Source organism: Pseudomonas putida, assembly GCF_028682455.1.
GTDB classification, from domain to species: domain Bacteria; phylum Pseudomonadota; class Gammaproteobacteria; order Pseudomonadales; family Pseudomonadaceae; genus Aquipseudomonas; species Aquipseudomonas putida_AA.
Genome location: NZ_JANHLD010000001.1, coordinates 2105405 through 2161120, shown reverse-complemented (window position 1 = coordinate 2161120; position 55716 = coordinate 2105405). Strand labels below are relative to the sequence as shown.

Annotated in this window: 57 protein-coding genes and 1 pseudogene (1 of these 58 running past the window's edge); 36 read left to right on the top strand and 22 right to left on the bottom strand. The window is 61.4% G+C overall.

From position 1 onward, the window contains the following. Window positions 1-1195: the 3' portion of a hypothetical protein gene (locus NPS58_RS10410; RefSeq protein ID WP_274115263.1), read on the top strand. It extends 989 nt beyond the left edge of the window; the window shows 1195 of its 2184 coding nt (coding positions 990-2184); its start codon lies off the left edge, out of view; the stop codon is at window positions 1193-1195. 166 nt (window positions 1196-1361) lie between these two features. Here the strand turns inward: NPS58_RS10410 and NPS58_RS10405 are convergent, their stop codons facing one another. Then, window positions 1362-1667: a DUF2288 domain-containing protein gene (locus NPS58_RS10405; RefSeq protein ID WP_274115262.1), complete on the bottom strand. Its 306-nt coding sequence runs from the start codon at window positions 1665-1667 to the stop codon at window positions 1362-1364. Window positions 1668-2025: 358 nt separating this feature from the next. On the opposite strand from NPS58_RS10405, the gene NPS58_RS10400 reads away from it, so the two are divergent. From NPS58_RS10400 to NPS58_RS10380, 5 genes are all read left to right on the top strand, one after another. Then, window positions 2026-3156 (top strand): branched-chain amino acid ABC transporter substrate-binding protein, encoded by a 1131-nt coding sequence (locus NPS58_RS10400; protein WP_274115261.1) that lies wholly within the window; start codon window positions 2026-2028, stop codon window positions 3154-3156. A 226-nt stretch (window positions 3157-3382) separates the two neighbouring features. After that, complete coding sequence (gene livH, locus NPS58_RS10395) at window positions 3383-4306, top strand: high-affinity branched-chain amino acid ABC transporter permease LivH (protein ID WP_128324136.1); 924 nt, start codon at window positions 3383-3385, stop codon at window positions 4304-4306. After that, window positions 4303-5559 (top strand): high-affinity branched-chain amino acid ABC transporter permease LivM, encoded by a 1257-nt coding sequence (locus tag NPS58_RS10390; protein WP_274115260.1) that lies wholly within the window; start codon window positions 4303-4305, stop codon window positions 5557-5559. Before livH ends, NPS58_RS10390 begins: the two co-directional genes overlap by 4 nt. After that, complete coding sequence (gene livG / locus NPS58_RS10385; RefSeq protein WP_274115259.1) at window positions 5556-6323, top strand: high-affinity branched-chain amino acid ABC transporter ATP-binding protein LivG; 768 nt, start codon at window positions 5556-5558, stop codon at window positions 6321-6323. Before NPS58_RS10390 ends, livG begins: the two co-directional genes overlap by 4 nt. Further along, window positions 6324-7025 (top strand): ABC transporter ATP-binding protein, encoded by a 702-nt coding sequence (locus NPS58_RS10380; protein WP_274115258.1) that lies wholly within the window; start codon window positions 6324-6326, stop codon window positions 7023-7025. A 43-nt stretch (window positions 7026-7068) separates the two neighbouring features. On the opposite strand, the gene NPS58_RS10375 is transcribed toward NPS58_RS10380, so the two are convergent. Beyond that, complete coding sequence (locus NPS58_RS10375; RefSeq protein ID WP_274115257.1) at window positions 7069-7983, bottom strand: LysR family transcriptional regulator; 915 nt, start codon at window positions 7981-7983, stop codon at window positions 7069-7071. 107 nt (window positions 7984-8090) lie between these two features. Between NPS58_RS10375 and NPS58_RS10370 the strand changes: the two genes are divergently transcribed. The 3 genes from NPS58_RS10370 to NPS58_RS10360 all read left to right on the top strand — a co-directional run bounded on the left by NPS58_RS10370 (window position 8091) and on the right by NPS58_RS10360 (window position 11155). Then, window positions 8091-8690: a short chain dehydrogenase gene (locus tag NPS58_RS10370; protein ID WP_274115256.1), complete on the top strand. Its 600-nt coding sequence runs from the start codon at window positions 8091-8093 to the stop codon at window positions 8688-8690. A gap of 70 nt (window positions 8691-8760) precedes the next feature. Beyond that, on the top strand, window positions 8761-9435 hold the full coding sequence (locus tag NPS58_RS10365) for a COG3650 family protein (RefSeq protein ID WP_274115255.1): 675 nt from the start codon (window positions 8761-8763) through the stop codon (window positions 9433-9435). A 106-nt stretch (window positions 9436-9541) separates the two neighbouring features. Then, window positions 9542-11155 (top strand): NAD(P)/FAD-dependent oxidoreductase, encoded by a 1614-nt coding sequence (locus tag NPS58_RS10360; RefSeq protein ID WP_274115254.1) that lies wholly within the window; start codon window positions 9542-9544, stop codon window positions 11153-11155. A gap of 60 nt (window positions 11156-11215) precedes the next feature. Here the strand turns inward: NPS58_RS10360 and NPS58_RS10355 are convergent, their stop codons facing one another. Further along, a complete protein-coding gene (locus NPS58_RS10355; protein WP_274115253.1) occupies window positions 11216-12310 on the bottom strand; it encodes a PLP-dependent cysteine synthase family protein in 1095 nt (364 codons plus the stop codon). A 221-nt stretch (window positions 12311-12531) separates the two neighbouring features. Between NPS58_RS10355 and nhaA the strand changes: the two genes are divergently transcribed. Beyond that, a complete protein-coding gene (gene nhaA, locus NPS58_RS10350; protein ID WP_274115252.1) occupies window positions 12532-13710 on the top strand; it encodes a Na+/H+ antiporter NhaA in 1179 nt (392 codons plus the stop codon). A gap of 69 nt (window positions 13711-13779) precedes the next feature. On the opposite strand, the gene NPS58_RS10345 is transcribed toward nhaA, so the two are convergent. Then, window positions 13780-14244, bottom strand: coding sequence for a glycine zipper 2TM domain-containing protein (locus NPS58_RS10345; RefSeq protein ID WP_274115251.1), 465 nt, complete (start codon window positions 14242-14244; stop codon window positions 13780-13782). A 147-nt stretch (window positions 14245-14391) separates the two neighbouring features. Here NPS58_RS10345 and NPS58_RS10340 point away from each other — a divergent pair, with 147 nt between their 5' ends. After that, complete coding sequence (locus NPS58_RS10340) at window positions 14392-14625, top strand: hypothetical protein (RefSeq protein WP_274115250.1); 234 nt, start codon at window positions 14392-14394, stop codon at window positions 14623-14625. Here the strand turns inward: NPS58_RS10340 and pdxH are convergent. The 5 genes from pdxH to dinG all read right to left on the bottom strand — a co-directional run bounded on the left by pdxH (window position 14622) and on the right by dinG (window position 22136). Continuing rightward, window positions 14622-15269, bottom strand: coding sequence for a pyridoxamine 5'-phosphate oxidase (gene pdxH / locus NPS58_RS10335; RefSeq protein ID WP_274115249.1), 648 nt, complete (start codon window positions 15267-15269; stop codon window positions 14622-14624). The genes NPS58_RS10340 and pdxH overlap by 4 nt on opposite strands. An 18-nt stretch (window positions 15270-15287) precedes the next feature. Beyond that, window positions 15288-16259 (bottom strand): OmpA family protein, encoded by a 972-nt coding sequence (locus tag NPS58_RS10330; protein ID WP_274115248.1) that lies wholly within the window; start codon window positions 16257-16259, stop codon window positions 15288-15290. A gap of 99 nt (window positions 16260-16358) precedes the next feature. Continuing rightward, entirely contained in the window at window positions 16359-17504 is a 1146-nt protein-coding gene (locus NPS58_RS10325) for a serine hydrolase domain-containing protein (RefSeq protein WP_274115397.1), read from the bottom strand. Window positions 17505-17653: 149 nt separating this feature from the next. Beyond that, a complete protein-coding gene (locus tag NPS58_RS10320; protein ID WP_274115247.1) occupies window positions 17654-19909 on the bottom strand; it encodes a beta-agarase in 2256 nt (751 codons plus the stop codon). 82 nt (window positions 19910-19991) lie between these two features. Next, window positions 19992-22136, bottom strand: coding sequence for an ATP-dependent DNA helicase DinG (gene dinG / locus NPS58_RS10315; protein WP_274115246.1), 2145 nt, complete (start codon window positions 22134-22136; stop codon window positions 19992-19994). Window positions 22137-22233: 97 nt separating this feature from the next. Between dinG and NPS58_RS10310 the strand changes: the two genes are divergently transcribed. Beyond that, a complete protein-coding gene (locus NPS58_RS10310; protein WP_274115245.1) occupies window positions 22234-22698 on the top strand; it encodes a CopD family protein in 465 nt (154 codons plus the stop codon). Between the two features lie 15 nt (window positions 22699-22713). On the opposite strand, the gene NPS58_RS10305 is transcribed toward NPS58_RS10310, so the two are convergent. From NPS58_RS10305 to NPS58_RS10295, 3 genes are all read right to left on the bottom strand, one after another. Then, complete coding sequence (locus NPS58_RS10305; RefSeq protein WP_274115244.1) at window positions 22714-22977, bottom strand: DUF1145 domain-containing protein; 264 nt, start codon at window positions 22975-22977, stop codon at window positions 22714-22716. A 15-nt stretch (window positions 22978-22992) separates the two neighbouring features. Beyond that, entirely contained in the window at window positions 22993-23709 is a 717-nt protein-coding gene (locus NPS58_RS10300) for an OmpA family protein (protein WP_274115243.1), read from the bottom strand. A gap of 90 nt (window positions 23710-23799) precedes the next feature. Further along, window positions 23800-24489 carry an OmpA family protein gene (locus NPS58_RS10295; protein WP_274115242.1) on the bottom strand — a complete coding sequence of 230 codons (690 nt, stop codon included), beginning with the start codon at window positions 24487-24489 and terminating at the stop codon, window positions 23800-23802. Between the two features lie 157 nt (window positions 24490-24646). Between NPS58_RS10295 and NPS58_RS10290 the strand changes: the two genes are divergently transcribed. The 8 genes from NPS58_RS10290 (at window position 24647) to NPS58_RS10255 (ending at window position 33091) form a co-directional block, all read left to right on the top strand. Then, window positions 24647-25141, top strand: coding sequence for a DUF6231 family protein (locus tag NPS58_RS10290; RefSeq protein ID WP_274115241.1), 495 nt, complete (start codon window positions 24647-24649; stop codon window positions 25139-25141). Between the two features lie 4 nt (window positions 25142-25145). Continuing rightward, window positions 25146-25622 (top strand): YchJ family protein, encoded by a 477-nt coding sequence (locus NPS58_RS10285; protein ID WP_274115240.1) that lies wholly within the window; start codon window positions 25146-25148, stop codon window positions 25620-25622. Between the two features lie 29 nt (window positions 25623-25651). Next, window positions 25652-26101 (top strand): LEA type 2 family protein, encoded by a 450-nt coding sequence (locus NPS58_RS10280; RefSeq protein ID WP_274115396.1) that lies wholly within the window; start codon window positions 25652-25654, stop codon window positions 26099-26101. A gap of 6 nt (window positions 26102-26107) precedes the next feature. Further along, window positions 26108-26308 carry an SEC-C metal-binding domain-containing protein gene (locus NPS58_RS10275; RefSeq protein ID WP_038607838.1) on the top strand — a complete coding sequence of 67 codons (201 nt, stop codon included), beginning with the start codon at window positions 26108-26110 and terminating at the stop codon, window positions 26306-26308. A gap of 93 nt (window positions 26309-26401) precedes the next feature. Beyond that, window positions 26402-27046 (top strand): glutathione binding-like protein, encoded by a 645-nt coding sequence (locus NPS58_RS10270; protein WP_274115239.1) that lies wholly within the window; start codon window positions 26402-26404, stop codon window positions 27044-27046. A gap of 116 nt (window positions 27047-27162) precedes the next feature. Then, on the top strand, window positions 27163-29604 hold the full coding sequence (locus NPS58_RS10265) for a penicillin acylase family protein (protein ID WP_274115238.1): 2442 nt from the start codon (window positions 27163-27165) through the stop codon (window positions 29602-29604). Window positions 29605-29790: 186 nt separating this feature from the next. Beyond that, window positions 29791-31845 (top strand): c-type cytochrome, encoded by a 2055-nt coding sequence (locus tag NPS58_RS10260; protein WP_274115237.1) that lies wholly within the window; start codon window positions 29791-29793, stop codon window positions 31843-31845. 130 nt (window positions 31846-31975) lie between these two features. After that, the gene (locus NPS58_RS10255; RefSeq protein ID WP_274115236.1) at window positions 31976-33091 is read left to right on the top strand and encodes a succinylglutamate desuccinylase/aspartoacylase family protein; all 1116 of its coding nucleotides are present in this window, start codon (window positions 31976-31978) and stop codon (window positions 33089-33091) included. Between the two features lie 16 nt (window positions 33092-33107). Here the strand turns inward: NPS58_RS10255 and NPS58_RS10250 are convergent, their stop codons facing one another. Together NPS58_RS10250 and dcd are read right to left on the bottom strand one after the other, a co-directional pair. Continuing rightward, a complete protein-coding gene (locus NPS58_RS10250; protein WP_274115235.1) occupies window positions 33108-33341 on the bottom strand; it encodes a hypothetical protein in 234 nt (77 codons plus the stop codon). A 101-nt stretch (window positions 33342-33442) separates the two neighbouring features. Then, entirely contained in the window at window positions 33443-34009 is a 567-nt protein-coding gene (gene dcd / locus NPS58_RS10245) for a dCTP deaminase (RefSeq protein WP_028943496.1), read from the bottom strand. A gap of 350 nt (window positions 34010-34359) precedes the next feature. Between dcd and NPS58_RS10240 the strand changes: the two genes are divergently transcribed. Then, window positions 34360-34569, top strand: a complete 210-nt coding sequence (locus NPS58_RS10240; protein WP_028943495.1) for a cold-shock protein — start codon at window positions 34360-34362, stop codon at window positions 34567-34569. A gap of 131 nt (window positions 34570-34700) precedes the next feature. On the opposite strand, the gene apbC is transcribed toward NPS58_RS10240, so the two are convergent. After that, a complete protein-coding gene (gene apbC / locus NPS58_RS10235; RefSeq protein ID WP_274115234.1) occupies window positions 34701-35795 on the bottom strand; it encodes an iron-sulfur cluster carrier protein ApbC in 1095 nt (364 codons plus the stop codon). Between the two features lie 156 nt (window positions 35796-35951). Between apbC and metG the strand changes: the two genes are divergently transcribed. The 8 genes and pseudogenes from metG (at window position 35952) to NPS58_RS10195 (ending at window position 42541) form a co-directional block, all read left to right on the top strand. After that, window positions 35952-37991 carry a methionine--tRNA ligase gene (gene metG / locus NPS58_RS10230; RefSeq protein ID WP_274115233.1) on the top strand — a complete coding sequence of 680 codons (2040 nt, stop codon included), beginning with the start codon at window positions 35952-35954 and terminating at the stop codon, window positions 37989-37991. Window positions 37992-38081: 90 nt separating this feature from the next. Then, on the top strand, window positions 38082-38660 hold the full coding sequence (locus tag NPS58_RS10225) for an Rnf-Nqr domain containing protein (RefSeq protein WP_274115232.1): 579 nt from the start codon (window positions 38082-38084) through the stop codon (window positions 38658-38660). Continuing rightward, a pseudogene (gene rsxB / locus NPS58_RS10220) lies at window positions 38657-39487 on the top strand (electron transport complex subunit RsxB); the annotation flags it as partial. The gene NPS58_RS10225 and the pseudogene rsxB, both read left to right, overlap by 4 nt. A 10-nt stretch (window positions 39488-39497) precedes the next feature. Next, entirely contained in the window at window positions 39498-40484 is a 987-nt protein-coding gene (locus NPS58_RS10215; protein ID WP_274115231.1) for an RnfABCDGE type electron transport complex subunit D, read from the top strand. Window positions 40485-40486: 2 nt separating this feature from the next. Then, window positions 40487-41092, top strand: a complete 606-nt coding sequence (locus tag NPS58_RS10210) for an RnfABCDGE type electron transport complex subunit G (protein ID WP_274115395.1) — start codon at window positions 40487-40489, stop codon at window positions 41090-41092. Next, window positions 41089-41613: an Rnf-Nqr domain containing protein gene (locus NPS58_RS10205; RefSeq protein ID WP_274115230.1), complete on the top strand. Its 525-nt coding sequence runs from the start codon at window positions 41089-41091 to the stop codon at window positions 41611-41613. Before NPS58_RS10210 ends, NPS58_RS10205 begins: the two co-directional genes overlap by 4 nt. 4 nt (window positions 41614-41617) lie before the next feature. Continuing rightward, a complete protein-coding gene (gene nth, locus NPS58_RS10200; RefSeq protein WP_274115229.1) occupies window positions 41618-42256 on the top strand; it encodes an endonuclease III in 639 nt (212 codons plus the stop codon). 105 nt (window positions 42257-42361) lie between these two features. After that, window positions 42362-42541, top strand: coding sequence for a PA3496 family putative envelope integrity protein (locus tag NPS58_RS10195; protein WP_274115228.1), 180 nt, complete (start codon window positions 42362-42364; stop codon window positions 42539-42541). A 101-nt stretch (window positions 42542-42642) separates the two neighbouring features. On the opposite strand, the gene NPS58_RS10190 is transcribed toward NPS58_RS10195, so the two are convergent. Beyond that, window positions 42643-43269: a response regulator transcription factor gene (locus NPS58_RS10190; RefSeq protein WP_028943485.1), complete on the bottom strand. Its 627-nt coding sequence runs from the start codon at window positions 43267-43269 to the stop codon at window positions 42643-42645. A gap of 434 nt (window positions 43270-43703) precedes the next feature. Here NPS58_RS10190 and NPS58_RS29470 point away from each other — a divergent pair, with 434 nt between their 5' ends. Beyond that, complete coding sequence (locus NPS58_RS29470; protein WP_337994257.1) at window positions 43704-44171, top strand: hypothetical protein; 468 nt, start codon at window positions 43704-43706, stop codon at window positions 44169-44171. 44 nt (window positions 44172-44215) lie between these two features. Here NPS58_RS29470 and NPS58_RS10180 read toward each other — a convergent pair whose 3' ends face one another. Together NPS58_RS10180 and NPS58_RS10175 are read right to left on the bottom strand one after the other, a co-directional pair. Continuing rightward, complete coding sequence (locus tag NPS58_RS10180; protein ID WP_274115227.1) at window positions 44216-45433, bottom strand: argininosuccinate synthase; 1218 nt, start codon at window positions 45431-45433, stop codon at window positions 44216-44218. A 129-nt stretch (window positions 45434-45562) separates the two neighbouring features. Next, on the bottom strand, window positions 45563-46519 hold the full coding sequence (locus NPS58_RS10175) for a flagellar protein MotY (RefSeq protein ID WP_274115226.1): 957 nt from the start codon (window positions 46517-46519) through the stop codon (window positions 45563-45565). Between the two features lie 130 nt (window positions 46520-46649). On the opposite strand from NPS58_RS10175, the gene pyrC reads away from it, so the two are divergent. Both pyrC and rnt read left to right on the top strand, forming a co-directional pair. Continuing rightward, on the top strand, window positions 46650-47696 hold the full coding sequence (pyrC, locus tag NPS58_RS10170) for a dihydroorotase (RefSeq protein ID WP_274115225.1): 1047 nt from the start codon (window positions 46650-46652) through the stop codon (window positions 47694-47696). After that, window positions 47693-48361: a ribonuclease T gene (gene rnt, locus NPS58_RS10165; RefSeq protein WP_128324095.1), complete on the top strand. Its 669-nt coding sequence runs from the start codon at window positions 47693-47695 to the stop codon at window positions 48359-48361. Before pyrC ends, rnt begins: the two co-directional genes overlap by 4 nt. A 60-nt stretch (window positions 48362-48421) precedes the next feature. Here rnt and NPS58_RS10160 read toward each other — a convergent pair whose 3' ends face one another. Continuing rightward, entirely contained in the window at window positions 48422-49024 is a 603-nt protein-coding gene (locus NPS58_RS10160) for a peroxiredoxin (protein ID WP_274115224.1), read from the bottom strand. A 231-nt stretch (window positions 49025-49255) separates the two neighbouring features. Between NPS58_RS10160 and NPS58_RS10155 the strand changes: the two genes are divergently transcribed. Further along, window positions 49256-49474, top strand: a complete 219-nt coding sequence (locus NPS58_RS10155) for a bacterioferritin-associated ferredoxin (RefSeq protein WP_045185737.1) — start codon at window positions 49256-49258, stop codon at window positions 49472-49474. A 201-nt stretch (window positions 49475-49675) separates the two neighbouring features. Beyond that, window positions 49676-50146, top strand: coding sequence for a bacterioferritin (gene bfr / locus NPS58_RS10150; protein ID WP_045185735.1), 471 nt, complete (start codon window positions 49676-49678; stop codon window positions 50144-50146). A gap of 64 nt (window positions 50147-50210) precedes the next feature. On the opposite strand, the gene grxD is transcribed toward bfr, so the two are convergent. Together grxD and NPS58_RS10140 are read right to left on the bottom strand one after the other, a co-directional pair. Then, window positions 50211-50546 carry a Grx4 family monothiol glutaredoxin gene (gene grxD, locus NPS58_RS10145; RefSeq protein WP_045197731.1) on the bottom strand — a complete coding sequence of 112 codons (336 nt, stop codon included), beginning with the start codon at window positions 50544-50546 and terminating at the stop codon, window positions 50211-50213. A 92-nt stretch (window positions 50547-50638) separates the two neighbouring features. Further along, window positions 50639-52747, bottom strand: coding sequence for a molybdopterin oxidoreductase family protein (locus NPS58_RS10140; RefSeq protein WP_274115223.1), 2109 nt, complete (start codon window positions 52745-52747; stop codon window positions 50639-50641). A gap of 364 nt (window positions 52748-53111) precedes the next feature. On the opposite strand from NPS58_RS10140, the gene argF reads away from it, so the two are divergent. Further along, window positions 53112-54032, top strand: coding sequence for an ornithine carbamoyltransferase (gene argF, locus NPS58_RS10135; protein ID WP_274115222.1), 921 nt, complete (start codon window positions 53112-53114; stop codon window positions 54030-54032). Then, window positions 54029-55138, top strand: a complete 1110-nt coding sequence (locus NPS58_RS10130) for an ABC transporter ATP-binding protein (RefSeq protein ID WP_274115221.1) — start codon at window positions 54029-54031, stop codon at window positions 55136-55138. The genes argF and NPS58_RS10130 overlap by 4 nt, the downstream gene beginning before the upstream one ends. A gap of 60 nt (window positions 55139-55198) precedes the next feature. Here NPS58_RS10130 and ybaK read toward each other — a convergent pair whose 3' ends face one another. After that, on the bottom strand, window positions 55199-55669 hold the full coding sequence (gene ybaK / locus NPS58_RS10125) for a Cys-tRNA(Pro) deacylase (protein WP_274115394.1): 471 nt from the start codon (window positions 55667-55669) through the stop codon (window positions 55199-55201). Window positions 55670-55716: the final 47 nt, after the last annotated feature.

Here is a 55716-nt window from a genome sequence, read left to right as displayed (position 1 = left end):
TAAATACCTATCGGAGGAATGGGACTTTTCTTACAACTTCGATAACGAAGACAGCAGCGAAGCCAGTGTCATGGGCCGTATCCGCCCCTGGAACGCGATGATGCTGATCTCCAACGACATCATGCGCTATGCCGAAGAGAACGATGACGGCAATATCCAGAACATTGATGTCAATGCCATGGAAAAGCACGCCAACCAGTACATCTCCCAGCAGATCTTCAACATCCTCACCGCCCAGGCGGTGACCACCGACTACGACCAGAACTACTTCCGCCGGGCAGGCATCGACATTGGCGAAACCATTCGCCTGGACGCCAATGACCTGTTCATGAGCCTGGCAGGCCCAGTGGCCATTGCCTACGCCGAGTCCGTGGTACCGGAGCGGGCCTCGCCAGGCACGGACAAATTCAAGGTGTTCGAAAAAGACCAGCAGCCCTTGAATATCGATGACCTGTTCTTTCGCTCCATCGACCTGCCGCATTTCAACAAGCTGACCCAGGCCATCGAGGGCATCAGCCTGCTGCCGATCGAGTCAAAGCGCTATCGTGCGGCTCTGGAGCAATACAAGGCCTCGGGTTACGACGCCGCGGCGCTGCATGACCTGCACTTTTTCAAGAATTGCTCGTCGGTGGTCTCGATCGTCTCGCTGCCCAAGGACTACAAGCTGTCGTACATGGACCTGAATCGGCTCAAGACCCACCTCAACAGCCTGTTTCCCAACACCACCCTCAAGCGCTATGCCCTGGTCATCGGTGCATCGGCAAACCTGTCGCTGACCACCCTGATCGCCAAGAGCCCGTGCCTGTCGGATGACTTCCTGACCTTGATCGTGGCGTTCATCAAACGTTGCTTTGCGCGCAATCCCTATCGTTTCGACGACACCCTGGACAATGCCATCCTCGAATTCATCACCAGCGAAACCTTCGATGAGGCGCGTATCGACGACTTGCTCAATGAATACGAGAACCCGGCGAAGATCCTCGATACCAACTGGTACGCGATCAAACCGATGTACGAGAAAAAGTACCGCGAACTGATCAATGACAAGAGTAAGTTCGTCTCGATCAACGACATTCGCCTGTCACGGGAATGCGTGAAGAAAGCGGTGAAATACCTGCGCGAAATCTTCCGCCATCGCATCGGCAAGACGCGGGTGATTTCGTTGAACAGTCATACCGGGAAAGTGGATTACTGAAACTGAACGCATCGCGGGGCAAGCCCGCTCCTACCTGTAGGAGCGGGCTTGCCCCGCGAAACTGTTACCTCCAGCGAAGACTGTTACCAACGGTCACCCCGCCTGAACAGTCTCGCGCACTAAAACCGCCTGCCTGTGCGTTTTCACGCACCAATTCAGGGCACGCCTACTCGGGTTTCTTCACCTGAATCACGATGAACGGTGAAACCACCACTGCCCATATCTCTGGATCGCGGCTCTGAAGGTCTAGCGCCTGCTCCGCAGTAACGGGCCCTACCGTGCCAGCATTACGCCATGCAGCCACGGTTTCGCTGCGGTTCTCGGCCATTGCCTGTGCAACTTCGATCAGGTCCAGGGTCGGGTCGACCCAAATCAGGTCACCCTTGGCCCAAAAACGCTCCAGGGCTTTCCACTCGATTACTGCCGTCTCGCCGAGCAGCTTGGCATAGAGGGTGCTAGGTTGATCAGTCATGGGTTCCTGCCAGAAATAATTCGACCACTGTGTGAGGTCGGTATTTTTGCAGAAAAACCCGGTTTCAAATAAGTAATTGAGCGTAATCAACTGGAAAGCGGCGATTTACCGCGTGAATCTGACTGCACCAAGCCGCTTTCCTGTACGTTTCTGTCAATTAAGCGACATGCTCAGGATTTGCCTCGGCGGGCCTGCTTTTCAAGCGACAAAGCGGCGCTCTACACTGTACCGGTACAGTTGCCAGGGCAAAATCGGAGCAACCGGGACCGTGACAAGGCGTGGCCTTGCAGGAACCCGATCCGGTCCTCACGCTCTGGCCGCAGGACTATAAAAATTACAACAGAATGAGTGGAGCATTATGAGTAAGGCTACTAAGCAGATTTCCAAGCTGTTTGCCGCAATGGTTCTGGCCGGGGTTGCCAGCCATTCGTTTGCAGCCGATACCATCAAGATCGGCATCGCCGGCCCGAAAACCGGCCCGGTCACTCAGTACGGCGACATGCAGTTCATCGGTGCCAAGCAGGCCATCAAAGACATCAACGCCAAGGGCGGCGTCGACGGCAAGATGCTCGAAGCCAAGGAATATGATGACGCCTGCGACCCTAAACAGGCCGTGGCAGTCGCCAACAAAGTGGTCAACGATGGCGTCAAGTTCGTAATTGGCCACCTGTGCTCCAGCTCCACCCAGCCTGCGTCCGACATCTATGAAGATGAAGGCGTGATCATGATCACCCCAGCTGCCACCAGCCCTGAAATCACCGCCCGTGGCTACAAGCTGATCTTCCGCACCATCGGCCTGGACAGCGCTCAGGGCCCGGCGGCCGGCAACTACATTGCCGACCACGTCAAACCGAAAGTGGTTGCAGTCCTGCACGACAAACAGCAGTACGGCGAAGGTATCGCCACCGCGGTCAAGCAGACCCTGGAAGGCAAAGGCACCAAGGTTGCCGTGTTCGAAGGCCTGAACGCCGGTGACAAGGACTTCTCGTCCATCATCCAGAAGCTCAAGCAAAACAACGTCGACTTCGTCTACTACGGCGGCTACCACCCAGAGCTGGGCCTGATCCTGCGCCAGGCCAAGGAAAAAGGCCTGAACGCCAAGTTCATGGGCCCTGAAGGCGTCGGCAACGACTCCATCTCGCAAATCGCCCAGAACGCTTCCGAAGGCCTGCTGGTAACCCTGCCTAAATCCTTCGACGCCGACCCTGCGAACAAGGCCATCGTCGAGGCCATCAAGGCCGATGGCAAGGATCCAAGCGGCCCGTTCGTATTCCCGGCCTACTCGGCTGTCCAGCTGATCGCCGATGGCATCAAGGCCGCCGGCAGCAGCGACGACGCAGAAAAAGTCGCCGCGCAAATCCACAAAGGCACCTTCAAGACCCCAACTGGCGACCTGTCGTTCGACGACAAGGGCGACCTGAAAGACTTCAAATTCGTGGTCTACGAATGGCATTTCGGCAAACCTAAAACCGAAGTTTCTCCTCAGTAATCCCGTCTGACTACATGACTACTAAGCCCACTGTGCGAGCAGTGGGCTTTGTTTTACGAGGTTCATGGGCCTGATTCCCGCGATCCGGGAGCAGGTTCACCTGAAAATCTTAAAACCGTCACCAGCGGTTCGCTGACAGTGCCTGCGTCGAAGTGGCTCAAGACCACGAGACCGGCCGGGGTTACCCCACCAGTGAAATGCGTATCAGGTTTTTAGGAGCGCTGTAATGCCTGAGATCTATCACTTCTTCCAACAGCTGGTTAATGGTCTGACCATTGGCAGCACCTATGCCTTGATAGCCATTGGCTACACAATGGTTTACGGCATCATTGGAATGATCAACTTCGCCCATGGCGAGGTGTACATGATCGGTTCCTACGTGGCGTTCATTGCCCTTGCCGGGCTTGCCATGATGGGGATCCACTCACTGCCGATACTGATGACCGTCGCGTTCGTCGCCACGATCTTCGTAACCAGTGCCTATGGCTACAGTATCGAACGGGTCGCCTACCGGCCGCTGCGCAACAGCAACCGGTTGATCCCGCTGATTTCTGCCATCGGTATGTCGATATTCCTGCAGAACACCGTATTGCTGTCCCAGGACTCCAAGGACAAGTCCATTCCCAACCTGATCCCGGGGAGCATCTCCTTCGGACCGGGCGGCGCAGAGGAAGTGCTGATCTCCTACATGCAGATCCTGGTCTTCGTTGTCACCCTGGTGGCCATGACCGGTCTGACCCTGTTCATCTCGCGTTCGCGTCTGGGCCGGGCCTGCCGGGCCTGCGCAGAAGACATCAAGATGGCCAACCTGCTTGGCATCAACACCAACAACATCATCGCCCTGACCTTCGTCATCGGTGCTGCCCTGGCAGCCGTGGCGGCCGTTCTGCTGAGCATGCAGTACGGGGTGATCAACCCCAACGCCGGTTTCCTGGTAGGCCTGAAGGCCTTTACCGCGGCCGTTCTGGGTGGCATCGGCAGTATTCCGGGCGCCATGCTCGGCGGGCTGGTGCTGGGGGTGGCTGAAGCCTTTGGCGCCGACATCTTCGGCGACCAGTACAAGGACGTGGTGGCCTTCGGTCTTTTGGTTCTGGTGCTGTTGTTCCGTCCGACCGGCATTCTCGGCCGTCCGGAGGTTGAAAAAGTATGAACAGAAATCTCAAACAGGCGTTCTTCGCCGCCTTGCTGGTCTGGGCCGTGGCCTTCCCGGTGCTTGGCCTGAAGCTGAGCATCGATGGCATCAACCTGATCGTCCATAGCCAGGGCACGTTCACCATCACGATCATTGCCGTGTGCTCGGTGCTGATGTTCCTGCGGGTGCTGTTCGACAAGCAGTGGAGCGCCGTCATGCGCACCCGCTCGGACCGCAAGCTGATCTCGCCGGCCGTGAGCAACTTCCTGACCCTGCCCAAGACCCAACGCTGGATCATCCTGGGCCTGATCGTGGTTGCACTGGTGTGGCCGTTCTTCGGCTCGCGCGGTGCGGTCGACATCGCCACCCTGATCCTGATCTACGTGTTGCTGGGCCTGGGCCTGAACATCGTGGTAGGCCTGGCGGGCCTGCTCGACCTGGGTTATGTGGGCTTCTACGCGGTCGGCGCCTACAGCTACGCCCTGCTGTCGCACTACTTTGGCTGGGGTTTCTGGATCTGCCTGCCGATCGCCGGCATGATGGCGGCCACGTTCGGCTTCCTGCTCGGCTTCCCGGTACTGCGTCTGCGCGGTGACTACCTGGCCATCGTGACCCTGGGCTTCGGTGAAATCATCCGCTTGTTCCTGCGTAACCTCACCGGCCTGACCGGCGGCCCGAACGGCATCAGCAACATCGAGAAGCCGAGTTTCTTCGGCCTGACCTTCGAGCGTCGCGCGGCCGAGGGGATGCAGACCTTCCACGAGTTCTTCGGCCTGCCGTACAACTCGATCAACAAGGTCATCTTCCTCTACCTGGTAGCGCTGTTGCTGGCCTTGCTCGCCCTGTTCGTGATCAACCGCCTGCTGCGCATGCCCATCGGCCGTGCCTGGGAAGCGCTTCGCGAAGACGAGATCGCCTGTCGAGCATTGGGCCTGAACCCTACCGTGATCAAGCTCTCGGCGTTCACCCTGGGTGCCTGCTTCGCCGGTTTCGCCGGCAGCTTCTTCGCCGCACGCCAGGGCCTGGTGACACCGGAGTCGTTCACCTTCATCGAGTCGGCGATCATCCTCGCCATCGTCGTGCTTGGCGGTATGGGCTCTCAGCTGGGCGTGATTCTCGCGGCCATCGTGATGATCCTGCTGCCCGAACTCATGCGTGAATTCAGCGAATACCGCATGTTGATGTTCGGTGCATTGATGGTGTTGATGATGATCTGGCGTCCGCAAGGCCTGCTGCCTATGCAACGTCCCCATATGGAGCTGCGTCGATGAGCCGCGAAATTCTGCAAGTCAGCGGCCTGAGCATGCGCTTCGGCGGCTTGTTGGCGGTCAACGGCGTGGCCCTGACCGTCAAGGAAAAACAGGTAGTGGCATTGATCGGCCCTAACGGGGCCGGCAAGACCACGGTGTTCAACTGCCTGACCGGTTTCTACAAGCCGAGCGCCGGCAGCATCCTGCTCGATGGCCAGCCGATCCAGGGCCTGGCCGGGCACGAAATTGCCCGCAAGGGCGTGGTGCGGACCTTCCAGAACGTGCGCCTGTTCAAAGAGATGACCGCGCTGGAAAACCTGCTGATCGCCCAGCACCGTCACCTGAACACCAATTTCTTCGCCGGGCTGTTCAAGACCCCAGGCTTTCGCCGCAGTGAGCGCGAAGCCATGGACTATGCGCAGTTCTGGCTGGACAAGGTCAACCTCACCGAGTTTGCCAACCGTACCGCCGGGACCCTGGCCTACGGTCAGCAACGGCGCCTGGAAATCGCCCGCTGCATGATGACTCGTCCGCGGATCCTCATGCTCGACGAACCGGCGGCCGGCCTGAACCCCAAGGAGACCGAAGACCTCAAGGCCCTGATCAGCCTGCTGCGAGAAGAGCACAACGTCACCGTGCTGTTGATCGAGCACGACATGAAACTGGTCATGAGCATCTCCGACCATATCGTGGTCATCAACCAGGGCACGCCCCTGGCCGACGGCACGCCGGAACAGATCCGCGATAACCCTGAAGTGATCAAAGCCTACCTGGGGGAAGCGTAAATGCTGCAGTTCGAAAACGTTTCCACCTTCTATGGCAAGATCCAGGCGCTGCACGGCGTCAACGTCGAGATCCGCCAGGGTGAGATCGTCACCCTGATCGGCGCCAACGGTGCAGGTAAATCCACCCTGCTGATGACCCTCTGTGGTTCTCCCCAGGCACAAAGCGGCAGCATCAAGTACCTGGGTGAAGAACTGGTCGGCCAGCCGTCCTCGCACATCATGCGCAAGAGCATTGCCGTGGTGCCGGAGGGCCGCCGGGTGTTCGCCCGCCTGACGGTGGAAGAGAACCTGGCCATGGGTGGCTTCTTTACCAACAAGGGCGATTACCAGGAGCAGATGGACAAGGTCCTGCACCTGTTCCCGCGCCTGAAGGAACGCTTCAGCCAGCGTGGCGGCACCATGTCCGGTGGCGAGCAGCAAATGCTCGCTATCGGCCGGGCCTTGATGAGCAAACCCAAGCTGCTGTTGCTTGACGAGCCATCGCTGGGTCTGGCGCCGATCATCATCCAGCAGATCTTCGACATCATCGAGCAACTGCGCCGTGACGGCGTAACGGTGTTCCTGGTCGAGCAGAACGCCAACCAGGCCCTCAAAGTCGCCGACCGTGCCTATGTGCTGGAAAACGGCCGGGTGGTAATGCAAGGCACCGGTGAAGCCCTGCTGACCGACCCCAAGGTACGCGACGCTTACCTGGGGGGTTGACCCACTATAGGAGCGGGCTTGCCCTGCGATCGTGATCCAACGGTCACATCGCATCGCGGGGCAATCCCGCTCCTACGTTTTTGAACCAGCGCATCAGGTAGTCGGCAAGCACCTGGACCCTCCTGGGCATCGCGCCTTGATAGGGATGCACGAGGAACAGCGGCACACTGCGCGTCTGGTAGTCACGCAACAACCAGAGCAGTCGTCCGTCTGCCACCTCGCCATGGACCATGTAGGAAGGCAACCTGGCAACTCCCGCCCCTAGCAACGCGGCTTTCTTCAGCAGGCTGTAATGGTTGCTGGCGAAACTGCCGCCAACCTGCACCCGCACCAATTCGTGGTGCTGGTGATACAACCACTCCTCGCGACCACTGTAGTGACTGTTGAGCAAGCAGCGATGGCCGCCCAGTTGCGCCGGCGTGTGCGGCTGCCCGTACCGCTCGACATAAGCCGGGCTGGCACAGGTCAGTTCCTGCATCGCCAGCACCGGGCGAGCGACCAGCCGCGCATCGCCCTGGACCTCGGTGCGTATCGCCAGGTCGAAGCCATCACCCAGCAGATCCCGGTAGCCATTGTTCAATTCGAGCTCCACCTGAAGACCTGGGTAGGTCGAGGCGAATTCCAGCAACAGCCCTTCGAAAAACGTCTCCCCCAACGACACCGGCACGGTGATGCGCACCGGGCCTGCCAGTTCGTCCCTGAGCATGGACAGGGTCTGGCGGGCACCCTCCATTTGACGGACCAGCGCCTGGGCCTGGGGCAGCAACATCGCCCCCGCTGCAGTCAGGCTCAGCCGGCGCGTCGTGCGATGCAGGAGTTTGACCGAGTGACTGGCCTCCAACGCACTGATGCGCTTGGACAGCTGCCCTTTGCTCCAACCCAGCTGCTGCGCGGCCAGGGTGAAACTGCCGGCATCCATCAACACGGCAAAGGCTGCCAGATCGTCCAGGTCACTCACAGATTGTTTCCATATGAAAACCAAAGGTTGCCCATTAGCACGCTTATCCGCAGAAAAATCCACCCTAGACTTGAGCCTTGCCCTCACAACCAGCAAGGAACGTATCCATGAAAATCCTGTTGATCGGCGCCAGCGGCACCATTGGTTCGGCGGTAGCCAAAGAACTGGAACAACGTCACCAAGTGATTCCTATCGGCCGCAGCAGCGGTGACTATCAGGTCGATATCAGCGACAGCGCCTCGATTCGCCGCCTGTTCGAACAGACAGGCCGCTTCGATGCCCTGGTCTGTGCCGCCGGCAACGTGACCTTCGCCGCGCTGGCCGAAATGACCGAAGCACAGTTCGCCCTGGGCCTTGGCGACAAGCTCATGGGCCAGGTCAACCTGTTGCTGATTGGCCGGGAGTTCATCAACGATGGCGGCTCGTTCACCTTCACCAGCGGCGTCACCAGCCATGACCCGATCCGCACAGGCGCCTCGGCGAGCCTGGTCAACGGCGCTATCGATGCCTTCGTCAAGGCCGCGGCCATCGAATTGCCGCGCGGATTGCGGGTCAATTCCATCAGCCCCAATGTGCTGGTCGAAGCGATGCCGGCCTACGCCCCTTATTTTCGTGGGTTCAAACCCGTGCCGGCAGCCGAGGTGGCGCTGGCCTACGCCAAGAGCGTCGAAGGCCTGCAGTCTGGCCAGACCTATCATGTTGGCTGAGGCCTTGTGATCGGCGTCGAGCCTGCGTAACGTGGCGGCACCTTTTGGTAGAGACTCTGGAGTTTGCTCGATGCGTGCCGCCCCTTCGCTGTTGCTTGTCGCCTTGTTGCCACTGTTTGCCGGCTGCCAGATGCTGGCCGACAAACCGCAGGTCGCCTCTAGCGTCGGCATGACCCGGATGCAAGGCGAATTGAGCGCACAAGGTGGCCAGTTGCTGTTCAAGCCGTGCACGGAAGATCGCCATTTTGCCGTGTTCGATGCCGGCAACACCGGCATCCTGCAGGAAGCGGCGGACCTAGCCGACGAGCCGGGCACGCTGTTCGCCGATATCAACGGCACGCTGTCTACCAGCCAGAAAGCCGGCAACGATGGCCAGTTGAACGTACAGCGCCTGTATCGGGTCGAGCACTCCAGCAGTGCCTGCAGCGATCCCAACTTCAAGCGCCTGACCCTGCGTGCCAGCGGCCACGAACCGGACTGGAACCTCAAGGCCAGTGGCAAGGGCATGGTCCTGGACCGTCCTGGCCAACCGTCCCTGGCCGTACCGTATCTGGAAGAGCAACTGCCCGATGGCCGCTTCAGCCTCAGCACCGAAGCCAATGGCCAGCGCGTGGAGCTCTGGGTCGCCCCGCAACGCTGTGTCGATATCGCCACCGGTGGTGTCCAGCACCTGATGGCCGAGTTGCGCGTCGACGGCCAGACGATGCGTGGATGCGCCTATTACGGCGGCGCGCGCAGCGACTGATCATCGGTGCACGCGTTTATCCTGCCTGCAACGGCTGGGAACAGCTTATACTTGGCGGTTTGTGTAAAGCCGCCGGCCGTTCATGGCCGGGATACTGGACCCTGCCATGTTACGAATCACCGAACTGAAGCTGCCGCTGGATCATCCTGATGAAGCACTGCGCGAGGCCATCGTGCAACGCCTGGGGATCAGCGACGAGCAGCTGCTGGACTTCACCCTGTTCAAGCGCAGCTACGACGCCCGCAAGAAGAACAGCGAACTGCTGTTCATCTACACCATCGACCTGAACGTCAGCAACGAAGCCGAACTGCTGCAAAAGTTCGCCGACGACCACAACGTCAATGTCGCGCCGGATGTCAGCTACAAGGTGGTCGGGCAAGCGCCTGCCGACCTGCCGGAGCGCCCGATCGTGGTCGGCTTCGGACCCTGCGGGATCTTCGCCGGCCTGCTGCTGGCGCAGATGGGCTTCAAGCCAATCATCCTCGAACGGGGCAAGGAAGTACGCCAGCGCACCAAGGACACCTGGGGCCTGTGGCGCAAGAGCGTGCTCAACCCCGAGTCGAACGTACAGTTCGGCGAAGGCGGCGCCGGCACCTTCTCCGACGGCAAGCTCTACAGCCAGATCAAAGACCCGCAGCACCACGGTCGCAAGGTCCTCCACGAGTTCGTCAAGGCCGGCGCACCGGACGAGATTCTCTACGTCAGCAAGCCGCACATCGGCACCTTCCGCCTGACCGGCATGGTCGAGAACATGCGCCATGAAATTCACGCGCTGGGCGGCGAAGTGCGCTTTGAACAGAAAGTCACCGACCTGCTGATGGACGATGGCCAGCTCAATGGCGTAGTGCTGGAAAGCGGCGAACAGCTGCATTCGCGCCATGTGGTCCTGGCCCTGGGCCATAGCGCCCGGGATACTTTCCGCATGCTCCACGCCCGCGGCGTTTTCATGGAAGCCAAGCCGTTTTCCATCGGCTTCCGTATCGAGCACCCGCAATCGCTGATCGACCAGGCGCGCCTGGGCAAGTATGCCGGGCATCCGAAACTGGGCGCGGCAGACTACAAACTGGTTCACCACGCCAAGAACGGACGCTCCGTCTACAGCTTCTGCATGTGCCCGGGCGGCACCGTCGTGGCAGCCACCAGCGAGCCAGGCCGGGTGGTCACCAACGGCATGAGCCAGTACTCACGCAACGAGCGCAATGCCAACTCGGGTATCGTCGTCGGCATCACCCCCGAGCAGGACTTCCCAGGCGGCCCGCTAGCCGGTATCGAGCTGCAGGAAAAGCTCGAAGCCCATGCCTATGTGCTCGGTGGCAGCAATTACCACGCACCGGCCCAACTGGTCGGCGACTTTGTCGCCGGCAAGCCGTCAACGGCCCTGGGTAGTGTCGAGCCGTCGTACAAGCCTGGCATCAACCTGGGCGACCTGGCCCCGAGCCTGCCGGACTTTGCCATCGAGGCCATACGTGAAGCCTTGCCTGCCTTCGATCGGCAGATCAAGGGTTACAACCTGCACGACGCCGTACTGACAGGGATCGAAACCCGCACCTCGTCACCGCTGCGTATCACCCGTGATGCGAGCATGCAGAGCCTGAACCTCAAGGGTCTGTTCCCGGCCGGCGAAGGTGCGGGTTACGCGGGCGGGATCCTGTCGGCAGGTGTGGACGGGATTCGTATCGCCGAGGCCGTGGCGCGCAGCATGTTGGGCCTGGAGAAGTAACGCTCAGTCGCGGGGCAAGCCGCTCCCACAGTGTGGGAGCGGCTTGCCCCGCGATGGTTTTCAGATCCCCTCACGCAAGATGGTCGCAGGCAAAGGCTTGCCCCCCTCGACACACGCCGTCACCGCCTCGATCACCCCCTCCAACTGATACCCCTGCGACTTCAGCCAGCCCTGGTCGTAGTAGCTGGTCGCATAACGGTCGCCGCCATCACAGAGTATCGCCACGATCGAGCCGGCCTCGCCTGCCGCGTGCATTTGCTGCGCCGCGATCAATGCACCGATCAGGTTGGTGCCGCTTGAGCCACCGACCCGCCGCCCGAGGCGCCCGGCCAGGTAGTGCATGGCAGCCAGCGACAAGGCATCGGGCACCTTGACCATCGCGTCGATGACATCGGGCAGGAACGATGCCTCGACCCGTGGCCGGCCAATGCCTTCGATCCGTGAGCCACAATCGAGTTGCAAGGAACGATCACCGCTCTTGTAGCTGTCGAAAAACACCGAACGCTCGGCATCGGCACACAATACCCGCGTGGGGTACTGGCGATAACGCACATAGCGCCCCAGGGTTGCCGTGGTGCCACCCGTGCCGGGGCTTGAAATCAACCAGCTCGGCTCGGGATGGCGCTCGAAACGCATCTGGCTGAAGATCGACTCGGCAATATTGTTGTTGGCCCGCCAGTCGGTGGCCCGCTCGGCGTAGGTGAACTGATCCATGAAATGCCCGCCACTTTCCCGCGCCAGGCGCTCGGACTCGGCATAGATTTGCGTCGGATCCTTGACCAGGTGACTCTGGCCGCCATAGAAGGCGATCTGGGCGATCTTTTCCTGCGAGGTGCTGGCTGGCACCACTGCAATGAAGGGCAATCCGAGCAATCGCGCAAAGTAGGCTTCGGAAATCGCCGTCGAACCACTGGAAGCTTCGATCACGGGCGCACCGGGGCGCAACCAGCCGTTGCACAAGGCGTAGAGAAACAACGAGCGCGCCAGGCGATGCTTGAGGCTACCGGTGGGGTGACTGGACTCGTCCTTGAAATACAGCTCGACGCCCGGAAACCCCGGCATTGGCAGCGGGATCAGGTGGGTATCGGCACTGCGCTGGAAATCAGCCTCGATGATACGGATGGCTTCGCGTGCCCACAGGCGGTGATCAGTCATGGTCCAGTCCCGTAAAAAGATCGAAATGCAGGGGTTCATGGTAGGAATCCCCAGCGAAAGCTAACAGATACAGCCACAGTAAATATTCCGATACAACTGCTAGGCTGCATGAGGCAAGATGGCCATCATTTATAACAAAAACGAATATAGTTTTTGTTTTAAAGAATATCTTCTCACGGTAGGGTGTCGCCCTATTGGAACCCTCAGGATGGAGATCACCCTTGCTGCGTAGCACTTTCACACGTTTCTTTCAGTTGGAAGCAGCCAGCGGTCTATTACTGATTGCTGCAGCTGCCCTGGCCCTGATCATCAACAACTCGCCGTTATCGTACCTGTACAACGGCCTGCTGGATGTCCCCGTGGTCGCCCAGATCGGCGCACTGAAAATCGCCAAGCCGCTGCTGCTGTGGATCAATGACGGCTTGATGGCCCTGTTTTTCCTGCTGATCGGCCTTGAAGTCAAACGCGAGGTGGTCGAAGGCCACCTGTCCAAGCCGTCGCAGATCATCCTGCCCGGTGCTGCAGCCATTGGCGGCATGGTAGTTCCTGCGCTGATCTACTGGTTCCTGAACAAGGATGACCCAAGCGCGAGCGCGGGCTGGGCCATTCCCATGGCCACCGACATCGCCTTCGCCCTGGGCGTACTTGCCCTGCTGGGCAAGCGTGTGCCGGTGTCGCTGAAACTGTTCCTGATGACCCTGGCGATCATCGATGACCTGGGTGCGATCATTGTCATCGCCCTGTTCTACTCGGGCGAATTGTCGAGCTTGTCGCTGATGCTGGCAGCAGCCTGCTTGGTGGCCCTGATCGCCATGAATCGGCTGGGCGTGGTCAAGCTGGGGCCTTATATGGTGATCGGCCTGATCCTCTGGGTCTGCGTGCTCAAGAGTGGTGTGCACGCCACCCTCGCCGGCGTCACCCTGGCCCTGTGCATTCCATTGCGCACCCGCAATGCCGAGCCCTCCCCACTGCTGACGCTGGAGCATGCACTGCACCCGTGGGTCGCCTACGGCATCCTGCCATTGTTTGCCTTCTCCAACGCAGGTGTATCGCTGGCCGGGGTCACGCTTGAGAGCTTCACCCACCACGTGCCCATGGGCATCGCCGTGGGCTTGCTGCTGGGCAAGACCCTCGGGGTATTCGGCCTGACCTGGATGTCGGTCAAGCTGGGTATTGCCGCCCTACCCGCCAACGCCAACTGGGGCCAGGTGCTGGGTGTGGCGATCTTGTGTGGTATCGGCTTCACCATGAGCCTGTTCGTGGGCTCCCTGGCGTTCGTGCCCGGCAGCAGCGAGTATGCCGGCATGGACCGCATGGGTATCCTGACCGGCTCCATTCTCGCCGCGCTGATCGGCTACACCATGACCGCGCTGGCCAGTCGCAAAGCCGTCACCGCCTGACCGATAAGCAGGCAATAAAAAACCCCGACCGGCACTGCCGAGTCGGGGTTTTTCATGGCTGATCGGGTATCAGTGCGAAACCCGGCTGGTACCATCGACGGTCATGATGCGCACACGCTCACCCACACGGAAAATTTCGTTTTCCTGCACCGCCTGCACATAGGCGCGCATGCTGCCGTCGTCTTCACGTACGGTGATTTCCACGCCTTGGGTGCGGGTCAGGCCTTCTTCAGCGGCAGAGCCGGCCAGGCCACCCGCCACGGCACCGATGACCGCCGCAACGATGCTGCCGCGCCCGCCACCGATGGCGCTACCGGCCACGCCGCCAACAACGGCGCCGGCGCCGCCGCCGATCGGGGTCTTGGTACCTTCGATTTTGACCGGTCGCAGCGACTCGATGGTGCCCATCCGTACCGTTTGAACGCGGCGGGCCTCGTCACGCGAATAGCTATCGCCGGTCAGGCTCGACGCACAACCAGTGAGCAGAATCGACATCGTTGTGAAGCTGGCCAACAGCAGAACAGATTTACGCATAGGATGATCTCCATAATTCAGGTGTTCATTAGACTCCGCCCATTGACGACTGTCACGACCGATGCGGGGTAAAATTGCTTCTATTCAGCTTCCATACAGCCTGTGTCATCGATGCGGTCTGTAGAAACGTCTAGCGCAAGGATAGTCATGGATTACTTCATCGTCGTCGTCACGACTGTGGCAGGGTTGTATTTTCACTGGTGGTTGTATGTGCGCATCCGGCGCTGGATGGACCGCGACCTGGCGCTGTCGATGGCCGGCAAGGACGAGCGCAAGAAAGCCTACATGCTTGAGTGCTTGGACAAAGCGCGCGCGCAAAAGGTCAAGCGCGCACAGTTGGCGACCTGGCTGGAGCGCGAGGCCGCCAGCTATACCGATTAGGGCGCCAGGCGCTCGCGCAACCAGGTGCCCTCTTGCAGGCGGTAATTGAGGCGGTCATGCAGGCGGCTGGCACGCCCCTGCCAGAACTCGATGCGTTCGGGCAGCAAGCGATAGCCGCCCCAGTGTTCAGGGCAATGCGGCTGCGTGTCGCTGAACCGCTGCTCGGTGGCCTTGACCAACCCCTCGAGCTCCGCGCGATCAGCTATCACCCGGCTCTGTGGTGATGCCCAGGCCCCCAGGCGACTGCCCAACGGGCGCACCTGGTAATACTCGTCCGATTCCTGGGCACTGACCTTGACCACCTTGCCTTCGATTCGCACCTGCCGCTCGAGGGCCGGCCAGAAGAAAGTCATGGCCGCATAGGGATTGGCCAGCAGCTGCTGGCCCTTGGCGCTCTCGTAGTTGGTGAAAAAGGTGAAGCCTTTGTCATCCAGGCCTTTGAGCAACAGGATCCGGCAGTGCGGGCGACCGTCAGCATCCACCGTCGCCACCGTCATGGCATTGGCCTCTACCGGCGGCTGCTCGGTTTTCACCGCGTCGTCGAACCAGTGGCGAAACAACGCGAAGGGTTCGTCCGGGGCCTGGGCTTCTGCCAGGCCATCACGGGTGTAGTCGCGGCGCATATCGGCCAGGGTCTGGGTCATTGCTGCGTTCCTTGACGATCAGTTGGTCTTCGCAGGGCTGGTGTTGGCGGCCACTTTTTTCGCTGCCGGCGCAGGCTTTTTGGCTGCGGGCTTGGCGGCAGTGGCTTTCTTCTTGGCTGCAGTGCTCTTGGCCGGAGCAGCTTTCTTGGCGGTGCTGGCAGCTTTGGCCGGTGCCTTGGCGGCAGGCTTCACAGCCGCCTTGACCGGTGCCTTGGCATCTTGCACGGCAACCATCGCGGCCGGGCTCGGGGTTGGCTGCTTGTACTTGGCGAGCAAGGCGATCATGGTGTTTTGCGGGGTCAGTACCATCTCTACTCGGCGGTTCAAGGCGCGACCTTCAACACTGTCGTTGGCCGCACGAGGCATTTCCGAGCCCATGCCCCGCAGGTTCAGACGATCACGTTCCAGGCCGCTGAGGCGGAAGATCGCGGCGATCGACTGCGCACGTTCCTGGCTGAGCTTCTGGTTGAGGGCGGCAGCACCGCTGGTGTCGGCATGACCCAATACCAGAACGGCAGTCTGCTTGTCGGTTTCGATGGCCTTGGCCACCCGGGTAATCGGTCCCAGCGAAACAGGCAGGAGCATGGCTGGACGGTCAGGGTTGTAGGAGGAATCCACCGGCACGGTGACCACCAGCACGTCTTCACGACGCTCTACCTCGAACTTGCTGTCCTTGATGGCTTCACGCAGGCGCGGCTCATAGTTGTCCAGCCAGGCCTGAGTAGCTTTGTGGTCGATCTTCGGAATGGCAGCGGCTTTGGCCTTGTCGCTGTCACCGAATGGCCACCACCAGCGGCTGCTGCTTTCCGACTTGGCATCGGCCTTGGCCACCTTTTCGACTACGACTTCCTTCACTTCCTTGTCGGCGACCTTGTCCGAGCCGAAGGGCCACCAGTTGAGCCCGCCATCTGCCGCGCCATTCTGAGAGTGCTGCGCGCAACCGGTCATGGCCAAGCACAGGGCGAGAGCTAAGGTTTTATGTGAAGACATCAGCGATACACCATGAAAATGAAAGAAATTCTGCTCAAAAGTGCTGAGCATTGGAATCCAGAATAGACAAAGGGTTCAGGTAACACCGGGGTTAACCGATCAAAGGCAACTGCCCAGTACCCGTACCAGCTTCTGTGCCCGCGGGTCCATCAGCACATAAGGGCCCAGGGTATTGGTCACAAAACCGAACGCCACATCGTGTTCAGGGTCGGCAAACCCGACCGATCCACCCGCGCCCGGATGCCCAAAGGCCTTGCTGCCCAGGCCGAAGGTGGCATTGGCCACCGTCGGTTGATCGAGCATGCAGCCCAGGCCGAAACGGGTACGGGTCAGCAGTGTCTTGTCCTCGCCCAGGCTGTGTTCGCGGGTCAGCTCGTCGAGCAGCTCGGATTCCAGCAGGCTGCCATCGAGCAACCCTGCGTAGAACCCGGCCAGGCTGCGGGCATTGCCATGACCATTGGCCGCTGGCTGTTGCATCCGCCGCCACTGCGGCTTGTTGGTGCTGGTGAGCATCCCTGGCGGGTTGGTAAAGGCTCGGGTCGACAACGCCTCGGGCTCGCGCAGGGTAACCTGCAACAGACGCTGGGCTGCTTCGTCACCCATGTTGCCCTTGCCCCGGGCGATATGCGCCACGCGGTGGAACTGGTCGTCGGCCAGGCCAATGTGGAAATCCAGGCCCAACGGGCGTGCGGTGCGAGCCACAATGGATTCACCCGGCTCGCGCCCATCGGCGCGGCGAATCAACTCGCCGATCAGCCAGCCATAGGTGATTGCCGCATAACCATGGGCAGTCCCCGGGGTCCACCAGGGGGTCTCGGCGGCCAGGGTGTCGACCATGGTCTGCCACTCATAGAAGGACTCGGCGCTGAGCAACTGACGAATGGCCGGCAATCCGGCTTGGTGGCAAAGCAGCTGCCGCAAAGTGATGGCCTGCTTGCCGGCCTGGGCGAACTCAGGCCAGTAACGCGCGACCGGTGCATCCAGCGACAGCTTGCCCTCGCCTACCAGTTGCAGGGCGGTGACCGCCGCAAAGGCCTTGGTGCAGGAAAACAGATTGGCAATGGTGTCGCTGTGCCAGGCCTCGGCACCGTCCTTGTCGGCGGTGCCCGACCATAGATCAACGACCGTTTCGCCACCGACCTGGATGCACAGCGCCGCACCCCGCTCCTGGGGATCGTCGAACAAGGCCGCGAAGGCTTCGCGCACCGCTTCGAACTTAAGCTCGTAATGACCCTGAATCTGCACCCAGCCGCTCCCGAATACACCAAAACCCAAAATGGCGTGCATTGTTTCAGCCTGTGGCGGATTTGGGAACAGACAGTGGTCAGGCAGTTGCCCGGCCCGGTAGCGGTTCGGCCCGACGTACTCACATACGTCGGGCCGACAGGCAGGTGTTACGGGGCTTCAGCCGCCTTTTCGGGCGCCAGGGGCTTGCCGATCTGCTCCTGCGCCTGCAGGTTGCTTTTACGCACGCTCTCGACAAAGCCCTGGAACGGCACATCGGTAATGCCCACCAGGCCGAAGTGCCCGTTCTCTCCGTCCAGCAAGCGGCCGCTGGCCGGTTGGTCCAGGTACTGGAACCAGTGCACCCCTACAATCGTTGGCTCGGCCAGCGCAGCCTTGACGAACGCGGCATAGGCAGGCCCGCGCGCCTCTTCCTTGGCCACTTCCATCGGCCCTGGCCAGAACGGGCCGCGATCCCGCGAGCCGAACTGGAACTCGGAGACCAGCACCGGCTTGTCCAGCGCATTGAGCTGGCTGAACTCGTAGCCGTCCTGAGGCTTGGGCGTATAGAAGTTGAAGCTCAATACATCGCAGAATTCGGCACAGGCGGCCACCGCCTCCGGCGTGCTGACGGCGTAGCGGCCGCCCAGCAGCAAGTGATTGGGCGCATGCCACTTCAATGAGTCGGAAATGGTCTTGAAGTAGGTTTCGGCAAATACCTTCTGGAAGTATTTGAAATCGGCCTCGATCTCCGGATACTCCGGGCTCGGCAAGGGCGGCTCGAAGCCCGGGTCTTCCATCAGTTCCCAGGCCGGCAGGTCGATACCCCAGGCCTTGGATAGCCCCTCCTGGTTCCGATATTTGTCGCGCAACTGCTTGAGGAAGGCACGCTTGGCCGGCACATCGGTGGTCAGGCGCAGCGTGCCGTAGGCCAGGGCATACAGCGCCTTGGGGTCATCGCCCGGCGCGGCCCAGGCCAGTTCGTTGTCGGCAAAATAGCCGATCAGCCACGGGTCGTCGCGGTGGTCACGCGCGGCGATGGCGACCGCACGTTCGGTGGCCATGGCAAAACGCGGGTCGAACGGGTCGGGCATACGGCCCCACCAGTCCATGCCCGTGCTGATGCTGGTGTAGTCACCAACGATCGACAGCGGCAAGGTGTAGGCCACGCGATCCGCCTGCCCCAGCCCCGTATCGCTCCAGTTGCCCAGGGTGTTGAACCCCCAGGCCTGCAGGCGATCGAGGGTATGCCCCTGCCAGCGCTGTTTGTCCAGCACCGGCGCCGGGCACTCCTGCGCGGGCGCGGTGTCGGTTGCAGCGATCGGGGTGCAAGCCTTGCCATGGGTGCGTTCCAGGTTGGCGGCATAGAAGTCGAACCAGCGCCCCTGGTTGAAACCGCGCCCGCTGGACGATCCGTTGCCATCGTTGTTGTTGCCTTCGCCATAGAACTGCGCCAGGGGCTCGCCCGCCTGCGGCAGCGCGGTGAACATCGACTCGCGTCCGGCCACGTAGGTCTGCCCGCCGTCGGGTGCGACGGCATTGACGCCCAGCGAATAGAACGGATGGCCTTCAGGGGTCACCAGGTACCAGCGCCCTTCGTGCTTTTCGGTGCGGAAGAAACCCTTGCCCTCGAAACGCACGCCTGTGGTCACGCCACCGTATTTGTCGTGTGGCAACTGACTGCGCTCGGCCAACCAGCCCTTGAGTTGCTGCTGCTCGCGTGCCGCCGCGGACTTGAGTTGGTCGTCGCTGACGATCTTTTCCGGCCAGCGCGCCCGGGTGGATTGGCCGTAACCATCGATCAAGCCTGTATAGACAGCCTTTTGCAGTTGATCGTCGTCCTGGGTACCCACGCGCTCGATCATCAGGCTCTGGGCGACATCGGGCTTGTTCATCGACAAGGTCACCGACACCACTTGCTTGAGATCCAGCTCACCGGCACTACTAGACAGCAACCAACGCTGGCCCTCATGCACCCATGGCATTGGCGGCCCGGCACGCATGCCCTGGCTCAGTGGCGAGGTTGCCTTGAGCGGCACCAGCACCGTCTGCGCCGGGCCTGCCGGCAGATCGATGGTGCTGGTGAGGGTCTTGCCGTCGCTGCTCAGCACCGTGACATCCACCGTCAGCGGCCAGTCCATGCCGCTTTGCAGGCGCAACGTCAGGGCGGTAGCGCTAGACCAGTCCCACACCCCCGATTGCGGGCTCAATTTCAAGCTCGGGCGCTGAACCGGGTTGAACACCACGCGGCGCAATACCTCACCCTCGGCCGTCTGCTCTGCGTTGTACTGCGGCAAACTGGCATCTTCGGTCACCACGTTGACCACAGCGGCCGGGCGCACGAAGCTGAACAGCGTCTGTTGCCCGGCCAGCAAAGGACTACTGAGCAACAGCGCGAAGACAGCAGGCAAGGTACGGCGAATCATAGGGCAGGTGCTCTCCTTGAGGGCCCTTGCGGGCCTTGAACTGAGACATAGACAACGCCCCGGAGCATTACTCTGCGGGGCGTCAGGAAATTTCTCGTCGGAACGGCGGCAACGCATTGAGAATAGCTTTGCCATAGCGCTGGGTGACGACGCGTCGATCCAGCAGGGTGATGGTGCCGCGATCCTCTTCGGTACGCAGCAGGCGACCGCAGGCCTGGATCAGCCGCAACGAGGCGTCCGGCACGGCGATCTCCATGAACGGGTTGCCACCGCGGGCTTCGATCCACTCGGCCAGGGCAGCCTCGACCGGATCATCGGGCACGGCGAATGGAATCTTGGCAATCACCACATGCTCGCAATAGGCGCCAGGCAGGTCGACACCCTCGGCAAAGCTGGCCAGGCCGAACAACACGCTGGAGTCACCGCCATCGACCCGCGCCTTGTGCTTGTTCAAGGTTTCCTGCTTGGACAGGTTGCCCTGGATGAACACCTGCTTGCGCCAGTCCCGGTCCAGCCCGTCGAACACATCCTGCATTTGCTTGCGCGAGGAGAACAGCACCAGCGAACCGCGCGATCCCTCGACCAGCTCCGGCAAGTCACGAATGATCGCGGCGGTATGTGCGGCGGCATCGCGGGGATCGGCGCGCAGGTCCGGCACCCGCAATACACCGGCATCGACGTGGTGGAACGGGCTGGGCACCACACTGGTCACGGCGTCTTTGGGCAGGCCGGCGCGCATGCGGAAGCGGTCGAACTTGCCCAGCGCGGTCAGGGTTGCCGAGGTCACCAACGCGCCATGGGCGACGTTCCAGAGGTTACGCCGCAACATCTCGGCCGCCAGGATCGGGCTGGCATTGACCTCGATATCGAACAGTGCCCCGCTCTCGGCCAAAGTCAGCCAGCGCGCCATGGGCGGGCTGTCTTCCGGATCTTCGGCGGTGAAGGCGGTCCACAGTTCCCAGTTGCCCTGGGCGCGCATCAGCAGGCTGCCGAACAGCGGATACCATTCTTCGGCCTGGTGGCTGGCGATACCAATGTTCACCTCCGCGTCCATCCCCTCCTTGAGCAGCTCGGTCAGGCGCGTGAACAGATCGGTCAGGCGTGAAAAGCCCTTCTTCAACTCGATGCCCATCTCGCGCATATGCTCGGGCACCACGCCGGCTTCGAAGCGATGACGCGGACGCTCGCGGCCTTCCATGTCTTCGCCGGGGCGAAAATCAGCGACCTGCTCGCACGCACTGAACATGAACTGCTGCTGGGCCTTGATCTCCCGGGCCAGTTCCGGCACCTGCTCGATCAGCTTGCCCAGATCGCCCGGCAAGGGGTGCTGGGCCAACAGCTTGGTCAAGTTCTTGGCGGTCTGCTCCAGCCAGTCGGCGGTGGAGCGCAGGCGGGTGTAGTGAGCGAAATGGCCGATGGCCTTGTCTGGCAGGTGATGACCTTCGTCGAACACATAGATGGTGTCGCGCGGGTCAGGCAACACTGCACCACCGCCCAGGGCCAGGTCGGCCAGGACCATATCGTGGTTGGTGACGATGACATCGACCTTGCCCATGCCTTCACGGGCCTTGTAGAACGTGCACTGGCCGAAGTTCGGGCAGTGGCGGCCGGTGCACTGGCTATGATCGGTGGTCAGTCGTGCCCAGTCCTGGTCTTCCAGGGCCTGGGGCCAGCTGTCGCGGTCGCCGTCCCAACGGTTGCCGGCGAGCTTCTCGATCATGCTGGTGAACAGTTTCTGGCTGGCCTCGTCGACTTCGATCCTGAAGCCTTCTTCCTCGAACAACTGAGCAGTGGCAGATTGCGCATGGCCCTCCTGCAGCAACAGGTCGAGCTTGGACAGGCACAAGTAGCGCCCACGCCCCTTGGCCAGGGCGAAACTGAAGTTCAGGCCGCTGTTGCGCATCAGGTCGGGCAGGTCCTTGAAGACGATCTGCTCCTGCAAGGCAACCGTCGCCGTGGCAATCACCAGGCGCTTGCCGGCCGCCTTGGCAGCCGGGATCGAGGCCAGGCTGTAGGCGACCGTCTTGCCGGTACCGGTGCCGGCCTCGACCGCCACGACGGCGGGATCACCGACACGGCGACCTTCGTCATCGCAGTCGATATCGCCAAGTACCTTGGCAACCTCGGCGATCATCAGCCGCTGGCCATAGCGTGGCTTGAGGCTCTTGGCTTCGAGAAAACGCGAATAGGCGCCCTGAATCGTGGTTTTGAGTTCGGTGCTGATCATGGTGTCGGGGCGCCCGGAGGGCTGGATAAATTTTCAGTGTTTCGATTGGGTCGCTATCATACCCCGCTATTGCCCCTTGCGCCGAATGGAGATCCCGATGGCCGCCTTTGCCCTTCCTTATAGCCTGCATGTCCTGGCCGCCCTGGTGTGGGTCGGCGGAATGTTCTTCGCCTGGCTGATCCTGCGGCCCGCGGCGGTTTCCGCCCTTGAAGGCCCCGCTCGCCTGCGCTTGTGGGTTGAAGTATTTCAGCGTTTTTTCGTGTGGGTCTGGGTGGCGATCGCGGTGCTGGTGATCAGCGGCGTGGGCATGCTGCACATGCGTTTCGCCGGCTTCGACGGGGCGCCACGCTATGTCCAGGTGATGATGGGCGGCGCGATCGCGATGATCGCGCTGTTCATTCGTATCCAATCATTGCTGCTGCCGGAACTGCGTAAAGCGGTCAAGGCAGAAGACTGGCCGACCGGTGCGACGGTACTTGGCAAAATCCGCCGGGTGGTGGGCTTCAACCTGCTGCTGGGGATCGCCGTGGTCGTGATCGCCACCGCCCGCCTGCCCATCTGATCGTGTAGGAGCGGGCTAGCGTGGGTGGGGAGGCGGGATCGAAAGTACATGAAAGATCCCCACCAGCAGGATCTGCAGCCGGTCGAACCATCGATGGCTGCGGTCCCGCAGGCGACCGTTGTAGGCCAGCACTTCGAGCAGGTGCAGCCCCAACAATCCAATCCCGACGGCGTTGATCAGTTTATTGAAGGGAAACTCCTGGGGAATCAGCAGATTCACCAGCACTACCCACCAGAACACCACCGTCAGCGCCTTGCCCAACCCCAGAAAAACCTTCATGCGTGCCCCCTGCTATCAATTCAGGTGCAGCTCCACCCGACGATTCTGCGCCCGTCCTTCCTCGGTATCGTTGTCTGCAATCGGCTCGCTCTCGCCGCGTCCCTGGCTGGTGACTTTCGCCGGAGACAACCCCTGGCTGATCAAATACTCGGCAACACTGCTGGCACGCCGCTCCGAAAGCGTCTGGTTGTAGGCATCGGCGCCCTGGCTGTCGGTATGGCCGATCACTTTGACGCTGACCACGTTGGCGGCATTGAGCTTGTTCGTCAGCGCCTGCAATTGCGTATGGGCGCTGCTGGTCAGCTCGGCGGAGTCGAAGGCGAACATCACCGAGCCCTGGTCATTGAGGGTAATCACTTCAGGTACAGGCGCAGGCTCGGCCTTTTCGGTGGCAGGGTACTGTGGCAGCGGGCAACCGGTATGGCTGACAGGCGTGTTGGCCGGGGTGTCCGGGCAGCGATCACGGCGATCGAATACGCCGTCTTCATCTTCGTCGCCGTCTTGTGCATAGCAGATCAGCCCACCGGCAATCGCGCCGGCAGCCCCGGCACCGGCCGCCCAGGCAGAACTTTCGATAGCTCCCAGTCCGCCGCCGACAAGTCCGCCGAGCAGGCTGCAGATTGGCCAGGTCCTTTGATTGAGTGGTGCGCTGCCATCACTGTGAGTGGCGCAACCGGAAAGCAGGCTTGCCGCCACCAGCACTGATACTGCAGCCTTGGAGAGAACACTCATGGGAATTGCTCCTGTGTCACCGGCCTCTGCCGGTCACACAGGAGTAAAGACCGACCTGCAGCACTTCTCAAGCCGCAGGCCGGTTGCGCGTCAGCGCTCGATGCGAATTTCCACACGCCGGTTCATCGCCCGGCCTTCGGCTGTCGCGTTGTCAGCTTCCGGACGGCTTTCACCGGCGCCCTGAACCGAAACGAAGCTGGCGCGCGGTACGCCGCTGCTCACCAGGTAGTCGGTAACCGATTGGGCACGACGTTCCGACAGTTTCTGGTTATAGGCATCACGGCCGACACTGTCGGTATGCCCGGTCACGCTCAGCCTGGCGCTTGCCGCTTCATTCTTGAGGCGAGTGGCAATGGTGTTCAGGCGCTCCTTGTCGGCTGCGGTCAGCTTGGCCGAGTCGAATTCGAAGTGCACATCACGAATCACGATCACTTCTTCCTTGACCACTACCACCTCTTCAACCACGGCTGGCTCCGGCGGGCATCCATTGGCATCGACCTGTACGCCACGCGGTGTGCCCGGGCACTTGTCGCGACTGTCCGGTACACCATCACCATCTTCATCACCATCGCCATGGGCCCAGCAGTAGCCTGCTGCCATACCCGCACCCAGCAAGGCCCCCCAGCCAGCCCAGCTCGAGCTTTCTATAGCGCCCAAGGCTGCACCGCCCACACCCCCGACAGCCGCACATTTCGGCCAGTCGGTTTTTTGCAAACCTGCACAACCAGTCAACACGCTGGTAAGCAGAACCAGAGGTAAAGCTGTGCGTACTATGCTCATTTGTTGCGTCTCCTGGGATTCGGTTCAAAACCGATGCTCATGGGAGTAAAGACCCGCCGAACCATCTCCGCCAGCAATAAGCCATGATGCCGCCATCAGTCACTATGCCTGGGGGCTCGGGACCGTTAGTCTTGACGCATCTGACCGAGGATTCCCGATGATTGACGGATTTTCCCAGCGCACGCCGCAACAAGCCCTGGCTGCGCTGCTAGAACGCCATGCGCCGCAACGCCTGCTGCTGGTGGGCTCGCGATTTCCCGCCCTGGAGGCATTCGCCCAGGCCCACCCGCAGGCCCAGATTGCCCAGGCGCCTCCTGGCCCGTTGCCGGCCGAGCTGGCGGCGCAACGCTTCGACCTGGCGCTGCTGGTCGATTGCCTGGAGCACTTGCCCAAGCGCAACGGCCTGCAATTGCTCGGCGGAATCCGCAACCTCAATGCCAGCCGGGTGGCCGTGCTGGCGGACCTCGAGGCCTGCCAATGGCACGACACCGACTTCTTCGCTCTGGCCCTGCAGGCCAACGAAAAATTTCAACGCGATGACCAGGTGCTGAGCCTGTTCACCTATGATCTACGTGAATACAAACAGGTGCCGGACTGGCTCAATGCCAAGTTCTGGGCCAACCCGCAAAATTTTGGCAAGTACTGGTGGTGAAACAATGAGTGTCTCGGTTTGTCCCTGTGGCAGCGGTAACCTGCTCGACGCCTGTTGCGGACATTTCCATGCCGGCCAGCCGGCGCCCGACGCGCAGGCCCTGATGCGTTCACGCTACAGCGCCTACGTGCTGGGGCTGATCGACTACCTGGTAGCAACCACCCTGCCCGCGCAGCAGGCAGGCCTCGATCGTGACGGCATCAAGGCCTGGAGTACCCAGAGCACCTGGCTGGGCCTGGAGGTGGAAGGCGCCGAAGTGTTCGGCGGCCAGCCGGAACATGCCTTTGTCACCTTCACCGCGCGCTGGCACGACAACGATGGCGAGCACAGTCACCGCGAGCGCTCCGCCTTCGTACAGAACAATGGCCGCTGGTACTTCATCGACCCTACCGTCGACCTCAAGGCCGGACGCAACGACCCCTGCCCCTGCGCCAGCGGGCAGAAGTTCAAGAAGTGCTGCGCCAGCTACCTGGGTAACTGACGTTGACGGCCCGCCTGTTGTTGCTCGGCATGCTGATACTACAACTGACGGGCTGTGCCAGTTGGCTGGGTGGGGATGACTACCGCGACCCCGAGGTTCATCTGGTCAAGGTCGAGGCGGTCAAGATGCGCCTGTTGCAGCAGGAGTTCATTCTTCATGTACGCGTCGACAACCCCAACGACGAGCGCCTGTTCATCCGCAGCCTGAGCTACACCGTGCGCTTGAACGAACTGCTGCTGGCCGAGGGCGAGTCCAGCTTGTGGCGCAGTGTGGGCGGACACGCGCGGCGTACCTTCAAGATTCCGGTGCGCACCAACCTCTGGGCGCAGGTCAAACCCTTGGCCAAACTGCTCAAGAATACCAATCAGCCGCTGCACTATCGTCTCGATGGCGAGCTCAACAGCGGATTAATCTTCACCCGCGACCTGCACTTGTCGCGCAGTGGTGAGATAATTCCCGGCGATCTTTTACCGGAGTAACCCGCAATGACCCAACAACCCCATGTTCATGGCCCCGACTGCAACCACGATCATGATCATCACGACCATGACCACGGCCATGTTCACGGCCCGCACTGCAACCACGGCCACCAGGAGCCGGTGCGCAACGCCCTGAAGGACGTCGGTCGCAACGACCCATGCCCGTGCGGCAGCAACAAGAAGTTCAAGAAGTGCCACGGGGCCTGATTACAGCCCTGTAACAGCGGTCGCCGCCTGTGGTATGCATAGGCGCGACCGCTGCGCGCTGGCGCAGCTGCCAGTCATTCGACGGAGCGTGCCATGATCGACCTGTATTACTGGACCACCCCCAACGGCCACAAGATCACCCTGTTTCTCGAAGAAACCGGCCTGTCCTATACGCTGCATCCGGTCAATATCGGCAAAGGTGAACAGTTCGCCGCCGACTTCCTGAAGATCGCCCCCAACAACCGCATCCCCGCCATCGTCGACCATCAACCACTCGACGGTCAGCCGCCGCTGTCATTGTTCGAGTCCGGGGCCATCCTCTTGTACCTGGCCGAGAAAACCGGCCGCTTCATTCCCCACGACCTGCGTGGCCGACAACAAACCCTGCAATGGCTGTTCTGGCAAATGGGCGGCCTGGGCCCGATGGCCGGCCAGAATCACCACTTCAATCGTTTCGCCCCGGAAAAAATCCCCTATGCGATCAAACGCTACGTGGACGAGACTGCGCGCCTGTACGGGGTGCTCGACAAGCGCCTGATGGACAGACCGTTCGTCGCCGGTAACGAGTACAGCATCGCCGACATGGCGATTTATCCCTGGATCGTTTCACACACCTGGCAAGGACAGAATCTGGACGACTTCCCGGCCCTCAAGGACTGGTTCGAGCGCATTCAGGCTCGTCCTGCCACCCAGCGAGCCTACGCCCTGGTCGAGCAGGTCAACCCACCCCAGCCCTGACAACGGCATGATCGACGCGAGGCTTTGAAAATAAAGGCCTCGCCCCCGCTTGCATGGCGTGGTCGGGCTCACTAACGTAGCGCCTTTTAGTCGCCACCCCCTGCAGGAGCCCATCCATGGCCGCGCCAGCCTTCCCCCCTTTTACTCCCCGGTTCGGCGTAGCCGCTGCGATGCTAGGCCTGCTTGCCCTGGGCGGCTGCCAGATGGGTGGTTATCGCGACAGCGTGCCGCCAAGCACCGGCGTGCAACCGCTCAAGGGCCTGGCGCAGAATGTCTCGGTACGCCGCAATGCCCAAGGCATGCCGCTGATTGAAAGCAGCAACTTCCACGATGCCTTGTTCGCCCTGGGCTACGTGCATGCCAGTGACCGCATCGGGCAAATGGTCGGCATGCGCCTGCTGGCCCAGGGGCGCCTGGCAGAAATGGCCGGTGCCGACGTGCTGGAGGTCGACCGCCTGATGCGCGCCGCCAACCTCAAGCAATCCGCCAACCAGCTCTACGCCGATGCCTCGCCGCGCCTCAAGCGCTTTTTTGAAGTCTATGCCCGCGGCGTCAATGCCTACCTGTTCCGCTACCGCGACCGCCTGCCAGCACCGTTGGCCCAAAGTGGCTACCGCCCCGAGTACTGGAAGCCGGAAGACTCGGCGCTGATTTTCTGCCTGTACAACTTCAGCCAATCGGTCAACCTGCAGGAAGAACTTGCCGCCTTGACCCTGGCGCAGAAGGTCGGCAGCGACAAACTGCCCTGGCTGCTGCCCAGCTACCCCGACGAGCCATTGCCGACAGCCGAGGCCGACAAGCTCAAAGGCTTGAGCCTCTCCAGTCAGTTGGGCGCCCTGGGCCCGCTGGCCGCGGCCAGCGAGCAGCTGGCGTCCCTGAACCTGTTGGGTACGGCTGGCTCCAGCAACTGGGCCATCGCCCCGCAACGCAGCCGCAGCGGCAAGAGCCTGCTGGCCAGCGACACCCTCGGAGCCTGGGCCCTGAGCCCGGTGCAGATCCGTGCGCCCAAGTACCAGGCCGCCGGCGTCACGCTCGCCGGCCTGCCGCTGGTGCTCTCGGGTTACAACGGCAAGCTGGCCTGGAGCACCAGTGCGGTCATGGCCGATAACCAGGACCTGTTCCTGGAACGCCTCAAGCGCGAAGGCAGCCGCCTGATGTACCAGGCCGACGGCAAGTGGTTGCCGGCGCTGGCGCGCAACGAAACATTCTTTATCAGGGGCCAGCGCCCCCAGCGAGAAACCCTGTACGACACCCGCCACGGCACCTTGCTCGGCAGCACGCAGAACAGCAGCCTCGGCCTGGCCCTGCAGGTGCCGCTGCTCAAGGGTGACATGAGCATGGATGCGTTCTTCAACCTGTCGCGGGCACAGAACGTCGAGCGCGCCTTCGACAACACCCGGGAGATTGGCGCCGCAGCGCTGAACTTCGTCTTTGCCGATGCCAGCAACATTGGCTGGCAGGTCAGCGGGCGCTTCCCCAACCGTCGCGAAGGCCAGGGCCTGCTGCCCTCGCCAGGCTGGGACAGCCGCTACGACTGGGATGGCTACGCCGACCCGATGCTGCACCCCTACGACCAGGACCCGGCCCAGGGCTGGCTCGGCAATGCCAATCAGCGCAGCGTGCCCAAAGGCTACGGCATGCAGTTGTCCAACAGCTGGTACTACCCCGAGCGCGCCGAACGCCTGGGCCAACTGGCGGGCAACGGCAAGCACGACAGCCGCAGCCTGATCACGATGCAAAACGACCGGACCTCGCTGTTCGCCGGCAAGCTCAAGGCAATGTTCGAAGCACCGGGCATGGCCCAACCGCTCAAGCAGGCCATCGAAGGCCTGCCCGCCGACCAGCGTGCCAAGGCACGGGAGGCCTATACCCGCCTGATGGCGTTCAATGGTCGACTGAGCACCACCTCGGCCGATGCGGCCTTGTATGAACTGTTCCTGCAGGAAAGCGCGAAGCTGACCTTCCTGGATGAACTGGGCCCGGAATCCTCGGCCACCTGGCAGGCCTTCGTCGGCAATGCACGCCTGTCCTATTCGGCGCAGGCCGATCACCTGCTGGGCCGGGAAGACAGCCCGTTCTGGGACGATGCGCGCACGGCGCAGAAAGAGGACAAACCGGCGATCCTCGCCCGCAGCCTGGCCGCCGCCGTCAGCGCCGGCGAAGCGCAACTGGGTCACGATCGTCGCGCCTGGCAATGGGGCAAGTTGCACCAGTACCGCTGGCCTGCACCGACCTTCCACGGCCTGGGCGATGAAGTCGAACGCGCGCCGCAGGCCACCGGCGGCGATCACAGCACCCTGAGCCTGGCTCCCTATGCCTGGGGCCGGGACTTCAATGCCCAGTTGCCGTCTTCCCTGCGCATGGTGGTCGACTTCGGTCAGGTCGAGCCACTGCAACTGCAGACCAGCAGCGGCCAGTCCGGCAACCCGGCCAGCGCGCATTTCGCCGATAGCCTCAATGCCTGGTTCCAGGGCCGCTACATGAGCCTGCCGCTGCAACCGCAGAACTTCGACCGCGCCTACGGCAGCAAACGCCTGACCCTGGTACCGGGCAAGTAACCCTTCTGTGCCCGCAGCCGGTGCAATGCCGGCTGCGCTGATCCATATCAACAGCCCCCGCCCGTAATTGCCTTAAAACGAAACTGGGGCGACGTTCGCCCCAGGCTTTGCCTGATGATCTCTAAAAACGATTGCACGCCTGCGCCCAAGGATCGCTCCTGGCCAGGTGAATAAAGGAATATTGCAATGGCTCGTGCCCTTTCACGTCTGGCGCTGTATGCCGCGACGTTGCTGTTGATCCCGACCCTTCACGCCAGCGACACACCACCAGCGACCGCCCCTCTCGAGCCGGCCGACAACAGCCTGCTCGAGCGCGGCAAGTATGTGGCGCAACTGGGTGACTGCATCGCCTGCCACACCGCGCCCAAGGGGCCGCTCATGGCCGGTGGCCTGCAGTTGAAGACGCCCATGGGCATCATCTACTCCAGCAACATTACTCCCGACCCGGACACCGGCATCGGCCGCTACAGTTTCGAGCAATTCGACACAGCCATGCGCGAGGGCGTGAGCGCGGACGGCACGCACCTGTATCCGGCCATGCCCTACCCGTCCTACGCAAAAATGAGTGAAGACGACATGCGCGCGCTGTACGCCTACCTGATGCAAGGCGTGCCGCCGATCAGCCGCTCCAACCAGCCCGCCAACATGAGCTGGCCGTTCAACATGCGCTGGGGCCTGGCGTTCTGGAACTGGGCCTTCCTCGACAACCAGCCGTTCGAGGCCGCCCCCAACCAGGATCCGGTAATCAACCGCGGAGCTTATCTGGTACAGGGCCTGGGGCACTGTGGTGCCTGCCACACACCGCGGGGCATTGCCTTCCAGGAAAAAGCCCTGAGCGACACCGGTAGCCGCGGCAAGCACTTTCTTGCCGGTGAAACCGTAGAGCACTGGCGCGCCCTGAGCTTGCGCAACCTGTGGACCGTGCCCGACACCGTGCAACTGCTCAAGACCGGCCAAAACCGCTTTGCCACCGTCTCGGGCAACATGGCCGAAGTCATCCACCACAGCACCCAGCACTTCAGCGATGCCGACCTGATCGCCATTGCCAGCTATCTCAAGTCATTGCCACCAGGAGAGGATGACCTGCCCATGCCGGCCGTATCGTTGACCCCGGCCCTGCCACCGGACGATCTGTTCAGCAGCCGTGGCGGGCTGGGCTACACCCAGTTCTGCAGCGACTGCCACCGCACCGATGGCGCGGGCGTAAAAGGCATGTTCCCACCGCTTGCCAGCAACCCCAGCGTGGCCTCGAACGACCCGACCTCCTTGCTGCACATCACTCTTACCGGCTGGAAAACCGCGCAAACCGCAACCCATTCACGGGTCTATACCATGCCCGGGTTCGCTCGCCTGTCGGATCAGGAAATCGCCGAGATCCTCACCTTCGTGCGTGGCCGCTGGGGTAACGAAAGCCCGGCAGTCACGGCCCAGCAGGTGAAGAAACTGCGCGGCCAGCTCAACCCGCAAACCACCGATTCCAGTGCGTTCCAGACCCCACGCCTGGCTGACCTGCTGGCCGCACCCAACGCCGAACAAGTCGTGCGCGGGATGCGCCTGCACCTGCAGACCAAGGCGCTACTGCCCGACAACGTCGGTAACGCGCTGAACTGCACCAGCTGTCACCTGAACGCCGGCACCGTGGCCGACGGATCGCCTTTTGTCGGCGTCTCGGCGTTCTTCCCTGGCTATGCGCCGCGCGCCGGCAAGGTAATTACTCTGGAAGAGCGTATCAACGGCTGTTTCCGCCGCTCCATGAACGGCACGCCAATCCCGCCGCAGTCGGCAGACATGCAGGCCATGGTGGCCTACTTCGAGTGGATGAAGAACAACACCCAGCCCGGCGACAAGGTGGCCGGACGGGGTGTCGGCAAGATTGACCCGGCCATCGAGCCTGACCTCGCCAATGGCCAGCAGGTGTACGTCAAGCAATGCGCGGTGTGTCACGGTAGCAACGGTGAAGGCCTGGCCCGCGACGATGGCAGCCTGGTTTTCCCGCCGCTGTGGGGCGAGCAGTCGTTCAACATCGGTGCAGGGATGGCGCGCACCTATACGGCGGCGGCCTTCGTTAAACGCAACATGCCCATCGGCTTTCACGAACGCTTCCCGCTTGGCCAGGGCGGCTTGAGTGACCAGGAGGCGGTGGATGTCGCGGCCTGGTTCTCACAACAACCTCGGCCTGACTTCCCCGACAAGGTCAAGGACTGGCCCAAGGGGGGCAAGCCGGTGGATGCCCGCTACTGACCGACAGGAGCGGGCTCGCCGCAGGTCTGGCCTCTTCGCGGGGCAAGCCCGCTCCTGCGAGCAGAGGACTGCGCGCCTGGAAACTTTATGCTTATATCAAACTTTCCAGGACCGACTCACTAGGACCGATATGCATCACTCGACCCACGACATTCTGGCACCGGTTCCAGGTATCGCCCGCCAGATCCACAGCTTCCACTTCGGCCCTCGGGGGGCCGGCAAAATCTACATCCAGGCTTCGCTGCATGCCGACGAGCTACCCGGCATGCTGGTGGCCTGGCACCTCAAGCAACGCCTGGCCGAGCTTGAAGCCCGAGGCCTGCTGCGCCGCGAAATCGTGCTGGTGCCGATTGCCAATCCGGTTGGCCTGGAGCAGGTGTTGATGGACGTGCCGCTCGGTCGATTCGAGCTGCAAAGTGGCGAGAACTTCAACCGTAATTTCGTCGACCTGAGCGACCCGATCGGCGATCAGATCGAAGCCCACCTGAACCAGGACCCTGCGCACAACGTTGCCTTGATCCGCGAATACCTGCGTCGCGCCCTCGACGCCCATCCGACCCACACGCCCCTGCAGTCCCAGCGGCTGACACTGCAACGGCTGGCCTGCGATGCCGAGATGGTGCTCGATCTGCACTGTGACTTCGACGCCGTTGCCCACCTGTACACCACGCCTGAGGCCTGGCCCCAGGTCGAACCCCTGGCACGCTACCTCGGCACCCAGGCCAGCCTGCTGGCCACCGACTCAGGCGGACAGTCGTTCGACGAGTGTTTCACCCTGGTGTGGTGGCAGTTGCAACAGCGATTCGGCAAACAGTTTCCAATCCCCCAGGGCAGTTTCTCGGTCACCGTCGAGTTGCGCGGCCAGGGCGATGTGAACCACCCGCTGGCGAAACAGGATTGCGGGGCGATTCTCGATTACCTGACGCACTACGGCGCCATCGAAGGTGAGGCGGCCCAGATGCCAGCACTGCTCTACCCGGAAACCCCGCTGGCAGGCGTCGAACCGGTTGCAACACCTTTGGGCGGGCTGCTGGTGTTTCATGTCGCACCTGGCCAGTACCTGGAGGCGGGCCAGTTGATTGCCGAGGTGATCGACCCGCTCAGTGACCGCGTGACACCGGTTCGCAATGCCCAGCCTGGCCTGCTGTACGCACGCTCACTGCGCCGCATGGCCACTGCCGGCATGGTCATCGCCCATGTGGCCGGCCGGCAGGCGTATCGCAGCGGCTATCTGTTATCGCCTTGAGTCCCCTGGGGGCATTTCAGGCCACAGGCGCCGGAGGCGGCTCGTCGGGCAGGGTCGGCTCGCCCGGCTCCATAGGCGGGACTTCACCGGGCTGCGGCGTGTCGGGAGTGTCTGGGTCAGGTTGACCGGGCACACCACCGGCGTGGGCGATGTACGGATGCGGATGAGCCATCAACGACCAGGCCAGCACGCCGACATGGTTGGGCTGCAACACTGCCAGCTTGGCGCTGATGGTGGGATCGAGTTTCATGGGGCAGCTCCTGGTGTGAAGTGTGCCAGGCCTGTTGCCTGGCGAAACAGTTCACTGCGTTAGAGTCTGCCTGTGGCGAGGAATTCCCTCGCCTTGTCGGCTCAGGTGCGTGGCAGGGTGACGCCGCGCTGGCCCTGGTACTTGCCGCCACGATCCTTATAGGACACTTCGCACTCTTCATCGGATTCGAGGAAGAGCATCTGCGCCACGCCCTCGTTGGCGTAGATTTTCGCCGGCAAGGTGGTGGTGTTGGAGAACTCCAGGGTCACATGGCCTTCCCACTCCGGTTCCAGCGGGGTGACGTTGACGATGATGCCGCAGCGCGCGTAGGTGCTTTTGCCCAGGCAGATGGTCAGAACATTGCGTGGAATGCGGAAGTACTCGACGGTACGGGCCAGTGCGAAAGAGTTGGGGGGAATGATGCAGACGTCGCTCTTGACGTCGACAAAGCTGCCGGCGTCGAAGTTTTTCGGATCGACGGTGGCCGAGTTGATGTTGGTGAACACCTTGAACTCGTCGGCGCAGCGCACATCGTAGCCGTAGCTGGAGACACCGAAGGAGATCAGCCGGTTGTCGCTCTCGCCGCGCACCTGGCGCTCGACGAACGGCTCGATCATGCCGTGTTCCTGCGCCATGCGGCGAATCCACTTGTCCGATTTGATGCTCATGGCGGGTGTCCTGAAGTAACGAGGTGAAGAAATTCTGTGGCGCATCTTACCGGGCCGCGCGCCGGGTTCAAAGTTTCATCCACCGCAAGGCAGCGAATCCCCGCCCGGCGGGGCTTGCAACCACGCCGTCGACACCGTCAGTCATGATTTGCGCGAAAGCTGAACAAGACCATTGGCACGTTCTGGAAAAAGGGTTAAGGTGACGCCACTGTGCTGCACGTGTCACTGAGAATATCTACCTGATGCAAGATCTCGATCAACCCATCTTCATGAATTTTCTGCCTCTTTGCACTCAGTCTCGGCCAGGGCGTTTCCTGAGCCGTAGTTAACTTTGTCCAAGGAGACAGACCATGTCCAATCGCCAAACCGGTACCGTTAAGTGGTTCAACGATGAAAAAGGCTTCGGCTTCATCACCCCACAATCCGGTGACGACCTGTTCGTACACTTCAAAGCCATCAAGGCTGACGGCTTCAAGAGCCTGAAAGAAGGCCAGCAGGTTTCTTTCATCGCTACCCGCGGTCAGAAAGGCATGCAGGCTGAAGAAGTAGAAGTTATCTAACTTCCGCTTTACAGCTTGAAGAAGCCCCGCCCTTAACAGGTGGGGCTTTTTTTATGCCTGTAGGGTCGGTTTTCTTCGCGGGACAAGCCCGCTCCTGCGATAGGAGCGGGATTGCCCCGCGATGACTCGCCTCAATCTTCGCTGATGGTGATGCTCGGCATTGCAGGCGCAGCCGCCTCTTGCAGCACTATTCGCGCCCCCACCTGGCGCGCCAGCTCCTGGTAGACCATGGCGATCTGGCTTTCCGGCTCGGCAATGGCCGTCGGCTTGCCACTGTCGGCCTGCTCGCGAATCAGCATCGACAGCGGCAACGAGGCCAGCAGTTCGACACCATATTGCGCCGCAAGCTTCTCGCCTCCGCCCTCGCCGAACAGATGCTCGGCATGGCCACAGTTCGAGCAGATGTGCACGGCCATGTTCTCGACCACGCCCAGCACCGGGATGTTGACCTTACGGAACATCTCGACCCCTTTCTTGGCGTCGAGCAGGGCCAGGTCCTGCGGCGTGGTGACGATCACCGAGCCTGCCACCGGCACTTTCTGCGCCAGGGTCAGCTGGATGTCACCGGTACCCGGCGGCATGTCGATCACCAGGTAGTCGAGGTTGTCCCAGGCGGTCTGGGTCACCAGTTGCAGCAATGCCCCGGACACCATCGGGCCACGCCAGACCATCGGCGTGTTGTCATCGGTCAGGAACGCCATCGACATCACCTCGACGCCGTGGGCCTTGAGCGGCACAAACCACTTCTGGTCACGGATCTGGGGGCGCGTACGCTCGGGAATACCGAACATCACACCCTGGCTCGGGCCATAGATGTCGGCATCCAGGATACCCACCCGGGCACCTTCACGAGCCAGCGCCAGCGCCAGGTTGGCCGCGGTAGTGGATTTGCCCACCCCACCCTTGCCCGAGGCCACGGCAATGATGTTCTTGACGTTGGCCAGGCCCGGAATCTGGGCCTGGGCCTTGTGTTCGGCAATCACGCAGTTGATCTCGACCTTCGCTGCGGCGACACCGTCGATACCCTCGACAGCCGTTTGCAGGACCTGCGCCCAGCCATTCTTGAACAGGCCGGCGGCATATCCGAGCTGCAACTGGACACTGACCCGGTCGCCCTGGATATCGATGGCCTGCACACACCCGGCGCTGACCGGGTCCTGGTTCAAGTAAGGGTCGGTGTACTGGCGAAGAACGGCTTCGACGGCTGCGCGAGTGACGGCACTCATGGAGACTCCCGTGATAAAGACTGAGCAAAACAGGCGACTATGCTAACCCGCGAACCCTTCATAGATACGCACATGGGGTGAAATAAATTTCCCGGCGTTTTATAGTGGCCGATCACCGTTTCATCTCAAGTAGCCGAAAAAAGTAGCCGAGCCCCCATGTCCGAGCCCCGTCAGATTCTCGTCACCAGCGCCCTGCCCTATGCCAATGGTTCGATCCACCTTGGCCATATGCTCGAGTACATCCAGACAGACATGTGGGTGCGCTTCCAGAAGCATCGCGGCAACCAGTGCGTGTACGTCTGTGCAGACGACGCCCATGGGTCGGCCATCATGCTGCGCGCCGAGAAGGAAGGCATCACCCCCGAGCAACTGATTGCCGCCGTCCAGGCCGAGCACAGTGGGGACTTCGCCGACTTCCTGGTGGATTTCGACAACTTCCACTCGACCCACGCCGAAGAAAACCGCGAGCTGTCGAGCCAGATCTACCTCAAGCTGCGTGATGCCGGGCACATTGCCACCCGCTCGATCACCCAGTACTTCGACCCGGACAAGAAAATGTTCCTGGCCGACCGTTTCATCAAAGGTACCTGCCCCAAGTGTGCCGCCGACGACCAGTACGGCGACAACTGCGAAAAGTGCGGGGCCACCTACGCACCCACCGAGCTGAAGAACCCGAAGTCGGCGATTTCCGGCGCCACCCCGGTGCTCAAGGACTCCCAGCACTTCTTCTTCAAGCTGCCTGACTTCCAGGCCATGCTCCAGCAGTGGACCCGCAGCGGCACCCTGCAGGACGCCGTGGCCAACAAGATCGCCGAGTGGCTGGATGCCGGCCTGCAGGAATGGGACATTTCCCGTGACGCGCCGTACTTCGGCTTCGAAATCCCTGACGAGCCGGGCAAGTACTTCTATGTATGGCTGGATGCGCCGATCGGCTACATGGCCAGCTTCAAGAATCTGTGTGCCCGCCGCCCGGAGCTGGACTTCGACGCGTTCTGGAACAAGGACTCCAAGGCCGAGCTGTACCACTTCATCGGCAAGGACATCGTCAACTTCCACGCCCTGTTCTGGCCTGCCATGCTCGAAGGCGCCGGCTACCGCAAGCCGACCGGCATCAACGTGCACGGCTACCTGACCGTCAACGGCTCGAAGATGTCCAAGTCGCGCGGCACCTTCATCAAGGCCCGCACCTACCTGGATCACCTGTCGCCGGAATACCTGCGCTACTACTACGCGGCCAAGCTCGGTCGCGGCGTCGACGACCTCGACCTGAACCTGGAAGACTTCGTCCAGAAGGTCAACTCCGACCTGGTCGGCAAGGTGGTCAATATCGCCAGCCGCTGCGCCGGCTTCATCCACAAGGGCAACGATGGCGTGATGGTCGACGGCGATGCCGCGCCTGAACTGACCGAAGCCTTCCTCGCCGCCGCGCCAAGCATTGCCGAGGCCTACGAAGGTCGCGACTTTGCCCGTGCCATGCGCGAGATCATGGCCCTGGCCGACCGTGCCAACGCCTGGATCGCCGACAAGGCACCGTGGTCGCTGGCCAAGCAGGAAGGCAAGCAGGACGAAGTGCAAGCCATTTGCGCCCAAGGCATCAACCTGTTCCGCCAACTGGTGATTTTCCTCAAGCCTGTGCTGCCACTGCTGGCCGCCGATGCCGAGGCGTTCCTCAATGTTGCGCCTCTGACCTGGGCCGATCACCAGAGCCGCCTGACCAACCACAAGCTGAACCCGTTCAAAGCCCTGATGAACCGCATCGACCCGGTCAAGGTCGAGGCCATGGTTGCAGCGTCCAAAGAGGACCTGGCTGCCAGCCAGACCAGCGTAGCGACCGGCAACGGCGAGCTGGCCAAGGATCCTCTGTCGGCCGAGATCGACTTCGACACCTTTGCCGCCGTCGACATGCGCGTGGCCCTGATTCTCAAGGCCGAAGCGGTGGAAGGGGCCGACAAGCTGCTGCGCCTGACCCTGGACATCGGTGACGAGCAGCGCAACGTGTTCTCCGGCATCAAGTCGGCCTACCCGGACCCGGCCAAGCTCGAAGGCCGTCTGACCATGATGATCGCCAACCTCAAGCCTCGCAAAATGCGCTTCGGCATCTCCGAAGGCATGGTAATGGCGGCAGGCCCTGGCGGCGAAGAGATCTATCTGCTCAGCCCTGACAACGGTGCCAAGCCAGGCCAGCGCATCAAGTAAACCCCGCGCCCCGGACGATTACGTCCGGGGCGTTCTCATCCTCGCGTCATTGCCGGATAATGGCGAACAGCCCTGGCATTCGGCATCTCCATGAGCGAACTCATCCTGGCCCTGATCAGCGCCGCGCTGGTCAACAACCTGGTCTTGCACCAGGCGCTGGCCATCGACCCGCTGCTACAACTCCCGGTCGACTGCGAACGACGCCGGGTGCACGCCCTGGGCCTGGCTACCCTGGCATTGCTGGTTCTCACCACCAGCCTTGGGCAGTTGCTCTACCGCTTTGCCCTGCAACCCTTGCAACTGGACTACCTGCGACTGTTCGTATTCCTGCCCCTGTGCGTGCTGTTGATCGAGCCGCTGCTCGGCTGGCTGTCACGCGCGTTGCCGGCCCTGCCCTTCGACGGTTTGATGCCGTTGCTGCTGGGCAATGTGGCGCTGCTAGGCTTGACCTTGCACGTCACCCAAAGTGGCTATTACATGCTGCAGACGCTGGCCTGGGGCGTGGGTGGCGGGCTGGGGTTCTGGTTGGCGCTCTGTCTGTTCGACGACCTGCGCCAGCGTAGCGATCATGACGCGATACCCCTGGCCTTTCGTGGCCTGCCCATCGAGCTGATCGGAGCAGGTGCAATGGCCTTGGCGTTTCTCGGTTTCAACGGATTATTCACATGAGTCTGATTCAACGCATCGACGCCCTGCTGCCGCAAACCCAATGCGGCAAGTGCGGCCACCCTGGCTGCAAGCCCTATGCAGAAGGGCTGGCCAAGGGCGAAGCGATCAACAAGTGCCCACCAGGCGGCAGCGAAACCATCGCCGCCCTGGCCAGCCTGCTGCAGGTGCCAGTCATTGCCCTGGACCCAGAGCGAGGCACCGCCCCGGCGCAGGTTGCCTACATCCGCGAAGCAGAATGCATTGGCTGCACCAAGTGCATCCAGGCCTGCCCCGTGGATGCCATCGTCGGCGCGGCCAAACTGATGCACACGGTGATCAGCGCCGAATGCACGGGCTGTGACCTGTGCGTGGCGCCCTGCCCGGTAGACTGCATCGACTTGCTCCCGCTGACCGCTACCAGCAACATCGTGCCGATTGTCGGCGGGCTGGCCCACGACCCCGACACCCTGGCCTCGCGTACCCGAAAACGCAATCACGCCCGGCGCCGCTTCGAGCTGCGCAATAGCCGCCTGGAACGCGAAGAGGCGCGCAAGCAGGCCGAACGCGCAGCCCGCAGCCAGCGCACGGCGACGCCAGATGCTGCCAGTGCCGGCGCGGCGACCGATGACCCGATCAAGGCCGCCATCGAACGGGTCAAGGCGCAGAAGGCCGCCGCTGCCGATGCGGCGCTGAAGCAAGCCAAGATCGCTGCCGCCATGAGCCGCGCTCAACTGAGCAAGGCCCGCACGGCCTTCGGCGCCACGCCAAACGATGCCCAGCAGGCCCAGCTGGCAGAATTGGAGCAAGCAGCCGAACAGGCCCAGGCACGCCTTCACTCCCTCCAACCGGTCACCGACCATGCCAGCCACTGATCCCAGCGAACGCCTGCGCAGCACCATGTCACTGGTGCTGCTGGCGTGCTTGCCGGGTGTGCTGACACTGCTTTGGCAACATGGCTGGGGGATGCTGTTCAACCTGGCGTTGTGCGCAGGCTCGGCGCTGGCCAGCGAGGCGATCTCACTCAAGCTGCAACAACGCCCGATCCTGCCGTCGCTCAATGACGGCAGCGCACTGGTCAGCGCTTGCCTGCTGGCCGCGGCATTGCCGGCGTATGCGCCCTGGTGGGTACCGGTCGTCGCCTGTACAAGCGCCATCATGCTGGGCAAGCAGCTTTACGGAGGTGTCGGCAGGAACCCGTTCAACCCGGCGATGCTCGGTTACGCCGTGGTGCTGCTGACATTCCCCCAGGCCTTGACCCAATGGCCCGGCACGCAACCGCTGGACCTGACTTCAAGCCTGCACGCTGTATTTGGCTGGGGCGGTGCCGAGCAGCCTGATGCATGGGCACAGGCCACCGTTCTCGATGCCCTGCGCAACAACCGCAGCCTGACTGTGGACGAACTGTTCGCAGGCCACCCAGGCTTTGGTCATTTCGGTGGCAAGGGCAGCGAATGGGTCAACCTGGCGTTCCTGCTCGGCGGCCTGCTGTTACTGCAACGCAAGGTGTTCAGCTGGCATGCGCCGGTAGGGCTGCTGGCGAGCCTGTTTGTCATGAGCCTGCTGTTCTGGAACGGCTCAGGCTCTGATTCCAATGGCTCGCCGCTGCTGCATTTGCTCAGTGGCTCGACCATGCTGGCAGCATTTTTCATCGCCACCGAGCCGGTCTCCGGCCCCAAGTCAGCACAAGCCCGATTGATTTTCGCAATAGGGGTTGGCGCACTGATCTACCTGATCCGGACCTGGGGTAGCTACCCCGATGGCACCGCCTTCGCCGTGCTGTTGATGAACCTCTGCGTACCGGCACTCGAACGTTGGGCCGAACATCGGCAAGCGGTGCCCTCATGAGCATGTCGGCAGCTCGCCGGTGGATCCTGCTGGGGCTCGTCGCTACAGTGAGCGTCGGCAGTGCGGTGATCTGGCATCGCTTGAGCGCCGACGCCATCGAGCAGGCGCAACAACAGCTCAAGGCGCAAACCTGGCTGAGTGTGCTGCCGCACAATGCCTACGACAATCAGCCCTTGCAGTCCCCCCTGACGCTGGACACCGCTGTCCTGGCCCACAGTCGATTGTTGTCAGGCTACCGTGCCACGCTGGCGAGTCGGACTAGTGCAGTGGTGCTGCACAGCCTGGTGCAAGGCTACGGTGGTCCGATTGAACTGCTGGTCGCCATTGATACCCAGGGGCGCCTGATCGGTACCAAGGCGCTGCGCCAGCAAGAGACACCTGGACTCGGTGCTGCCCTGGTCGCGCCAGGCAACCACTGGCTGCAAGGCTTTGTCGGCAACAGCCGGCAGACCACGCCCGACGCGGCCTGGGCGCTCAAGCGCGACGACGGTCAATTCGATCAACTGGCGGGGGCCACCATCACCTCTCGCGCCGTCATTCATGCCGTGCACGACGCCTTGCGCTACTTCGACGAGCATCGCCAGGTGTTGTTGGGTGATCAGCAATGAACAGGCAATGGTTTGCCGCCGTAAGCCTGGCACCACTGCTGGGTGCCACTCAGACGCTATCCAACGCTTGCGCCATTGCCGGGTTGAGTGTGTTGTTGATCGGCCTGCATCACCTGGCGATGACCCCACTGCAGCGTTGGCTCGATGCCCGCGGCAAGCTGCTTGCCAGCGTGCTGCTGTCGGCGGGGTTGACCACCTGCCTGGAACTGGCACTTCGCACCTGGGCGCTGCCGCTGTATCTGGCACTCGGTCCTTATCCAGCGCTGATCGCCGTACAATGCCTGATGTTCGAACAAGCCCGGGGCGACAGCCAGAACCCGAGGGCATCGGCCACCATCCTGTTGGGCTTTGCCGTGCTGGCCGTTGCCTTGGGTGCTGGCCGCGAATTGCTGGCGCAGTGGGCCGACATACGCCTGGCCGCCTTGCTGCCGGGCGCGCTGATATTAATGGGCCTGCTGCTGGCCCTGTACAACCGGGTTTGCCATGGGCGAGCCCCCTCACGTCGTCAAGGAACCCTTTGACCCCATGAATGCTGCCAAACGCCTGGAAATCTTTCGCAGGCTGCACGAAGACAACCCCGACCCGAAGACAGAACTGGCCTACACCTCGCCATTCGAGTTGCTGATCGCGGTCATCCTGTCAGCCCAGGCTACGGACGTCAGTGTGAACAAGGCGACAGCCAAGCTGTATCCGGTCGCCAACACCCCCGAAGCCATCTACGCGCTGGGTGTCGAAGGACTGTCGGCGTACATCAAGACCATCGGCCTTTTCAACAGCAAGGCCCGCAACGTCATCGAAACCTGTCGCCTATTGATTGAAAAACACGCAAGCCAGGTACCGGAAACCCGAGAAGCCCTCGAGGCGTTGCCCGGTGTAGGTCGCAAGACTGCCAATGTGGTACTCAACACAGCGTTCCGGCAGGTGGCAATGGCCGTGGACACGCATATTTTCCGAGTCAGCAATCGCACCGGCATTGCGCCCGGCAAGACTGTGCTTGAAGTCGAGAAGGCTTTGATGAAGTTCGTACCCAAGGCCTACCTGCTCGATGCACATCACTGGCTGATCCTCCATGGACGCTATGTGTGCCAGGCGCGTAAACCGCGTTGCGGTAGCTGTCGGATCGAAGACCTGTGCGAATACAAGCACAAAACCTCCGACGATTGAGAAGATAGTGAAATACCTACTCGGTCGATTGAAAAAATCTTTTTTACCAGCTCAAAGATTCTCGCTATAAGGTGCGCCAATGGCCCTCTTGGCTTGGAGTGACTTATGAGCACCGATAAAGAAGACCTGGATGTAGATGATGAGTTCGCGCCGGCAGAAGCCGATGACGTGGAACCTGTTGTTGAAACGGCAAAGACCAACCTCAGCAAACGTCGCACCATCGACAACCTGCTGGAAGAACGTCGCTTGCAAAAGCAACTCGCCGAGTTCGACTTCGACCTCTGACACCGCGCCTCGGTCGGGGTGATTTACCCGGACACTCGACTGTTCGGTACCGCCTCAAACACAAAAGCCTCCGTAAAGGAGGCTTTGTCGTTCCCGGGGTATCAGACCAGGCCGTTGCGTTGCGCCAGTTCGATCAGATCAACCAGTGACCGCGCATTGAGTTTGAGCAGCAGGCGGGTTTTGTAGGTACTGACCGTCTTGTTGCTCAAAAACATGCCATCGGCGATTTCCTTGTTGGTTTTGCCGCGGGCCAGTTGCTGCAACACCATCATCTCTCGTCCTGACAGTCGCTCGACCATATCGGCTTCGGTCGCCCCGCCCAGGTTGGAGCGCACCGAATGCAACGCCTGGTTCGGGAAATAGCTGTAGCCGGACAGCACCGCCTTGATTGCGCTGAGCAACTCCGTGAGGTCCTGCTGCTTGCAGACATAGCCGGCGGCACCGGCCTGCATGCACCGCATCGAGAAATGTCCGGGGGCTTGCGAGGTGAGCACCAGCACCTTGACACCCGGACAGGTGGAATTGAGCCGGGCAATGACTTCGAGACCATCGAGCTTGGGAATGCCGATATCCAGAATGACGATATCCGGGCCATGCTCGCGCGCAAGTTGCAGCGCATCTACACCATTGTCTGTCTCCGCGATGACTTCATAGCCATGTCGCTCCATCAGCATGCGCACAGCCAGGCGAATGACAGGATGATCATCCACGATCAGCACTTTATTCATGGGCAAATCCAATTGATTGCTGTTCGATATTTGTCCCCGCACAATAGCCTAGTTACAGGACAAACTGTATTACGCCAATAACGGATAAACGCATACAAAGACACAACCTACAAATACAGCAGATAATTCCTACAGATATAACGACCACACATGGACGCCAAGATTTTAGCCATCTACGCAACTAGAGAAAATCTCCCTTGACCCCATAGAAGGTAGCAGCACTATATATATTCGACCCAATCAATAACGCACCCGCCGATGAAGGAAAAATCCACTTCACACGCTTGATAAATAACCGCCGCAAACAAGTATTAATTTGCAGGTACGCTTTAATCCACAATCATTTCCCCTGACAGAAACGCAACCCCCTACCCGCCGCGCAATGCCCGTAGTACATAACCTGGAACTTGACTCAGTCGAAGGGAGAAAAGGGCATGACTGGAAGCGAGCCGAGAAGCCCATTGACCATCATTGCGATCTTCGCGGGCATTATTGAAGCGTCTGCACTGGCCTCATTGCCCTTCCTGGGTGAGGACAGCCAGGGAATCTATACGTGGTTCCTGGTAGGTTTTCCTTTCTTCCTCACTGTGCTGTTCTTTCTTACCCTTAATTTCAACTACAAATCGCTATATTCGCCAGATCGGCTCGAGACACCCGCCTCCCTCCAGGCACTGGCTGGCCAGGAAGACGCTCTGCCCGACACGTCACAGCCCGTCGGAGAAAATACCGGCACAGCCACTACCGTCACCATCAGCGTCAAGGGAGCTGGCGCCCAGCAAAGGCTCGACGCCTTCATTGCCCAGGCATTGCACCAGCCCTGCGCCCCCTACGACACCTGGGTCATCTGCAACCTGGAAGCCGGCACGCAAACCACCCTGGTGACCCAGCTGATCAACCCATAAAAAAACCCCGGACCAGGCCGGGGTTCTTTTGTTCAAGGCGTCGTTCAGATCAGCGAACGACCCTTGTTTGCGGCAATACGCATGCGCAAGGCGTTGAGCTTGATGAAGCCGGCAGCATCTGCCTGGTTGTACGCGCCGCCATCTTCTTCGAAGGTGGCAATGTTGGCGTCGAACAGGGAATCATCAGACTTGCGGCCGGTAACGATCACGTTGCCTTTGTACAGCTTCAGGCGAACCACGCCGTTCACGTTGACCTGCGAGGCGTCGATCATCTGCTGCAGCATCAGACGCTCCGGGCTCCACCAGTAGCCGGTGTAGATCAGGCTTGCGTACTTGACCATCAGCTCATCCTTGAGGTGAGCGACTTCGCGGTCCAAGGTGATCGACTCGATCGCCCGGTGGGCGCGCAGCATGATAGTACCGCCCGGGGTCTCGTAGCAGCCACGGGACTTCATGCCGACATAACGGTTTTCGACGATGTCCAACCGACCAATGCCGTTTTCGCCGCCGATGCGGTTCAAGGTAGCCAGGACAGTAGCCGGCGACATTTCAACGCCGTCCAGCGCCACGATGTCACCGTTGCGGTAGGTCAGTTCCAGGTAGGTTGGCACGTCCGGCGCGGTTTCTGGCGACTTGGTCCAGCGCCACATGTCTTCTTCGTGCTCGGTCCAGGTATCCTCCAGCACGCCGCCCTCATAAGAGATGTGCAGCAGGTTGGCGTCCATCGAGTACGGCGACTTCTTCTTGCCGTGGCGTTCGATCGGGATGCCATGCTTCTCGGCGTAGTCCATGAGTTTTTCGCGGGACAGCAGGTCCCACTCGCGCCATGGAGCAATGACCTTGACGCCTGGCTTGAGTGCATAGGCACCCAGTTCGAAACGGACCTGGTCGTTACCCTTGCCGGTAGCACCATGGGAAATGGCGTCGGCACCGGTTTCGTTGGCGATTTCGATCAAGCGCTTGGCGATCAGCGGACGGGCGATGGAAGTACCCAGCAGGTACTCGCCTTCATAGACGGTGTTGGCGCGGAACATCGGGAACACGAAGTCTCGGACGAATTCTTCGCGCAGGTCATCGATGTAGATTTCCTTCACGCCCATGGCCTGAGCCTTGGCGCGGGCCGGTTCGACCTCTTCGCCCTGACCCAGGTCAGCGGTGAAAGTCACCACTTCACAGTTGTAGGTATCCTGCAGCCACTTGAGAATCACCGAAGTATCAAGGCCGCCGGAATACGCCAGTACGACCTTTTTTACGTCCGCCATGCCATCACTCCACGGGGTTGTACGGAAAGCCGTCGATTCTACCGGCCTTGCGGCAAAATTTACAGTGGGGCGACAGCTTGTGACGACAAAGCGACAGGAACTGTCGAGAGCGCGACGGACGGTCGCAGCTCAGGACTTGACCGATGGCTTGCCCGTATCAACCTGGGCTGCCGGCGCCGGCGCCTGCGGCGGCGCAGGCGGTTGAGAGGCGTTCTCCATCGGTTTGTCGACGGGCGTCACACGATCGAGCTGGATGTTTACCCGACGGTTGCGGGCCCGATTGGCCGCAGAGTTGTTCTTGGCCAGCGGGTAGCGCTCGCCATGAAAGCGTACAGTGATCTGGTCTTCGGCAATCCCGTGGGCCTTCAAGTACTCCATGACGGCCAGGGCGCGGCGCCTTGAGAGGTCGCGATTGGTCAGGCGGTTGCCGCTGTTGTCGGAGTGACCGTCGAGCTCGATATGGTTGACCGTGGGGTCGGCCTTGAGGAAGTCGAGGATCACGTCCAGCCGGGCCTTCGCGTTGGCGTCCAGGTCGATGCCACCGCCGGGAAAGCCGACGCGCGCCTGGCGCACCTGATCGTAGTTCATTGGTAGCAGCTTGGCAGCGCATACCTGATAGTCGCCATAGGCCTTGCTGAACTTCACTGGCAACAGGCGCACTTCCATTGCCCGTCCGGCTTCGCCTGCATAATTGCGTACCACGGTGCTGCGCCCATCGAGCAAGCCATTGATCAGGCGACTGGCCTGGCCCTGGGAGCTGGTGAAGAGCACGCCGCTGCGGGCCATGCGTACCGATCCCAGGTTGATATCCGCCCGCCCGGGCTGCCAGGGCGCCGCAGCGGCAAACAGGGTCGCGGAGCCGGTCCCCAGTGCATTGGTGCTCGAACGCAGCTGGAAAGTCGCCTGCTCGCCGGCGCGGCGCACGAATTCACCGCTGCCGAAATCGGCAATCGGCTGGACCAGCCGGCATTCGAACTGATCGCCTTCGACCTTCCACTCGATATTCTCCAGACGGGTCTGGAACGTGAGTGCCGTCGCGGGCAAGCAGGCAAACACACTGAGCAAGGCAAGATAACGCTGGCGCACGGGCGGCTCCACAGATTTTCACGGTATACCTGCAGGCTATCGGTCAAGTACGGCAAAACTTGATAGAAAGTGCTCGAACCCGGCTTTTCCGGTAGCATTCAGCTTGAGTTCGACCCGCCTGGAATCCCCAATGTCCGACCGCCTGACCCTCCTGCGTCCCGATGACTGGCACATCCATCTTCGCGATGGCGCCGTGCTGCCCCATACCGTCGGCGACGTTGCGCGCACCTTTGCCCGCGCAATCATCATGCCCAACCTGGTACCTCCGGTACGCAATGCCGCCGAAGCTGGCGCCTATCGCGAGCGCATCCTCGCCGCCCGTCCGGCCGGTAGCCGCTTCGAGCCGCTGATGGTGCTGTACCTCACCGACCGTACCCAGCCCGAGGAAATCCGCGCGGCCAAGGCCAGCGGTTTCGTACATGCCGCCAAGCTCTACCCGGCCGGTGCGACCACCAACTCCGATTCCGGCGTTACCAGCGTCGACAACATCTTCGCCGCGCTCGAAGCCATGGCCGACGTCGGCATGCCGCTGCTTGTACACGGTGAAGTGACCCGCGGTGAAGTCGACGTGTTCGACCGCGAGAAACTGTTCATCGACGAACACATGCGCCGTATCGTCGAGCGCTTCCCGACCTTGAAAGTGGTCTTCGAACACATCACCACCAGCGATGCCGTGCAGTTCGTCAACGAGGCCCCGGCCAACGTCGGCGCGACCATCACCGCGCAGCACTTGCTGTACAACCGTAACCACATGCTGGTCGGCGGTATTCGTCCGCACTTCTACTGCCTGCCGATCCTCAAGCGCAACACCCACCAGGTGGCCTTGCTGGACGCCGCCACCAGCGGCAGCAGCAAGTTCTTCCTGGGTACCGACTCGGCACCGCACGCTCGTCACGCCAAGGAAGCGGCCTGCGGTTGCGCCGGCTGCTACACCGCCTATGCGGCCATCGAGCTGTACGCCGAAGCGTTCGAACAACGCAATGCCCTGGACAAGCTCGAAGGTTTCGCCAGCAAGCACGGTCCTGATTTCTACGGCCTGGCACGCAACACCGACACCATTACCCTGGTTCGCGAAAGCTGGACCGCCCCAAGCAGCTTGCCGTTCGGCGAGCAAACCGTTATCCCGCTGCGCGCCGGTGAGCAACTGCGCTGGCGCCTGCTGGAGGAAACTGCGTGAGTGAAGATCTGTACGACGACCAGGACGGTCCAAGCGGTGGCCCCCGCCACCCGATGGCGGAACGTTTTCGCGGTTACCTGCCGGTTGTAGTCGATGTGGAAACCGGTGGCTTCAACAGCGCCACCGATGCCCTGCTGGAAATCGCCGCAGTGACCATCGGCATGGACGAGAAAGGCTTCCTGTTCCCCGAGCACACCTACTTCTTCCGGGTCGAACCGTTCGAAGGGGCGAACATCGAGCAGGCCGCGCTGGAGTTCACCGGCATCAAGCTCGATCATCCATTGCGCATGGCCGTGAGCGAAGAGTCGGCCCTGACCGACATTTTCCGTGGCGTACGCAAGGCGCTCAAGGCCAATGGCTGCAAGCGGGCGATCCTGGTCGGGCACAACAGCAGCTTCGACCTGGGCTTCCTCAATGCCGCCGTGGCGCGCAACGACATGAAGCGCAATCCGTTTCACCCGTTTTCAAGCTTCGACACCGCGACCCTTGCCGGCCTCGCCTACGGCCAGACCGTATTGGCAAGAGCCTGCCAGAGCGCCGACATCGACTTCGACGGGCGTGAAGCCCACTCGGCGCGCTACGACACCGAGAAGACGGCCGAGCTGTTCTGCGGCATCGTCAATCGCTGGAAAGAGATGGGCGGCTGGCAAGACTTCAACGACTGAGCCCCGCCTTGCGCGCATAAAAAAACCGGCCACCGAGGCCGGTTTTTTTGTGGCTCGCTATTACAGCTTGCCAGCGTTCTCGCTCAGGTAAGCAGCAACGCCTTCAGGCGAAGCGGTCATGCCCTTGTCGCCTTTTTTCCAGTTGGCAGGGCAGACTTCGCCGTGCTCTTCGTGGAACTGCAGGGCGTCGACCAGACGCAGCAGCTCGTCCATGTTACGGCCCAGTGGCAGGTCGTTGATGATCTGCGAGCGAACGACACCCTTGTCGTCGATCAGGAACGCGCCACGGAAAGCCACGCCGCCTTCGGACTCTACGTCGTAGGCCTTGGCGATTTCGTGCTTCATGTCGGCAGCCATGATGTACTGGACGTGACCGATGCCACCGGCATTGATCGGGGTATTGCGCCAGGCGTTGTGGGTGAAGTGCGAGTCGATCGAAACAGCGATCACTTCAACGTTGCGGTCGCGGAACTCGGACATGCGGTGATCCAGAGCGATCAGCTCGGACGGGCAGACGAAGGTGAAGTCCAGTGGGTAGAAGAACACCAGGCCGTACTTGCCCTTGATGGCCGACGCCAGGTTGAAGCTGTCGACGATTTCGCCATTGCCCAGCACGGCTGGAACGGTGAAGTCCGGGGCTTGTTTGCCAACGAGTACGCTCATTCGATATCTCCTGATGGTTTGAAACACGTAACCAGGCAAGCTCCAGCCGACCTGACCACGCAAAGACCGGCCATGATACACGGCCAGGCGCTGCACGCCGAATTTCAGGCAGCCTGAATCGAACCTGCCGTCGGTCGCCCTGACACACACACCCGGCAATGAGCTTTGACAAGCATTCTCATTAACATTAAGCTTCTTCGCATTGAGCCTTTACCAGCGATGGTCTGCCCTATGTATGTGTGTCTTTGTGTTGGTGTAACCGACGGACAGATCCGCGATGCGATCTATGAAGGATGCTGCAGCTACAAGGAAGTCAGAGCCGCCACCAACGTGGCGAGCCAGTGTGGCAAATGTGCCTGCCTGGCCAAGCAGGTAGTGCGTGAAACCCTGACCGAACTGCAGGTCAGCCAGGCCGCACTGCCCTACCCTGTGGAATTTACCGCAGCGTAAAAAACAGCCCATTCGAAGAACCGGACCTAGTGTCCGGTTTTTTTATGCCTGTAATTCAACAAGTTAGGTCTAAAACGCGGAACACAAACATTCTTATTCCGATTAATTTTCACTTATTATTCAATAACTTAGGTTTGACAGTCCAAGTTGCGAGGCTCAAACTCCTGCTTATAGGCACAACTTACAGGGCAGGACCCCATCATGAAAGGCGACGTTAGCGTCATCCAGCATCTCAACAAGATCCTCGGAAACGAGCTGGTCGCAATCAACCAATACTTCCTGCATGCCCGCATGTACGAAGACTGGGGTCTGGATAAGCTCGGCAAGCACGAGTACAAAGAATCCATCGACGAAATGAAGCACGCTGACAAACTGATCAAGCGCATTCTGTTTCTCGAAGGCATTCCCAACGTCCAGGACCTGGGCAAGCTGCTGATTGGTGAACACACCAAGGAAATGCTCGAGTGCGACCTGAAGATCGAGCAAAAGGGACTGGTCGACCTCAAGGCCGCCATCGCCCACTGTGAAACCGTTGGCGACTTTGGTAGCCGTGAAATGCTCGAAGACATCCTCGAATCCGAGGAAGAGCACATCGACTGGCTGGAAACCCAGTTGAGCCTGATCGACAAGGTCGGTCTGGAAAACTACCTGCAGTCGCAGATGGGCGAGTAACCCGCTCTTACAACCCCAAAGAAAAAGCCCCGCTATGCGGGGCTTTTTCTTACCAAACCTGTACTCAGGCCTTGGCCGCCTCGGCCTTGGCTGCAGCATCCTTGATCAGGGTCTGCAGTTCGCCGTTGGCGAACATCTCGGCCATGATGTCGGAGCCGCCGACCAGCTCACCGGCAACCCACAGCTGTGGGAAGGTCGGCCAGTTGGCATACTTTGGCAGGTTGGCGCGGATTTCCGGATTCTGCAGGATATCCACGTAAGCGAATTTTTCGCCACAACCCATCACGGCTTGCGCCGCCTTGGCCGAAAAGCCGCACTGCGGGGCATTCGGCGAGCCTTTCATGTAAAGCAGAATGGTGTTGTTGGCAATCTGCTCTTTGATTGTTTCGATAATATCCATGAAGCACCTCGCGGCTGAACTTTCCGACCTGGTTGTCGGCACGGTGACGCATTGTATCGGAAAGCCGAGCGTGACGCTCGGCCTTGCCGATATCAGGCCGCAACCACGTTTACCGGCACGCCATTGAGCGCGGCATTCCCCGACACCGCATCCAGCTGACGCTCGTCGGTCAGGTCATTGGCACTGGCCCCCGCCTGACTCTGCGCAATCTCCATGCGCACCCCGGCACGCGCATGACCAAAGCCGTGGGGCAGGCTCACCACGCCGGGCATCATGTCCGGGCAGGCCTGGACCTCGACTTCGATGCTGCCTACCCGCGAGCTGACCCTCACGCGCTGTCCATCCTGCAACTGCCGGGCACTCAGGTCCTCGGGGTTCATGAGCAACTGGTGCCGCGGCTTGCCTTTCACCAGTCGGTGATAGTTGTGCATCCAGGAGTTGTTGCTGCGCACGTGTCGGCGACCAATCAGCAACAACTGCTCCGGCGCAGCCGGTTGCAGGCCGGCAAAACGCTGCAGGTCGATGAGAATCTCTCCTGGCGCGGCCTGGATACGCTGGTTGGCGGTTTTAAGGCGCCCAGCAAGATTCGGCTGCAGCGGCCCCAGGTCGATGCCATGAGGGTGCTGGTCGAGCGTCTCGAGCGACAGATTGTACGGCGTGCCTTCGCCATACCGCCCGCCTCGCAAGCCAATGTCGATCATCTGCGCGGGGGGCAGGGTCGGCTTCAATGGCTTGTCGCCGAGCCTGGCGAATGCCTTGGCCAAACCAACGAAGATTTCCCAGTCGTGCAGGGCCCCTTCAGGCTTGGGCAGGATGGCCCGGTTGAAGCGGCTGACATTACGCACGGCGAAGAGGTTGAATGTGGTGTCGTAGTGATCGTTCTCCAGCGCCGAGGTGGACGGCAGGATCAAGTCTGCGTAGCGGGTGGTTTCATTGATGTAGATGTCGATACTGAGCATGAACTCGAGGCCATCCAGGGCGCGCTCCAACTGCCGGCCGTTGGGCGTGGACAGCACCGGGTTGCCGGCGACCGTCACCAACGCGCGAACCTGCCCTTCTCCCTCGCACAGCATCTCTTCGGCCAGTGCCGCCACCGGCAGTTCGCCGCCGTATTCCGGCAAACCGGAAACCCGGCTCTGCCATACATTGAAGTGCCCGCCGCCCGTGCTGGCTACCAGGTCCACTGCCGGTTGCGTACACAAGGCACCGCCGACCCGGTCCAGGTTGCCGCTGACCAGGTTGATCAGTTGCACCAGCCAGTGGCAGAGCGTACCGAACGCCTGGGTCGAGATGCCCATGCGGCCGTAGCAGACCGCCTTGTCGGCCGCTGCAAAGTCGCGGGCCAATTGGCGGATGACGACAGCGTCGACACCACACAACGGCGCCATCGTTTCTGCCGTGAAGGGCGCAATCGCCTGGCGCACGTCATCCAGCCCATCGACCGGTAGCGCCGTCGGACGCTCCAGCCCTTCACTGAACAGGGTATTGAGCAGCCCGCACAGCAATGCCGCATCGCCGCCGGGCCGCACGAACACATGTTGATCGGCCATCGCCGCCGTTTCACTGCGACGCGGATCGACCACCACCAGTTTGCCGCCCCGGGCCTGGATAGCTTTCAGGCGCTTTTCAACGTCCGGCACCGTCATGATGCTGCCATTGGACGCCAGTGGGTTGCCGCCCAGAATCAGCATGAAATCGGTGTGGTCGATATCCGGAATCGGCAACAACAGGCCATGGCCATACATCAGGTAGCTGGTCAGGTGGTGCGGCAACTGGTCGACCGAAGTGGCGGAAAACCGATTACGGGTCTTGAGCAGGCCGAGAAAGTAGTTGCTATGGGTCATCAGCCCGTAGTTGTGCACACTGGGGTTGCCCTGGTACACCGCCACGGCGTTCTGCCCATGGGCCTGCTGGATGGCCCAGAGCTTGTGTGCGGCCAGCTCGAACGCTTCATCCCAGCCGATCGCCTGCCAGCGGTCGCCTACGCGCTTGTGCGGCGCATGCAGGCGGTCGGGGTCGTTCTGGATGTCCTGCAGGGCAACGGCCTTGGGGCAGATATGGCCGCGGCTGAAGCTGTCGAGCGGATCGCCCTTGATCGAACTGATCCGCGGCCCGGTGTCCGCTTCGTGGGTGATCTCGATGTTCAGGCCACAAATGGCTTCGCACAGGTGGCAGGCACGGTGATGCACGGTCTTGTTCATGAGCACCTCTTTCGGGTGTCTGGTGATGCGCCTGACTATGAGCCTGGGGTGCAGTGACCACCAGCGAGTTTTGCCCTGTGAATCTTGCGCCATCAGGTACGGCGATTCGCTCGCGTGTTTGCAAAGGCGCCAGCGGGCAGTGTAAAACCCTAGGGCAGTAACAAAAAAATCAGCCGCCCAATGGGTTACGGCATCGGCTCCACTCACGCCGGTGAACGCCCCACTTGGTATGACGCGACATTTAATTATAGTATTGCGTCTTCCCCTAATTCGTCGCCCCGTGCGGCTTTCGCCGCAGGTCACCTCCGTTGTTTCTGAAAACCGGCACTGTTGATCTGCGGTCTGTTGCAAAAGGTAGTCAAACATGAGCGCTAGGCACTTTCTCTCCCTGATGGATTTCACTCCCGACGAACTGCTGAGTGTGATCCGTCGAGGCATCGAGCTGAAGGACCTGCGTAACCGCGGCGTACTGTTCGAACCCCTGAAGAACCGCGTGCTGGGCATGATCTTCGAGAAGTCCTCGACGCGCACCCGACTGTCGTTCGAAGCCGGCATGATCCAGCTCGGCGGCCAGGCCATCTTCCTGTCCCCTCGCGACACCCAACTGGGCCGTGGCGAGCCGATTGGCGATTGCGCCATCGTCATGTCGCGCATGCTCGATGCGGTGATGATCCGTACCTTTGCCCACAGCACCCTGACCGAATTTGCCGCAAATTCCCGCGTGCCGGTGATCAACGGCCTGTCCGACGACCTGCACCCCTGCCAGTTGCTGGCCGACATGCAGACCTTCCTTGAACACCGCGGCTCGATCCAGGGCAAGACGGTGGCGTGGATCGGCGACGGCAACAATATGTGCAACAGCTATATAGAAGCTGCCATCCAGTTCGACTTCCAACTCCGCATCGCCTGCCCGGCCGACTACGAGCCCAATCCGGCGTTCGTCGCCAGGGCTGGTGACCGCGTGCAGATCTTCCGCGAACCCAAGGACGCCGTGCAGGGTGCCCACCTGGTGAGCACCGATGTCTGGACTTCCATGGGTCAGGAAGAGGAAACTGCACGGCGTCTGGCCTTGTTCGCGCCTTACCAGGTAACCCGCGAACTGCTCGACCTGGCAGCACCCGATGCCCTGTTCATGCACTGCCTGCCCGCCCACCGTGGCGAGGAGATCAGCCTGGACCTGCTCGACGACCCGCGTTCGGTCGCCTGGGACCAGGCTGAAAACCGCTTGCATGCACAGAAGGCGCTTCTCGAATTCCTTGTTGAACCGGCCTATCACCACGCATGAGTCAGCCTTTACTGCTTAACCTGCGCAACCTCGCCTGCGGCTATGGCGAGGCGCGCATCGTCCAGAACCTCAACCTGCACCTCAACGCCGGCGACATCGGTTGCCTGCTGGGCTCCTCGGGCTGCGGCAAGACCACCACGCTGCGTGCAATCGCAGGCTTCGAGCCGGTGCACGAAGGCGAGATCCAGCTGGCGGGCGAAGTCATCTCCAAGGCCGGATTCACCCTCGCGCCGGAAAAGCGCCGGATCGGCATGGTGTTCCAGGACTACGCACTATTCCCGCACCTGACGGTGGCCGAGAACATTGCCTTTGGTATCGGCAAGCACCCGCAACAGCAGCAGGTGGTCGGGGAAATGCTTGAGCTGGTGAAGCTCGGCGGGCTCGGCAAACGCTACCCCCATGAGCTCTCCGGTGGTCAGCAGCAGCGCGTGGCCCTGGCCCGCGCCCTGGCGCCCGAGCCGCAACTGCTGCTGCTCGATGAGCCGTTCTCCAACCTCGACGTAGAGTTGCGCAGGCGCCTGAGCCACGAGGTTCGCGACATTCTCAAGAGCCGGGGCACCAGCGCCATCCTGGTCACCCACGACCAGGAAGAAGCCTTTGCCGTCAGCGATCACGTCGGCGTCTTCAAAGAGGGCCGCCTGGAGCAGTGGGACACCCCCTACAACCTCTATCACGAGCCGCTGACCCCATTCGTGGCCAGCTTCATCGGCCAGGGTTATTTCATTCGCGGCCAGCTGACCAGCCCGGAATCGGTACGCACTGAAGTAGGCGAATTGCGTGGCAACCGCGCCTACACCTTTACGCCAGGGTGTGCAGTGGACGTGCTGCTGCGTCCGGACGACATCATTCATGCACCGCACAGCGCCCTCAAGGCACTGATCGTCGGCAAGAGTTTCCTCGGCGCCTCCACCCTGTATCGCCTGCAACTGCCTACCGGCAGCCAGCTCGAAGCCATTTTCCCGAGCCACATCGACCATCAGGTCGGGGCCGAGGTTGGCATCGAAGTGGCTGCCGACCACCTGGTGCTGTTTGCGGTACCGGGCAGCGTCGCGGCGCAGTTGCCGGTGCCGGAGAACGGGGTTCGGCGCTACAGCTCGGCTGTTTGACAAAACCCTTCGCGGGGCAAGCCCGCTCCTAGCGCAGGAGTGGACTTGCCGCGCCATATGTCAGTCGCGGGCGATCCCGGCGAATGTCGCCTGGGTGTGCTCGGCCAGCACGACCGCCGACAGCTCCACCTCCAGGCCGCGCCGGCCGGCACTGACAAAAATGGTTTCAAAGGATTGAGCCGACTGGTCAATGAACGTACGCAAGCGCTTCTTCTGCCCCAGGGGGCTGATACCGCCCAACAGATAACCCGTTGAGCGCTGCGCGGCGGCCGGATCGGCCATCTCGCACTTCTTCACCCCCGCCGCGTGGGCAAGGCCCTTCAGGTCAAGGCTGCCCACCACTGGCACGACTGCCACCAGCAGCTCGCCCTTTTCACTGCTGGCCAGCAGCGTCTTGAACACCCGCACCGGCTCAAGATCGAGCTTCTCAGCAGCCTCCAGGCCGTAGGAGGCCGCCTTGGGGTCGTGTTCGTAACTGTGGATGCGATGTTCAGCGCGAACCTTTTTCAGCAGATCCAGGGCGGGGGTCATGCAGAGAAAAAAAAAAAAAGTGAATGCCATTTCGCTGGCTACTTTAG

Excerpts from the sequence above, each read along its gene's own strand:
- NPS58_RS10405 (WP_274115262.1), bottom strand. The coding sequence starts at position 1,667 with ATGACTGATCAACCTAGCACCCTCTATGCCAAGCTGCTCGGCGAGACG.
- NPS58_RS10400 (WP_274115261.1), top strand. The coding sequence starts at position 2,026 with ATGAGTAAGGCTACTAAGCAGATTTCCAAGCTGTTTGCCGCAATGGTT.
- livH (WP_128324136.1), top strand. The coding sequence starts at position 3,383 with ATGCCTGAGATCTATCACTTCTTCCAACAGCTGGTTAATGGTCTGACC.
- NPS58_RS10390 (WP_274115260.1), top strand. The coding sequence starts at position 4,303 with ATGAACAGAAATCTCAAACAGGCGTTCTTCGCCGCCTTGCTGGTCTGG.
- livG (WP_274115259.1), top strand. The coding sequence starts at position 5,556 with ATGAGCCGCGAAATTCTGCAAGTCAGCGGCCTGAGCATGCGCTTCGGC.
- NPS58_RS10380 (WP_274115258.1), top strand. The coding sequence starts at position 6,324 with ATGCTGCAGTTCGAAAACGTTTCCACCTTCTATGGCAAGATCCAGGCG.
- NPS58_RS10370 (WP_274115256.1), top strand. The coding sequence starts at position 8,091 with ATGAAAATCCTGTTGATCGGCGCCAGCGGCACCATTGGTTCGGCGGTA.
- NPS58_RS10365 (WP_274115255.1), top strand. The coding sequence starts at position 8,761 with ATGCGTGCCGCCCCTTCGCTGTTGCTTGTCGCCTTGTTGCCACTGTTT.
- NPS58_RS10360 (WP_274115254.1), top strand. The coding sequence starts at position 9,542 with ATGTTACGAATCACCGAACTGAAGCTGCCGCTGGATCATCCTGATGAA.
- NPS58_RS10355 (WP_274115253.1), bottom strand. The coding sequence starts at position 12,310 with ATGACTGATCACCGCCTGTGGGCACGCGAAGCCATCCGTATCATCGAG.
- NPS58_RS10345 (WP_274115251.1), bottom strand. The coding sequence starts at position 14,244 with ATGCGTAAATCTGTTCTGCTGTTGGCCAGCTTCACAACGATGTCGATT.
- NPS58_RS10340 (WP_274115250.1), top strand. The coding sequence starts at position 14,392 with ATGGATTACTTCATCGTCGTCGTCACGACTGTGGCAGGGTTGTATTTT.
- pdxH (WP_274115249.1), bottom strand. The coding sequence starts at position 15,269 with ATGACCCAGACCCTGGCCGATATGCGCCGCGACTACACCCGTGATGGC.
- NPS58_RS10330 (WP_274115248.1), bottom strand. The coding sequence starts at position 16,259 with ATGTCTTCACATAAAACCTTAGCTCTCGCCCTGTGCTTGGCCATGACC.
- NPS58_RS10320 (WP_274115247.1), bottom strand. The coding sequence starts at position 19,909 with ATGATTCGCCGTACCTTGCCTGCTGTCTTCGCGCTGTTGCTCAGTAGT.
- dinG (WP_274115246.1), bottom strand. The coding sequence starts at position 22,136 with ATGATCAGCACCGAACTCAAAACCACGATTCAGGGCGCCTATTCGCGT.
- NPS58_RS10310 (WP_274115245.1), top strand. The coding sequence starts at position 22,234 with ATGGCCGCCTTTGCCCTTCCTTATAGCCTGCATGTCCTGGCCGCCCTG.
- NPS58_RS10305 (WP_274115244.1), bottom strand. The coding sequence starts at position 22,977 with ATGAAGGTTTTTCTGGGGTTGGGCAAGGCGCTGACGGTGGTGTTCTGG.
- NPS58_RS10300 (WP_274115243.1), bottom strand. The coding sequence starts at position 23,709 with ATGAGTGTTCTCTCCAAGGCTGCAGTATCAGTGCTGGTGGCGGCAAGC.
- NPS58_RS10295 (WP_274115242.1), bottom strand. The coding sequence starts at position 24,489 with ATGAGCATAGTACGCACAGCTTTACCTCTGGTTCTGCTTACCAGCGTG.
- NPS58_RS10290 (WP_274115241.1), top strand. The coding sequence starts at position 24,647 with ATGATTGACGGATTTTCCCAGCGCACGCCGCAACAAGCCCTGGCTGCG.
- NPS58_RS10285 (WP_274115240.1), top strand. The coding sequence starts at position 25,146 with ATGAGTGTCTCGGTTTGTCCCTGTGGCAGCGGTAACCTGCTCGACGCC.
- NPS58_RS10280 (WP_274115396.1), top strand. The coding sequence starts at position 25,652 with ATGCTGATACTACAACTGACGGGCTGTGCCAGTTGGCTGGGTGGGGAT.
- NPS58_RS10275 (WP_038607838.1), top strand. The coding sequence starts at position 26,108 with ATGACCCAACAACCCCATGTTCATGGCCCCGACTGCAACCACGATCAT.
- NPS58_RS10270 (WP_274115239.1), top strand. The coding sequence starts at position 26,402 with ATGATCGACCTGTATTACTGGACCACCCCCAACGGCCACAAGATCACC.
- NPS58_RS10265 (WP_274115238.1), top strand. The coding sequence starts at position 27,163 with ATGGCCGCGCCAGCCTTCCCCCCTTTTACTCCCCGGTTCGGCGTAGCC.
- NPS58_RS10260 (WP_274115237.1), top strand. The coding sequence starts at position 29,791 with ATGGCTCGTGCCCTTTCACGTCTGGCGCTGTATGCCGCGACGTTGCTG.
- NPS58_RS10255 (WP_274115236.1), top strand. The coding sequence starts at position 31,976 with ATGCATCACTCGACCCACGACATTCTGGCACCGGTTCCAGGTATCGCC.
- NPS58_RS10250 (WP_274115235.1), bottom strand. The coding sequence starts at position 33,341 with ATGAAACTCGATCCCACCATCAGCGCCAAGCTGGCAGTGTTGCAGCCC.
- dcd (WP_028943496.1), bottom strand. The coding sequence starts at position 34,009 with ATGAGCATCAAATCGGACAAGTGGATTCGCCGCATGGCGCAGGAACAC.
- NPS58_RS10240 (WP_028943495.1), top strand. The coding sequence starts at position 34,360 with ATGTCCAATCGCCAAACCGGTACCGTTAAGTGGTTCAACGATGAAAAA.
- apbC (WP_274115234.1), bottom strand. The coding sequence starts at position 35,795 with ATGAGTGCCGTCACTCGCGCAGCCGTCGAAGCCGTTCTTCGCCAGTAC.
- metG (WP_274115233.1), top strand. The coding sequence starts at position 35,952 with ATGTCCGAGCCCCGTCAGATTCTCGTCACCAGCGCCCTGCCCTATGCC.
- NPS58_RS10225 (WP_274115232.1), top strand. The coding sequence starts at position 38,082 with ATGAGCGAACTCATCCTGGCCCTGATCAGCGCCGCGCTGGTCAACAAC.
- NPS58_RS10215 (WP_274115231.1), top strand. The coding sequence starts at position 39,498 with ATGCCAGCCACTGATCCCAGCGAACGCCTGCGCAGCACCATGTCACTG.
- NPS58_RS10210 (WP_274115395.1), top strand. The coding sequence starts at position 40,487 with ATGTCGGCAGCTCGCCGGTGGATCCTGCTGGGGCTCGTCGCTACAGTG.
- NPS58_RS10205 (WP_274115230.1), top strand. The coding sequence starts at position 41,089 with ATGAACAGGCAATGGTTTGCCGCCGTAAGCCTGGCACCACTGCTGGGT.
- nth (WP_274115229.1), top strand. The coding sequence starts at position 41,618 with ATGAATGCTGCCAAACGCCTGGAAATCTTTCGCAGGCTGCACGAAGAC.
- NPS58_RS10195 (WP_274115228.1), top strand. The coding sequence starts at position 42,362 with ATGAGCACCGATAAAGAAGACCTGGATGTAGATGATGAGTTCGCGCCG.
- NPS58_RS10190 (WP_028943485.1), bottom strand. The coding sequence starts at position 43,269 with ATGAATAAAGTGCTGATCGTGGATGATCATCCTGTCATTCGCCTGGCT.
- NPS58_RS29470 (WP_337994257.1), top strand. The coding sequence starts at position 43,704 with ATGACTGGAAGCGAGCCGAGAAGCCCATTGACCATCATTGCGATCTTC.
- NPS58_RS10180 (WP_274115227.1), bottom strand. The coding sequence starts at position 45,433 with ATGGCGGACGTAAAAAAGGTCGTACTGGCGTATTCCGGCGGCCTTGAT.
- pyrC (WP_274115225.1), top strand. The coding sequence starts at position 46,650 with ATGTCCGACCGCCTGACCCTCCTGCGTCCCGATGACTGGCACATCCAT.
- NPS58_RS10160 (WP_274115224.1), bottom strand. The coding sequence starts at position 49,024 with ATGAGCGTACTCGTTGGCAAACAAGCCCCGGACTTCACCGTTCCAGCC.
- NPS58_RS10155 (WP_045185737.1), top strand. The coding sequence starts at position 49,256 with ATGTATGTGTGTCTTTGTGTTGGTGTAACCGACGGACAGATCCGCGAT.
- bfr (WP_045185735.1), top strand. The coding sequence starts at position 49,676 with ATGAAAGGCGACGTTAGCGTCATCCAGCATCTCAACAAGATCCTCGGA.
- grxD (WP_045197731.1), bottom strand. The coding sequence starts at position 50,546 with ATGGATATTATCGAAACAATCAAAGAGCAGATTGCCAACAACACCATT.
- NPS58_RS10140 (WP_274115223.1), bottom strand. The coding sequence starts at position 52,747 with ATGAACAAGACCGTGCATCACCGTGCCTGCCACCTGTGCGAAGCCATT.
- argF (WP_274115222.1), top strand. The coding sequence starts at position 53,112 with ATGAGCGCTAGGCACTTTCTCTCCCTGATGGATTTCACTCCCGACGAA.
- NPS58_RS10130 (WP_274115221.1), top strand. The coding sequence starts at position 54,029 with ATGAGTCAGCCTTTACTGCTTAACCTGCGCAACCTCGCCTGCGGCTAT.
- ybaK (WP_274115394.1), bottom strand. The coding sequence starts at position 55,669 with ATGACCCCCGCCCTGGATCTGCTGAAAAAGGTTCGCGCTGAACATCGC.